The 57,671-nt window shown below is 46.0% G+C and carries 48 protein-coding genes (1 of these 48 running past the window's edge); 27 read left to right on the forward strand and 21 right to left on the reverse strand.

The window, feature by feature from the left end; genetic code table 11:
- Positions 1-247: 247 nt before the first annotated feature.
- From F7D73_RS02355 to F7D73_RS02370, 3 genes are all read right to left on the reverse strand, one after another.
- Positions 248-574 carry a helix-turn-helix domain-containing protein gene (locus F7D73_RS02355; RefSeq protein WP_194256822.1) on the reverse strand — a complete coding sequence of 109 codons (327 nt, stop codon included), beginning with the start codon at positions 572-574 and terminating at the stop codon, positions 248-250.
- A gap of 43 nt (positions 575-617) precedes the next feature.
- Positions 618-1,382, reverse strand: coding sequence for a hypothetical protein (locus F7D73_RS02360; RefSeq protein WP_153122109.1), 765 nt, complete (start codon positions 1,380-1,382; stop codon positions 618-620).
- 655 nt (positions 1,383-2,037) lie between these two features.
- The gene (locus F7D73_RS02370; protein ID WP_153122111.1) at positions 2,038-3,477 is read right to left on the reverse strand and encodes an amidophosphoribosyltransferase; all 1,440 of its coding nucleotides are present in this window, start codon (positions 3,475-3,477) and stop codon (positions 2,038-2,040) included.
- A gap of 134 nt (positions 3,478-3,611) precedes the next feature.
- On the opposite strand from F7D73_RS02370, the gene F7D73_RS02375 reads away from it, so the two are divergent.
- The gene (locus tag F7D73_RS02375; protein WP_194256823.1) at positions 3,612-4,880 is read left to right on the forward strand and encodes a ComEC/Rec2 family competence protein; all 1,269 of its coding nucleotides are present in this window, start codon (positions 3,612-3,614) and stop codon (positions 4,878-4,880) included.
- 63 nt (positions 4,881-4,943) lie between these two features.
- On the opposite strand, the gene F7D73_RS02380 is transcribed toward F7D73_RS02375, so the two are convergent.
- Positions 4,944-6,695 carry a phospho-sugar mutase gene (locus F7D73_RS02380; protein WP_022120938.1) on the reverse strand — a complete coding sequence of 584 codons (1,752 nt, stop codon included), beginning with the start codon at positions 6,693-6,695 and terminating at the stop codon, positions 4,944-4,946.
- A gap of 176 nt (positions 6,696-6,871) precedes the next feature.
- On the opposite strand from F7D73_RS02380, the gene F7D73_RS02385 reads away from it, so the two are divergent.
- From F7D73_RS02385 to F7D73_RS02410, 6 genes are all read left to right on the forward strand, one after another.
- The gene (locus tag F7D73_RS02385) at positions 6,872-7,201 is read left to right on the forward strand and encodes a DUF4491 family protein (protein ID WP_153122113.1); all 330 of its coding nucleotides are present in this window, start codon (positions 6,872-6,874) and stop codon (positions 7,199-7,201) included.
- Positions 7,202-7,236: 35 nt separating this feature from the next.
- On the forward strand, positions 7,237-7,707 hold the full coding sequence (gene rlmH, locus F7D73_RS02390) for a 23S rRNA (pseudouridine(1915)-N(3))-methyltransferase RlmH (RefSeq protein WP_153122114.1): 471 nt from the start codon (positions 7,237-7,239) through the stop codon (positions 7,705-7,707).
- Positions 7,708-7,754: 47 nt separating this feature from the next.
- Entirely contained in the window at positions 7,755-10,661 is a 2,907-nt protein-coding gene (gene uvrA, locus F7D73_RS02395) for an excinuclease ABC subunit UvrA (RefSeq protein WP_153122115.1), read from the forward strand.
- 146 nt (positions 10,662-10,807) lie between these two features.
- Complete coding sequence (locus tag F7D73_RS02400; protein ID WP_153122116.1) at positions 10,808-11,191, forward strand: DUF1573 domain-containing protein; 384 nt, start codon at positions 10,808-10,810, stop codon at positions 11,189-11,191.
- A gap of 2 nt (positions 11,192-11,193) precedes the next feature.
- Positions 11,194-12,039: an EFR1 family ferrodoxin gene (locus F7D73_RS02405; protein ID WP_153122117.1), complete on the forward strand. Its 846-nt coding sequence runs from the start codon at positions 11,194-11,196 to the stop codon at positions 12,037-12,039.
- Between the two features lie 70 nt (positions 12,040-12,109).
- On the forward strand, positions 12,110-13,954 hold the full coding sequence (locus F7D73_RS02410) for a M6 family metalloprotease domain-containing protein (protein WP_194256824.1): 1,845 nt from the start codon (positions 12,110-12,112) through the stop codon (positions 13,952-13,954).
- 112 nt (positions 13,955-14,066) lie between these two features.
- Here the strand turns inward: F7D73_RS02410 and F7D73_RS02415 are convergent, their stop codons facing one another.
- Together F7D73_RS02415 and F7D73_RS02420 are read right to left on the reverse strand one after the other, a co-directional pair.
- Positions 14,067-14,738, reverse strand: coding sequence for a YggS family pyridoxal phosphate-dependent enzyme (locus tag F7D73_RS02415; RefSeq protein WP_153122119.1), 672 nt, complete (start codon positions 14,736-14,738; stop codon positions 14,067-14,069).
- An 83-nt stretch (positions 14,739-14,821) separates the two neighbouring features.
- Positions 14,822-15,340 (reverse strand): DUF4494 domain-containing protein, encoded by a 519-nt coding sequence (locus tag F7D73_RS02420; RefSeq protein WP_153122120.1) that lies wholly within the window; start codon positions 15,338-15,340, stop codon positions 14,822-14,824.
- A 303-nt stretch (positions 15,341-15,643) separates the two neighbouring features.
- Between F7D73_RS02420 and F7D73_RS02425 the strand changes: the two genes are divergently transcribed.
- From F7D73_RS02425 to F7D73_RS02440, 4 genes are all read left to right on the forward strand, one after another.
- A complete protein-coding gene (locus tag F7D73_RS02425; protein WP_153122121.1) occupies positions 15,644-16,855 on the forward strand; it encodes a pyridoxal phosphate-dependent aminotransferase in 1,212 nt (403 codons plus the stop codon).
- A gap of 113 nt (positions 16,856-16,968) precedes the next feature.
- Positions 16,969-18,216 carry an ABC transporter permease gene (locus F7D73_RS02430; protein ID WP_153122122.1) on the forward strand — a complete coding sequence of 416 codons (1,248 nt, stop codon included), beginning with the start codon at positions 16,969-16,971 and terminating at the stop codon, positions 18,214-18,216.
- 170 nt (positions 18,217-18,386) lie between these two features.
- Positions 18,387-20,054 (forward strand): AMP-binding protein, encoded by a 1,668-nt coding sequence (locus F7D73_RS02435; protein ID WP_153122123.1) that lies wholly within the window; start codon positions 18,387-18,389, stop codon positions 20,052-20,054.
- Positions 20,055-20,082: 28 nt separating this feature from the next.
- On the forward strand, positions 20,083-21,750 hold the full coding sequence (locus F7D73_RS02440; protein ID WP_153122124.1) for an AMP-binding protein: 1,668 nt from the start codon (positions 20,083-20,085) through the stop codon (positions 21,748-21,750).
- Between the two features lie 105 nt (positions 21,751-21,855).
- On the opposite strand, the gene F7D73_RS16140 is transcribed toward F7D73_RS02440, so the two are convergent.
- Genes F7D73_RS16140 through nusB form a run of 5 tightly spaced genes read right to left on the reverse strand, consistent with a single transcriptional unit; the run spans position 21,856 to position 25,294 of the window.
- Positions 21,856-22,299, reverse strand: a complete 444-nt coding sequence (locus tag F7D73_RS16140) for a DUF5606 family protein (RefSeq protein ID WP_153122125.1) — start codon at positions 22,297-22,299, stop codon at positions 21,856-21,858.
- 54 nt (positions 22,300-22,353) lie between these two features.
- On the reverse strand, positions 22,354-22,917 hold the full coding sequence (coaE, locus tag F7D73_RS16145; protein WP_153122126.1) for a dephospho-CoA kinase: 564 nt from the start codon (positions 22,915-22,917) through the stop codon (positions 22,354-22,356).
- A 47-nt stretch (positions 22,918-22,964) separates the two neighbouring features.
- Complete coding sequence (locus F7D73_RS02455; RefSeq protein ID WP_153122127.1) at positions 22,965-23,945, reverse strand: CdaR family protein; 981 nt, start codon at positions 23,943-23,945, stop codon at positions 22,965-22,967.
- Complete coding sequence (gene yajC, locus F7D73_RS02460) at positions 23,938-24,252, reverse strand: preprotein translocase subunit YajC (protein WP_153122128.1); 315 nt, start codon at positions 24,250-24,252, stop codon at positions 23,938-23,940. Before yajC ends, F7D73_RS02455 begins: the two co-directional genes overlap by 8 nt.
- 55 nt (positions 24,253-24,307) lie before the next feature.
- Positions 24,308-25,294 (reverse strand): transcription antitermination factor NusB, encoded by a 987-nt coding sequence (nusB, locus tag F7D73_RS02465; RefSeq protein ID WP_153122129.1) that lies wholly within the window; start codon positions 25,292-25,294, stop codon positions 24,308-24,310.
- Between the two features lie 291 nt (positions 25,295-25,585).
- On the opposite strand from nusB, the gene F7D73_RS02470 reads away from it, so the two are divergent.
- From F7D73_RS02470 to F7D73_RS02480, 3 genes are read left to right on the forward strand one after another with little or no spacing between them, the layout of a single operon-like run.
- Positions 25,586-26,191, forward strand: coding sequence for a 50S ribosomal protein L25/general stress protein Ctc (locus F7D73_RS02470; RefSeq protein ID WP_153122130.1), 606 nt, complete (start codon positions 25,586-25,588; stop codon positions 26,189-26,191).
- A gap of 49 nt (positions 26,192-26,240) precedes the next feature.
- Positions 26,241-26,813: an aminoacyl-tRNA hydrolase gene (pth, locus tag F7D73_RS02475; RefSeq protein ID WP_153122131.1), complete on the forward strand. Its 573-nt coding sequence runs from the start codon at positions 26,241-26,243 to the stop codon at positions 26,811-26,813.
- Between the two features lie 2 nt (positions 26,814-26,815).
- Positions 26,816-27,238, forward strand: coding sequence for an RNA-binding S4 domain-containing protein (locus F7D73_RS02480; protein WP_153122132.1), 423 nt, complete (start codon positions 26,816-26,818; stop codon positions 27,236-27,238).
- Between the two features lie 91 nt (positions 27,239-27,329).
- Here the strand turns inward: F7D73_RS02480 and F7D73_RS02485 are convergent, their stop codons facing one another.
- On the reverse strand, positions 27,330-27,932 hold the full coding sequence (locus F7D73_RS02485) for a Crp/Fnr family transcriptional regulator (RefSeq protein WP_228117608.1): 603 nt from the start codon (positions 27,930-27,932) through the stop codon (positions 27,330-27,332).
- Between the two features lie 42 nt (positions 27,933-27,974).
- Positions 27,975-29,768: a translation elongation factor 4 gene (lepA, locus tag F7D73_RS02490; protein ID WP_153122133.1), complete on the reverse strand. Its 1,794-nt coding sequence runs from the start codon at positions 29,766-29,768 to the stop codon at positions 27,975-27,977.
- A gap of 102 nt (positions 29,769-29,870) precedes the next feature.
- Between lepA and F7D73_RS02495 the strand changes: the two genes are divergently transcribed.
- Positions 29,871-30,257, forward strand: a complete 387-nt coding sequence (locus F7D73_RS02495) for a hypothetical protein (RefSeq protein WP_153122134.1) — start codon at positions 29,871-29,873, stop codon at positions 30,255-30,257.
- A gap of 163 nt (positions 30,258-30,420) precedes the next feature.
- On the opposite strand, the gene F7D73_RS02500 is transcribed toward F7D73_RS02495, so the two are convergent.
- From F7D73_RS02500 to F7D73_RS02515, 4 genes are all read right to left on the reverse strand, one after another.
- A complete protein-coding gene (locus tag F7D73_RS02500) occupies positions 30,421-30,699 on the reverse strand; it encodes a TIGR03905 family TSCPD domain-containing protein (RefSeq protein WP_153122135.1) in 279 nt (92 codons plus the stop codon).
- A 5-nt stretch (positions 30,700-30,704) separates the two neighbouring features.
- A complete protein-coding gene (locus tag F7D73_RS02505) occupies positions 30,705-31,448 on the reverse strand; it encodes a YebC/PmpR family DNA-binding transcriptional regulator (protein ID WP_153122136.1) in 744 nt (247 codons plus the stop codon).
- Between the two features lie 74 nt (positions 31,449-31,522).
- Positions 31,523-33,991 carry a phenylalanine--tRNA ligase subunit beta gene (gene pheT / locus F7D73_RS02510; protein ID WP_153122137.1) on the reverse strand — a complete coding sequence of 823 codons (2,469 nt, stop codon included), beginning with the start codon at positions 33,989-33,991 and terminating at the stop codon, positions 31,523-31,525.
- Positions 33,992-34,170: 179 nt separating this feature from the next.
- Entirely contained in the window at positions 34,171-36,495 is a 2,325-nt protein-coding gene (locus F7D73_RS02515; protein WP_153122138.1) for a penicillin-binding protein 1A, read from the reverse strand.
- Positions 36,496-36,610: 115 nt separating this feature from the next.
- Between F7D73_RS02515 and pyrB the strand changes: the two genes are divergently transcribed.
- The 4 genes from pyrB to F7D73_RS02535 all read left to right on the forward strand — a co-directional run bounded on the left by pyrB (position 36,611) and on the right by F7D73_RS02535 (position 40,355).
- Positions 36,611-37,558: an aspartate carbamoyltransferase gene (pyrB, locus tag F7D73_RS02520; RefSeq protein WP_153122139.1), complete on the forward strand. Its 948-nt coding sequence runs from the start codon at positions 36,611-36,613 to the stop codon at positions 37,556-37,558.
- Positions 37,559-37,598: 40 nt separating this feature from the next.
- Positions 37,599-38,063 carry an aspartate carbamoyltransferase regulatory subunit gene (pyrI, locus tag F7D73_RS02525; protein ID WP_153122140.1) on the forward strand — a complete coding sequence of 155 codons (465 nt, stop codon included), beginning with the start codon at positions 37,599-37,601 and terminating at the stop codon, positions 38,061-38,063.
- Positions 38,064-38,193: 130 nt separating this feature from the next.
- Positions 38,194-39,474 (forward strand): serine hydroxymethyltransferase, encoded by a 1,281-nt coding sequence (gene glyA / locus F7D73_RS02530; RefSeq protein WP_153122141.1) that lies wholly within the window; start codon positions 38,194-38,196, stop codon positions 39,472-39,474.
- Between the two features lie 101 nt (positions 39,475-39,575).
- Positions 39,576-40,355 (forward strand): DUF5020 family protein, encoded by a 780-nt coding sequence (locus tag F7D73_RS02535; protein WP_153122142.1) that lies wholly within the window; start codon positions 39,576-39,578, stop codon positions 40,353-40,355.
- 286 nt (positions 40,356-40,641) lie between these two features.
- Here F7D73_RS02535 and F7D73_RS02540 read toward each other — a convergent pair whose 3' ends face one another.
- Positions 40,642-41,508, reverse strand: coding sequence for a GIN domain-containing protein (locus F7D73_RS02540; protein ID WP_153122143.1), 867 nt, complete (start codon positions 41,506-41,508; stop codon positions 40,642-40,644).
- Positions 41,509-42,114: 606 nt separating this feature from the next.
- On the opposite strand from F7D73_RS02540, the gene F7D73_RS02545 reads away from it, so the two are divergent.
- The 8 genes from F7D73_RS02545 to F7D73_RS02580 all read left to right on the forward strand — a co-directional run bounded on the left by F7D73_RS02545 (position 42,115) and on the right by F7D73_RS02580 (position 54,595).
- Entirely contained in the window at positions 42,115-44,601 is a 2,487-nt protein-coding gene (locus tag F7D73_RS02545) for a hypothetical protein (RefSeq protein WP_153122144.1), read from the forward strand.
- Between the two features lie 163 nt (positions 44,602-44,764).
- The gene (locus F7D73_RS02550) at positions 44,765-47,194 is read left to right on the forward strand and encodes a DUF5074 domain-containing protein (protein WP_153122145.1); all 2,430 of its coding nucleotides are present in this window, start codon (positions 44,765-44,767) and stop codon (positions 47,192-47,194) included.
- A gap of 109 nt (positions 47,195-47,303) precedes the next feature.
- Entirely contained in the window at positions 47,304-48,710 is a 1,407-nt protein-coding gene (locus F7D73_RS02555) for a TolC family protein (protein WP_153122146.1), read from the forward strand.
- On the forward strand, positions 48,707-49,891 hold the full coding sequence (locus tag F7D73_RS02560; protein WP_153122147.1) for a multidrug transporter: 1,185 nt from the start codon (positions 48,707-48,709) through the stop codon (positions 49,889-49,891). The genes F7D73_RS02555 and F7D73_RS02560 overlap by 4 nt, the downstream gene beginning before the upstream one ends.
- Positions 49,888-51,498 carry a hypothetical protein gene (locus tag F7D73_RS02565; RefSeq protein ID WP_153122148.1) on the forward strand — a complete coding sequence of 537 codons (1,611 nt, stop codon included), beginning with the start codon at positions 49,888-49,890 and terminating at the stop codon, positions 51,496-51,498. The genes F7D73_RS02560 and F7D73_RS02565 overlap by 4 nt, the downstream gene beginning before the upstream one ends.
- Before the next feature lie 33 nt (positions 51,499-51,531).
- Positions 51,532-52,848, forward strand: a complete 1,317-nt coding sequence (locus F7D73_RS02570; protein WP_153122149.1) for a glycosyltransferase family 2 protein — start codon at positions 51,532-51,534, stop codon at positions 52,846-52,848.
- A gap of 41 nt (positions 52,849-52,889) precedes the next feature.
- Complete coding sequence (locus F7D73_RS02575) at positions 52,890-54,149, forward strand: nucleotide sugar dehydrogenase (RefSeq protein WP_153122150.1); 1,260 nt, start codon at positions 52,890-52,892, stop codon at positions 54,147-54,149.
- 62 nt (positions 54,150-54,211) lie between these two features.
- Complete coding sequence (locus F7D73_RS02580) at positions 54,212-54,595, forward strand: response regulator (RefSeq protein WP_194256825.1); 384 nt, start codon at positions 54,212-54,214, stop codon at positions 54,593-54,595.
- Here F7D73_RS02580 and pflA read toward each other — a convergent pair.
- The 3 genes from pflA to pflB all read right to left on the reverse strand — a co-directional run.
- Positions 54,592-55,326 (reverse strand): pyruvate formate-lyase-activating protein, encoded by a 735-nt coding sequence (pflA, locus tag F7D73_RS02585; protein WP_153122152.1) that lies wholly within the window; start codon positions 55,324-55,326, stop codon positions 54,592-54,594. The two genes, F7D73_RS02580 and pflA, sit on opposite strands and share 4 nt — an antisense overlap.
- Positions 55,327-55,423: 97 nt before the next feature.
- Entirely contained in the window at positions 55,424-55,642 is a 219-nt protein-coding gene (locus F7D73_RS02590) for a DUF6722 family protein (RefSeq protein ID WP_153122153.1), read from the reverse strand.
- Positions 55,643-55,802: 160 nt separating this feature from the next.
- A protein-coding gene (gene pflB / locus F7D73_RS02595; protein WP_153122166.1) for a formate C-acetyltransferase crosses the window boundary here: on the reverse strand, positions 55,803-57,671 show its 3' portion. It continues 378 nt past the right edge of the window; 1,869 of the gene's 2,247 nt are visible here — the last part of the coding sequence; the start codon falls outside the window, past its right edge — the gene reads right to left on this strand; it ends in the stop codon at positions 55,803-55,805.

Consider the following 57,671-nt stretch of genomic DNA (forward strand, 5'->3'; position numbering starts at 1 on the left):
AGATAATACCTAATATGAGTACAAACACCCCGATGATGATCAGGGCTAATTCTATCCTTGGTATGGTTTCTAATAATTCTTTCATGGTGCAAATATAGTGAATTTCTCCGAAAGAGGGTGCAGCTCTCCCCTGTTCATGTGTCGCATTCATACCAAAAAGGTGTCGCATTCGTAGGAATGCGACACCTTTTTGGCTGTTTTTTTGATAAAAATTTGTCTTTTTCTTTGGTATTTTATAAAAAAATGGTTATGCTCCATCTGAATCATTTTGTGCTGCATCTGTAGAGTGGAAGTCTCTCCATTCTGTAGGAGAACAGCCTTCTTTTGTCTTGAAGATTCGGTAAAGATGAGTGCGACAAGAGAATCCGCACTCGGCTGAAATGATGTCGTTGCTATAATCTGGACATTCCAACATCATCTTTTTTGCAGCGTTGAGACGTATCTCGCTGAGCCATATTCGGAAGTTAGAGTGCAAGCATTGATCGAAAAACTGGCTCAATTCGTTCTTTGATATACAAAGTGTACGAGAAAGCGTCAACATGTTTACATTACAATCCTTATAGCCCAAATCCATACACCATTGGTCAAGACTGTTTTGGATAAAGTTTCTGCGCTCCTCAGACAATTGCTGTAAAGGTTTTTCCTTTGCCCCCCCCACATCGTTGACTTTCCTCTTCTTTATCCAATAGCTCTTCTGTTGGAATATAACTGCTGCCGAGAGCAATAAACGTAAGATTGAAGAACAACAAGGCAAGCAATACGGCAGGACCTACTATATATAACAAGGTAGTAGAAAAAATGGCAATTGGCATAGCGAGAACTGCGAGCCATAGAATGATTACACTTGCACGCGAATATCTTACGTAAGGCAACAAATCCGTTGCCGCCATTGTCTCCAACATATTTTTACGCCTAATCATCTCCTGAATAATCATGTATATGCAATAGAAAACACTTACGCAAAACAGAGTCAGCATCAGATAAAGTCCTTCTTTGATATACAGGCTATGATGAAGACTGATACCCACGCAAAAGACCACAATGATGGCAGCATAAATACCACTGCACATCAATATCATCTTTCTGAGGTTGGAACGTGTGGCCTCTATGTTGTAGATTCCCATGGAGATAAGCGAAAAACAGGGCGTATAGACGAGAATGTTAACGACAGCCCCAAGACTGTCGTCAGCAGTACGGAATCCGAACCCCATCTGAATGACATATTGTATCGCCAATCCTATTAAGGCGACAACAATCATCCATCGTGAACACTCATACCGCTTGTTCTCCCATCTTACATGCAGATGAGAGAGTGCCACGAAGAAGGCATTGACGAGCATGAATATAAAACATGCAAACTGAAGTAGAAATAATGAATCCATTCTTATCTTATGTTTACTTTCTTGTATTTTTGATTACTTGCTGTAGGATTATCTGGATTAGTCATCTGCAAATATCCTGCTGAAACAAGGGAGGTGATGTAACGCTCTCGGTTCCTGATAAGTAAATACGCTTGCAAAAGTACGAAAATAAATTTAGAAAAAGGTAAAATATTCACAAAACATTTACGAAACATGCAAATAATTGAGTATTTCGCAACATGATTCCTTTCATTGATAATCATAAAATACGAGCGAAAAAGGTTATTTTGGATATTTTTTGAATTACCACTAATACAGAGATGACATAAATATCATTTCATTGACCTGTACAATCAAAAGACAAAATCGGAAATTTATCGTTGTTTTCTGTGTTAATTTATGTTTTCTCATGCTTTCATTTTGGGGTTTCTTGATTTTGTTGTTCCTAATTTGTTTCTTTCGTCATTTTGTTACCTCATTTAGTATTGGTTATCAGCACGTTACGAGCACAATCAGGTATTGTCTCTCCAGTGGGATATCTCCAACATCGATTGTAACAAGATTTATGCAAAAGAAGATTTTGCCGAGAAATAATATAAAAATAGGTCTAGCTACACCGCGCTTTGCGGGGTCGCTAGACCTATCTTCTAATCTATCAAGAACTTATATTCTTATTTTAGTCTTCATCAGCAAACTCATTCAGAGTATATGCACTACTGCCATCAAAACAGTGAGTACATACCTGACACTTTGGAAGACCGATAGCCTCAACAAGCTGCTCGATGGTATTGAACTTCAATGTAGTCAAGCCCAACTGGTTGGCAATCTCATCTACCATCTTCTGATACTCAGGAGAACCGGTGGTAGCGTATTTATCAAGATTCTTGTTGGCATCGCCCTCAAACTTCTCGATGATGCGACGGGTAATCAGCTCCATATCACTCTTTGAAGAAGTGAAGTTGATGAACGGACAACCATATACCAATGGAGGACATGCAATACGCATATGGCACTCCTTCAAGCCTGCCTGGTCGAAAAGCACCTTCACGTTGTCGCGAAGCTGGGTACCACGAACGATACTGTCATCGCAGAACAACACACGCTTGCCCTTGAGCATCGCCTTGTTAGGAATCAGCTTCATCTTGGCTACCAATGAACGCATGCTCTGGTTGCTTGGAGTAAAGCTACGAGGCCATGTAGGAGTATACTTGGCAATACAACGCTGATAAGGCACACCCTTGCCGGCAGCATATCCCATCGCCATACCAGTACCAGAATCAGGAATACCGCTGCAGCAGTCTACCTCAACATCATCACTCTTGGCGAGATTGAAACCGTTGGTAAAACGAGCCTCCTCTACATTCTTGCCCTCATAGGTAGATGTAGGGAAACCATAGTAAACCCAGAGGAAAGAACAAACCTGCATCTTCTTGTTGGCAGGACGAAGCTGCTCCATCTTGTCGGCAGTAATCTTGACGATTTCGCCCGGACCCAGCTCGTATTCTGTTTCATAATCGAGGTTAGGGAATGAGGTGGTCTCGCTGGAAGCAGCATAGGCACCATCCTTCTTACCTATAATTAAAGGTGTACGTCCCCAACTGTCGCGAGCGCAGATGATACCATCCTCGGTAAGAATCATCATGGTACAGGAGCCCTTGATGTGGTGGAATACATTCTCGATACCTTCGCGGAATGTCTTGCCCTGAATAATGAGTAATGCAACCAACTCGGTTGGGTTGGTGCTGCCTGAAGACATCTCTGCAAAGTGCATGTTCTTGTCTAGCAGGTACTGGGTTAGTTCATCCTTGTTTACAATCTTAGCTACAGTACAAATGGCGAAACGGCCAAGATGTGAGTTCATGATTAATGGCTGCGCATCCGTATCGCTGATTACGCCGATACCAGATGTTGCTCCCTCAAACTTGTTGAGTGTAGGCTCAAACTTCGTTCTGAAATAAGAACTTTCGAGGTTGTGAATTGAGCGCACGAAGCCTTTCTCACTACTGTAGGTTGCCAAACCGCCTCGACGTGTGCCGAGATGTGAGTTGTAATCGGTGCCGTAGAACAGGTCTGCGACACAACTTTTCTTGGAAATAGTTCCGAAAATACCTCCCATAAGAGTATAATTCTATGTTATTGTTTGTAATATTGGGTGCAAAGGTAATAAAAAGATGTAAATTATGCAAGAAAAAACAGTCGATTTTCAGAATTTTAATGTATCTTTGCGCTCAACATAAGGTAACTTTGCACATGAATATCAGAATGAACATCATACTGAGCGCGGGTATTATCATAGCCAGATATGGCTATGACCAGATGCCTCCGGTCCTTTGGCTCATTCTCCTGCTGGTCATGACTGGCATGGCTATCATCCTGCGGAAATGGATACTAAGCCAGCACATCCTTTTATATATCTGTATGTTTCTTTTGGGTGGTCTTCTCACTTCCTATCAGGAATATCGGGAACGAAAGCCTGATACCTATTTTACGATAGATGAACTTTCTGAACTGGACCGGTTTCAGATAACAGCGCAAGAACGGAGAGCGGAAACAGAACAGAAGATGAAGGGATTGGGCATTGAGAATGAAGACTTTGGGGTCATTGCTGCAATGGCACTGGGCGACAAGACGGCGCTGGACAAGGACACGAAAGAGGTTTATTCCGTAGCTGGAGCAAGCCATGTATTAGCCGTAAGCGGACTGCATATCAGCATCATCTTCCAGCTGCTCATCATGCTGTTAGGTGGCAATCGCCGCCATATCTTCATCATTTTTTCTGCCCTTCTAGCCATCTGGATGTATGTTCTGTTCATTGGCATGCCTGCGAGTGCCGTCCGCTCTGCCACCATGCTGAGTGTTTATGGATTTGTAATGATGACCCGGCGAAAAGGAGAGTCGCTCCATTTGCTCTCCACCGCTTTAACCTTCATGCTATTGTGGAATCCACTTTATCTCTTCGACCTCAGTTTCCAGATGTCGTTTGCGGCAGTTGGTTCCATCATCGTGTTTATGCCGTTGCTCAGTTCTCTTTACCATCCTGCTCATCGCCTATCACAATGGATATGGAGTATGCTTTGCGTATCGGCAGCTGCCCAGATAGGAACTCTTCCGCTCATCACTTATTACTTCGGGCGCATCTCGTGCTATTCCCTTCTTACCACATTCATTGCGATTCCTGCCGCCACGGGCATTCTTTACCTCTGTTGCATGCTGATGTTGCTGAGTCCCTTCCTGCTTCTGTCGCCGACAGTCGCTCCCGCCTCCTGGCTGACAAGCTGGATTGCCAAGGCATTGGTATCCATCACTCATTTTGCCAATACCGCCTTCCATCTCATCTCCTTGGCTCCCGGTGCCAGCATTGATGGAATCCACCTTCCCCTCCCTGCCCTATTCTGCATCTATGCCGTCATAGGGTTAGTGTATGCCGGATGGGTAAGAATAAAAAGGATAAGAAACAAAATGGCGAGAAGTCAGGAAGACTTCTCGCCGAAGAATGCATTATTTATGAATCATAGATAATGCTCAAAAAAATAGGGTTGTCGGGAGAAAACACTGAAGGCATCTCCCAATCATTTTCATTCATTAATCCAACTTCAAGCTCTTCTTGATAGCCTCAATCTTATCCATTGCAGCAGCTGTGCAGCGGTTGTAGCAGCCAGCGCACTTGAATGAAGGATCCTTTACCTCAATATAGAACTTGATCTTAGGCTCTGTACCTGATGGACGGACACTTACCTTGGTGTTGTCATCGCAGAACCACTGGAGTACGTTGCTTGTAGCAGGCATATCGAGCTTCTCTACGCTGCCGTCGGCATGCTTCACCTCCAGGCTCTGGTAGTCCTTCCAGGTTACCACCTTGCTGCCACCCAACTCCTGTGGAGGGTTGGCACGGAAGTCTGCCATCATCTGCTTAATCTCGTCAGCACCAGTCTTACCTGGGCGAACCACATTTACAGTGAACTCCTTGCTGAAGCCATACTCTGCATAAATCTGCATCAGGAGGTCGTAGAGAGTCTTGCCCTGATCCTTAGCCCATGCTGCAATCTCGCAGATGAGGCAGATAGAAGCAGGAGCATCCTTATCGCGTACCTTATCGTATGGCAAGAAGCCGAAGCTCTCCTCACCACCACCGATGTACTGCTGCTTGCCCTCAGAGATAGCAATCTCGCGTGCAATCCACTTGAAACCAGTGTAGCAGTCGCGCAACTCTACGTTGTTCTTCTTGGCAATCTCAGCGATAACTTCTGTTGTTACGATGGTCTTTACGAGGAAGTCTGTTGGCTTCAACTTACCCAACTTCTTCTTGTTCTCGATGATGTAGTAGCAGAACATCATGGCTGTCTGGTTACCATTGATGATCATCCACTCACCCTTGTCATCACGGCAAACGATAGCCAGGCGGTCAGCATCTGGGTCAGTAGCTACCACGAGGTCAGCGTTCAACTTAGTACCGAGCTTCATACCGAGGGTCATAGCCTCTGCATTCTCTGGGTTAGGAGAAACCACTGTTGGGAAGTTACCATCTACTACCATCTGCTCAGGAACTACATTGATGTTCTGGAAGCCCCAAGAACGCAGACAGAGAGGAACGATGACACGACCTGTACCGTGCATAGCTGAATAAACGATGTTGAGGTCTTTCTGACGGTTGATGACATCCTGGTCAATCATAGCAGAATGAACGGCTGTCATGTAGTCGTAATCCATCTCACCACCGATAATCTTGATCTTATCCCAGTTAGCCTCGAACTTCACCTGGTCGATAGTAACCTTGTTCACCTCCTCGATGATACCAGTATCGTGTGGAGCCAGAACCTGAGCGCCATCGCTCCAGTAAGCCTTGTAACCGTTGTACTCCTTAGGGTTGTGAGAAGCAGTAACGTTGACACCAGCCTTGGCACCGAGCTCGCGGATAGCGAAGGAAATCTCTGGTGTAGGACGGAGGCTCTCGAAGAGATAAGCCTTGATGCCATTGGCAGAGAAGATGGCAGCTACGGTTTCAGCGAAGAGACGGGAGTTGTTACGGCAGTCGTGACCTACCACTACAGAAAGGTTCTCCTCACCTGGGAAAGCCTTGAGGATGTAGTTAGCAAAGCCCTGGGTAGCCATACCAACGATATACTTGTTCATACGGTTGGTACCTGCGCCCATGATACCGCGCAAACCACCAGTACCGAACTCCAAGTTCTGATAGAATGCATCAACGAGAGCAGACTTATCCTCTGCGTCGAGCATTGCCTTTACTTCTTTACGAGTTTCTTCGTCAAAAGCAGGTGTGAGCCACTGCTGTGCTCTTTCTTCACACTGCTTGATTAATTCTGCGTTATTAGCCATAGTTTGATTCTATTTTGTTATTAATAATGTTCATATAGAGGGTTGTGCCCGAAAACGGCACAATATATCTCTTTTTGCGTACAAAGTTATATAAAAATTTTGATAAACCAAGCAAGATTGAAGTTTTTTTTGTATTTTTGCACATTGAAAAAGAAATGAAATAAAAAGTTAGGTATATGGAATTATATTATACGGGCGTCATCATCGCCATTTCCACCTTTTTAATAATAGGTATCTTTCACCCTATTGTTATCAAGACAGAATATCATACCGGCACCCGATTCTGGTGGGTGTTTCTCGTGACGGGTATCATCTGCGTAGGAGCAGCCTTTCTGGTTGCCAATGTCCTCGGCTCTGCTCTTCTGGGCGTAGTAGGAGCTTCGTGTCTCTGGAGCATCGGTGAACTCTTTGAACAAAAGGAAAGATGCGAGAAGGGATGGTTCCCGAAGAACCCGAAACTGGAAAAGAAAGGATACTATAGGGACGAAGTGAAGTGTGAAGAGTGAAGAATTCAAGTGTATAGGAAGAAAAATTCAACGAAATGAAGACAGAACTCATTCTGGTCGGAAAGACCGTAAACAAGCATTTCATTGCGGGCATCAAGGATTATGCCGAGCGCATCACCCACTACATGCCGTTCAATATAACCACGATTCCTGAGCTCAAGAATACCAAGAGCCTCAGCGAACAGCAGCAGAAGGAACGGGGGGGAGAACTGATTCTGAAACTCCTCCAGCCTTCAGATACCGTGGTTCTGATGGATGAACATGGACAGGAATTCCGAAGCATCGAGTTTGCCAAATGGATAGAGCGCAAGCAGGCTACGGCTAGAAGGCTTGTGTTTATCATCGGAGGTCCTTACGGATTCTCGCAAGCAGTATATGACCGCGCCAACGAGAAGATCTCGCTTTCCAAGATGACCTTCTCGCATCAGATGGTACGCCTTATCTTTACCGAGGCACTCTATCGCGCATGTACTATTATAAAAGGTGAGCCTTATCATCACGAGTAAAAGAGGATTACTAATCATAAAGTTCAAAGCTCAAAGTTCAAAGTTCAATGTCAAAAGAGAAATATATAGAGATTAAAGGGGCGAGAGCCAACAACCTGAAGAATATCGACGTGAAGATACCGCAGGGCAAGTTTGTTGCCATTACGGGGGTCTCCGGGTCGGGAAAGTCTTCTTTGGCTTTTGATACCTTATATGCAGAAGGTCAGCGACGCTATGTGGAGTCGCTGTCTTCGTATGCCCGCCAGTTTCTGGGCAGAATGAGTAAACCGGAATGCGATTTCATCAAGGGATTGCCACCTGCCATCGCCATCGAACAGAAGGTGATTTCACGCAATCCCCGTTCTACCGTGGGAACGAATACGGAGATTTACGAATATCTCCGACTGCTCTATGCCCGCATCGGCAAGACCTATTCGCCTATCAGCGGACAGGAAGTGAAGCGCCATACCACAGAGGATGTCTTAGCCTGTACCCGTCAGTATTCGAAGGGTACCAAGTATGTCATCCTTGCACCTATCCATGTCATCGAAGGCAGAAGCCTCAGCAAGCAGCTGGAGATGTACATGCAGGAAGGCTATGCCCGCATCATGGAGAAGAATGAGTTTATACGCATCGAAGACTTCCTGGAATCTGCAGACAAGGAACTGCTGGAAGCCAGCGGAGATGACCTCAAGAAAATCATAGAACAACAGGGGAAAGAGATTTATCTCGTCATCGACCGTGCGTCGGTAAGTGATGAGAAGGACGACATCAGCCGTCTCTTCGATTCTGCCGAGACAGCCTTCTATGAAGGAGACGGTGCCTGCCGAATTGTCTTCCTGCCTAGCAATATCAGCTACGATTTCTCTACCCGTTTCGAGGCAGACGGCATCACCTTTGAAGAACCGACAGACAACATGTTTGCCTTCAACTCTCCACTGGGCGCCTGCCCTACCTGCGAGGGATTCGGAAGCGTGATAGGCATCGATGAGAAACTCGTGATTCCCAACACCTCGCTCAGTCTTTACGATGGCTGCGTGGTTTGCTGGCGTGGAGAGAAGATGGGCATGTGGCTCAAAGAGTTTATCCGCCGTGCAGAACCATTCCACTTCCCTATCTTCAAGCCATACTATGAGTTGACCCAGAAGGAGAAAGACTGGCTCTGGCATGGTCTGCCTACAGAGAAAGACCGGGATCCGCACGACCGTGTGAGCATCGATGAATTCTTCAGAATGGTGAAGGAGAACCAGTACAAGATACAATACCGTGTGATGCTGAGCCGATTCCGCGGAAAGACCATCTGTCCGGACTGCCACGGAACCCGACTCAAGAAGGAAGCCAACTATGTAAAAATAGGTGGCAAGAGCATTACGGAACTGGTAGACATGTCGGTTACCAATCTGAGTGCATGGTTCAAGAAGCTGGAGTTGACCGATCACGAGAAAGAGATCAGCAAGCGACTACTCACAGAGATAACCCATCGTCTGCAATTCCTTCTGGATGTGGGACTTGGGTATCTTACACTCAACCGTCTCTCCAACAGTCTTTCTGGCGGTGAGAGCCAGCGCATCAACCTGACCACCAATCTCGGTTCATCGCTTGTAGGCAGTGTCTACATCCTCGATGAGCCAAGTATCGGTCTGCACAGCCGTGATACCGACCGCCTCATCAAGGTTTTGAGAGAACTGCAGGAACTGGGCAATACGGTAGTGGTAGTAGAGCACGATGAAGAAATCATGCGAGCTGCCGACTATTTGATAGATATCGGTCCGGATGCAGGACGCCTTGGCGGAAGAATGGTCTATTCCGGACCTGCATCAGAATATTCCGTAACCGACCAGAAAGAACAGGAAAAGCTTCTGGCGAAATATCCGGAGAGTTATACCATCAAATATCTCACCCATGCCGAGAAGATAGAACGTCCAACCAGTCATCGTGCCTGGAACATGGCGTTGGAAATCAAGGGAGCACGCATGAACAACCTGCGTGGCATCGACGTAAAGATTCCGCTCAACGTGTTCACCGTAGTAACCGGAGTATCCGGTTCAGGAAAGAGTTCACTCATCAAGGGCATCCTCTACCCTGCCATGCGCCGCAAGCTGGATCTGGTAGCCGATGCACCAGGCGAATATACCTCGATAGAAGGCGACCTGAATGCCATCAACCACGTAGAATTCGTAGACCAGAACCCTATCGGCAAGAGTACGCGAAGCAATCCTGCCACCTACCTGAAGGCATACGATGCCATCCGTACGCTCTTTGCCAACCAGCCACTTGCCAAGCAGATGGGTTTCACCGCACAATACTTCTCCTTCAATACTGAGGGAGGACGATGCGAGGAATGTAAGGGAGCGGGCTATGTAACCATCGAAATGCAGTTTATGGCTGACCTTACCCTGACCTGCGAAGCCTGCAAGGGCAAACGGTTCAAGCACGACATCCTGGAAGTGAGATACGGAGGAAAGGACGTGAACGACGTACTCAACATGACCGTAAACGAGGCTATCGAGTTCTTCAGCAACGAGAAGCTGCAGCACAATGAAGAAGACTTTGCAACCTGCCGCATCATCGTGAGCCGCCTGAAGCCATTACAGGAAGTAGGACTCGGCTATATCAAGTTGGGACAGAACTCCAGTACCCTCTCCGGTGGTGAAAACCAGCGTGTAAAGCTGGCATATTTCATCGGCAAGGAAGAACAGTCGCCAACGCTTTTCATCTTCGATGAGCCAACCACGGGACTTCACTTCCACGACATCAAGCGACTGCTCCATGCCTTTGATGCCCTGATAGAAAGAGGACATTCGCTGGTAGTCATCGAGCACAACCTCGATGTCATCAAGTGTGCCGACTACATCATCGACCTGGGACCGGAAGGCGGAGATAAGGGCGGCAGTCTGGTTGTGGCAGGAACACCGGAAGAAGTGGTGGCCTGCCCAGAGAGTCTGACTGGCAAATTCCTGCAGAAATATCTATAGGTAATGAAGCAAAAGACAGGCAAGCGAAGTAACTATTAATATAAATAATGTAAAAAATTAACGTTATACTAAACTTTATGTGTACTTTTGCATCGAATTATATAAAAAAGAAAAGAAATAATAATAAAATAAGAAAGGAAATGAAAATGAAAAGAATCATATTGGCATTGACTATGCTTGTAGCTATCACAGCCACAGCCTCTGCCCAAGCAGAGATAAAGTTTGAAAAGCTCGTTCATAACTTCGGAACCTTCGAAGAGAGCAACCCTGTGCAGAAAGCAACATTTACTTTCACCAACGTGGGCGACAAGCCTCTTATCATCAACCAGGCTATTGCTAGTTGTGGATGTACAGTACCTTCATATACCAAGAAGCCTATTGCTCCAGGTCAGAAGGGACAGATCAGTGTGACTTATAATGGCAAGGGCATGTTCCCTGGACATTTCAAAAAGAGCATCACTGTTCGTACCAATGGCAATGTAGAAATGTCACGCATCTATATCGAAGGCGTGATGTCTGAAAAGAAATAATCATGATATTCTATTTTTCAGGAACAGGAAATACAAAGTGGGCGGCTTCCAAACTGGCGGCTGCCACACATGACAGCTTGATATCCATCGCTCCTTATATGAGAGCCGATGATACCAAGCATGATATGGCCGAGCCGTTTACCCTCCAGGAGGATGAACGGCTTGGTTTCGTTTTTCCGGTACATGGCTGGAGAGTACCGAGACTGGTGAGAGAGTTTATCGCAAACCTCAAGATTCAGAGAGCTGAAAACACAGAAGATGGAAAGAAAGAAGAGACAAGACGTCCTTTCGTCTACTGCGTATGCACTGCTGGTGACAGCATCGGACTCACCATCGAGAACCTCAATGAGGTCATCTCATCCAATCCTTCTCTTGCAGCTCTGGGCATTACAGCCGTAGATTCGTCCTACTCCCTGATTATGCCGGAATCATACGTGGGACTTCCTTTTATGGATGTAGATCCAAAGGAGCGTGAAATCCGGAAGAAGGAAGAGGCTGCACAGGAACTGGCGGTGGTATGCGAGGAAATATTCAATCGCAAGCAGGGCGTAAACAGGCTCGTAAAAGGTTCTATTCCCTGGTTCTTCACAAAGGTAGTAGGAGGATTCTTTGAGAAAATGCTCATCACCGACAAGCGGTTTCATGTTGAGAAAGACCGCTGCGTGAAGTGTGGCATCTGTGCCAACGTCTGTCCGGTAGGTGATATCAAGGGCGGTCATGGCGCTTACCCGGAATGGCTGCATCACAAGGATTGCCTCACCTGCTTCACATGCTACCACCATTGTCCGCATCATGCCATTGAGTTTGGAAAACAAACCAGGAAGAAGGGACAGTATTTCTTTAAGTAGAGAACTGTATTCCATGATAGAACGGAGAGTATTTCATTTAATAATAACCCATCCTAAACAGCTTAACTATATGAAGAAAATCTTACTAAGCCTGGCATTTTCATGGATGGCAGCAAGTTCTTTGTTTGCTGCCAAAGCAAAGCCTGGCGTATGTCGACTGATGATGACTGACGGAAGCTACGTTTCTGCTACCCTCAAGGGAGATGAAAACTTCCATTACTATACCCTCCTGGACGGTACTCCCTTACAGAAGATGACCAACGGGACATACGAGATATCATCAACCCAGGCATTGCAAGCTAGATTACAGGCTAGCATGGCACGCAAAACGAGAGCCTGCAGTATCGGAAACCAGCAGTATTTTCCACATCTCGGAACTCCAAAAGCACTGGTTATCCTGGTAGAATTTCAAGACGTTAAATTCAAGAGCACCTCGCCGGCAGCCACCTTCAACCATTATCTCAACGCAGAAGTGGGAGAAGCAGCACCAGTTGCCGATGCCAAGGTTTTCTCGACAAAGGAAGAAACAACCAACTACGGTTCGGTAAGAGAATACTTCAAGCACTGCAGCCTGGGCAAGTTTGTTCCACAATTTGATGTGGTGGGACCGGTTACACTCAGTCAGAACTCTGCCTATTATGGAAAGAACAGAAGCGAAGACGACATTGACATTCATTGCGACCAGATGCTGGGTGAAGCCTGCAGCTTGGTTGACGATCAGGTGGATTTCTCCCAATACGATGCAGATGGCGATGGCTGTGTAGACCTGGTTTACGTCATCTATGCCGGTTATTCGGAAAGTATCAGCGGCAATTCAGATGACTGCCTCTGGCCAAAATCAGGAGCTACCCTATTCTACCGATACGACCAGAATGGAAATCTGGCAGGCAACCTGGAGTGTGACGGAATGAGTTTCTCCCGCTATGGCATCAACAACGAACTGAACGGTACCCCGAAGGATACCCAAGACGGCAAGTATCTGCTGAATGGCATCGGCCTCTTCTGTCATGAATTCTCACATACCATGGGCCTGCCGGATCATTATCCGGTATCCGGCTCATCAACCTATGCAGACAATCAGAGTCCGGAATACTGGGACCTGATGGATGCAGGAGAATATACCCAAGACGGCTATCGCCCTACTCCATATACTCCATGGGAAAAGATGATGATGGGTTGGATAGATCCTATCACTCTATCTTCAACCCAGGCAGAACAGCTGACGCTGGAACCATACGATATGGCATCGAAAGCCTATAAGATTATGGCAGATGTTGACGACAGCAACTTTTTCATCAACGAGAACTACTCTGCCGGCACCATCAGCGAGGCAACCAGACAGAACCTCAAGAAGAGAGCACAGGGAGAATTCCTGCTGCTGCAGAATATCAGAAACGAAGGCTGGTATAAGAGCCTGCCGGGATATGGATTGCTGGTTTGGCGCATAGATTATGCTGACAAGGATTACGTATCACTCTACGATTATCCCAACGATATCAAGGGAATATCCAGAGTGATGGTAGTACCGGCAGACGGTCTCGTCATCAACCAGATGAACTGTGGAGACAACAACACATATACCTGGAGCGATTATGACACCAGCAACCAAAACGACCCATTCCCAGCTTATGGAATCGGTAAGGATGGCAGCGATGTGAACAGTCTGACCGAGGTGAAATTCAACTGGAGTACCCTTACCTCCCGTCCTCTCTACAACATCAAGAAGGATGAAGCTACGGGTATGGTTACCTTTGATTACCTCAAGGACTTCGCTTCTACAGGCATCAGCAAGACAATCATCAACATTACCGACAAGCGACCTACAGAATACTACGATATGGAAGGCCGTAAGGTGAAGAATCCTATCAAGGGACATCTCTATATCACCAACAAGGGATATAAGATGATATTCTAGAGAAAACAGAAATATACATATAAAATAAGGAGGATGTGACTTTTCATCATCACATCCTCCTTTTTTCATATTAGAGATATTCTTAAGTCTGATAAACTCAAAGACACTATAATCAATAGATTCTAGGGCCAAAGATGGTAGTACCCACACGCACCATATTACTACCGTGCTTTACGGCAATCCGGTAATCGTGACTCATACCCCAACTTCTTTCACAGAAAGCATCATCATCGGCAAAATACTTCTCCTTCACTTCCTTGAAGAAAGCATAGGCAGCATCAAACTCCTGAGCTATCTGCTGCTCATCATCCGTATTGGATGCCATCATCATGATACCGCAAATCTGCACATGCTCCATCGTTCTCCATTCGCCCGCCTCCAGGAGTTCACGGCAATCATCAAACGAGAAGCCCGACTTGGTTTCTTCCTCTGCAATATGCAATTCCAGAAGAACCTTCACCACACGGTCGTGCTTGGCAGCCTGCTTGTTGATTTCCTTCAGGAGTTTCAGGCTATCCACCGATTCTATCATAGAGATATACGGAGCGATATACTTCACCTTATTGGTCTGAAGATGACCGATGAAATGCCACTCGATATCCTTAGGCAAGGACTCTACCTTCCTGGCAAGTTCCTGTTCATGGCTTTCACCAAAGATACGTTGCCCCTCAGCGTATGCAGCTTCAATATATTCGTTGGGATGAAACTTACTGATGGCTACAAGATTGACTCCCGCAGGCAAGTTGCCCAACACTTCCCGAAGATTTCCTTTTACATCATACATAGTTCAATTAATAATTAAGAATTTATAATTAATAATGATTCCTTAGCCATTTGCTTTTGCTGGAAGTATGACATAAGGTATACCTAATTACTCAGCTGGTGTTCTGCATTGCCTTGCTCGTACTCAGGCACATCGTTCTTCTCCTCCTTATTAGGAGCCTGATGCTCGAATACATCCATCAGGTTGGTCTCGTTAAGGCCAATTGTGTCATAGTCGATCATGGTCTTACCCATTTCCTCGTCAACATAACGGAGTGCACGGGCCAGAGACTTAGCCTGAACGAGATAGTTTACAGTAGAACGCTTCTCCTTCTCAGTCTTCTCGTCAATGGTGATAAACTGCAATTTAGCCTTATACCACTTGTCATCATCATCTACATCGCTGAAGAAAACCTCATGGTAGGCAGCCTTTGCAATACCGCTAACCTGAAATTCTCCGCTGACATAAACAGACATTTCATCGGTGATAGCGCTCTCAGCCTCTGTAAAGCTCAAGGCATCTACGAGATAATTCTCTGTAACCACCTTCTCAGAACCATCCTCCATTGTTTTCTGATATCTCACTTTGGTTGAAAACCAAGTAACATTTGATCTACTTCTCATTTTTTACCTTTTTTATTTTAAATATTTAGTTTTATAATCATTTATTTGAGGATAGGACGAACAAGCCGCTCTACCCAGTTTTGTAATTCTAAATCACTGTTTGGAGATGCAAAGTTATAAAAAAGAATGCAGAAAAGCAACAGAAACACAAGATTTTTATTAAAATATAAAATTAAATTAAAATCTTTTCCGTATTTTCAGCTAATTTTCTTAACTTTGCACGCGATTAGCGAGAAGTGGGCTCTTTTTAATGGCCGTAAATTATCTTCTCGACTTGGATAATTAATAGAAAGAAAGAAAAAGATGCCAGAAATATCTGTACGCGGTCTTGAGATGCCAGAGTCACCAATCAGAAAGTTGGCTCCTTTGGCTGCCGCAGCAAAGAAACGTGGAGTAAAGGTATATCACCTCAACATCGGTCAGCCAGACCTGCCTACTCCTCAGTGTGGTCTCGATGCCTTGAAGCATATTGACCGCACCATCCTGGAGTATTCTCCAAGCCAGGGCTATCTCAGTTATCGTGAGAAGCTAGTAGACTATTACAAGAAATTCAATATCAACGTAACTGCCGATGATATCATTATCACATCGGGAGGTTCCGAGGCTGTACTCTTCTCTTTTATGAGTTGCTTGAACCCAGGAGATGAGATTATTGTACCAGAACCTGCTTACGCCAACTATATGGCTTTCGCCATTTCTGCAGGTGCCAAGATCCGTACCATCGCTACCACCATCGAGGAAGGTTTCTCATTGCCTAAGGTAGAGAAGTTTGAGGAGCTGATCAATGAGCGCACACGTGCCATCCTGATCTGCAACCCTAACAACCCAACAGGTTATCTCTATACTCGCCGTGAGATGAACCAGATTCGTGACTTGGTGAAGAAGTACGATCTCTATCTCTTCTCTGATGAGGTTTACCGTGAGTATATCTATACGGGTAGCCCTTATATCAGTGCGATGCACCTGGAAGGTATTGAACAGAACACAGTGCTTATCGACTCTGTATCCAAGCGATACAGCGAGTGTGGTATCCGTGTGGGTGCCCTGATTACCAAGAATGCAGAAATCCGCAAGGCTGTGATGAAGTTCTGTCAGGCTCGTCTTTCTCCTCCACTGATTGGTCAGATAGTAGCCGAGGCTTCTCTCGATGCACCTGAAGAGTACTACCGTGACGTATATGATGAGTACGTAGAGCGCCGTAAATGCCTGATTGACGGACTCAACCGTATTCCTGGCGTATACTCTCCTATTCCTATGGGTGCCTTCTATACCGTAGCCAAATTGCCTATCGATGATTCGGATAAGTTCTGCCGCTGGTGCCTGGAAGAATTCGAATATGAGGGCGAAACCGTGATGATGGCTCCAGCTTCTGGTTTCTATACCACTCCAGGGGCAGGTCGTAATCAGGTACGTATGGCTTACGTTTTGAAGAAGGATGACCTGAACCGTGCATTGACAGTTCTTGGCAAGGCACTGGAAGCCTATCCGGGAAGAGTGGAGGATGAAGGACTGTAAGGAAGTGAAGAACGAAGAGTGAAGAGTGAAGAATTCAATAGTCTAAGCTAATCATAAAGTTCAATGTTCAAACTTCAAAGTTCAAAGTTCAATGTTCAAACTTCAATGTAAATATGAATTTTCCTCTATTTATAGCAAAGAGATTATATAGCGATCAGGGCGACAAACGTAAAGTTTCTCGCCCTGCTATTCATATAGCCACTGCGGGTGTTGCCATCGGTCTCGCTATCATGATTATGTCAGTATGCGTAGTACTGGGATTCAAACATACCATCCGCGACAAGGTGATAGGATTCGGAAGCCATATACAGGTAGCCGACTTCCTGACCCTGCAACAGCAGAACCAATACCCGGTGGTGATGAACGACTCGATGGTAAACGTCCTGAAGAAGATACCAGGCGTCAAGCATGTGCAGCGATTCGCCATGAAGGAAGGCATTCTCAAGACTGACAATGACTTCCTGGGAGTTGTTCTCAAAGGTGTAGGACCAGATTTTGATTCAACCTTTATCCATCAGAACATGGTTGAAGGAAGCATTCCCAAGTTTGACGACAAAGCTAGCCATAACCAGATTCTCATATCCAAGTTGATGGCAGACAAGCTGAAATTGAAGAACGGAGAGCGAATCTTCGCCTATTTCATCGATGACAACGGAGTAAGAATGCGTAGATTCACCATCAAGGGAATCTACGAGACCAATCTGAAGAAGTACGACGAGATTATAGCTTATACAGATCTCTATACAGCCGTGAAGCTGAATGGCTGGGAAGATGACCAAGCCAGCGGAGCGGAGCTCACCGTCAATGACTTCGGGAAGCTCAACGAAACGGAAGACTATATTATAAATAAGGTGAACCGTACCGTAGACCATTATGGAGAGACCTACAGCAGTGCAACCATCAAGGATTTGAACCCGAACATCTTCCAGTGGCTCAGCCTGATGGACATGAATGTATGGATTATTCTCGGCTTGATGATAATAGTAGCCGGCGTAACGATGATAAGCGGTCTGCTCATCATCATCCTGGAGCGCACTTCAATGATTGGAGTGATGAAGGCATTGGGAGCCCGCAACAATATCATTCGCCACACCTTCCTCTGGTTTGCCGTATTCATCATCGGCAAGGGAATGATATTGGGAAACATCATCGGTCTGGGACTGTTAGCCATTCAGAATCTGACAGGCATCGTGAAGCTTGATGCGCAGACTTACTACGTAAGTAACGTCCCAATAGAGTTTAACTGGCTCTTCATTCTGGCATTGAATGTAGCCACCCTGCTCATCAGCGTATTCATGCTTGTAGCACCAAGTTATCTCATCTCTCACATCCATCCAGCTAAGTCGATGAGATATGAATAAATCTCTTTATCCCATTATTGCTGTCCATTTATAGCAATAATGGGATAAAAACTTTACTATTTTACCTAGTTTTTGCATTATTTTGCCCCTAGCACGAAAATAATGCACATTTTTTTTTTGCAATGTGCAGTATTTTCTGTATCTTTGCACAAAATTTTGTAAATTGTGCAATGGATTCAATACCAAGTTTTAACTCGTATATTGAGAGAAGCATCATCAAGAACTGGAACCTGGATGCGCTCACCGATTATAAGGGAGCCACACTCCAGTATCATGATGTTGCAAGAAAGATAGAAAAACTTCACATCCTGTTCGAGAACAGCGATGTCAAGAAGGGTGACAAGATAGCCGTGTGCGGAAGAAATAGTAGTCAGTGGGCAGTAGCCTTTCTGGCCATTATCACATACGGAGCCATCGTCGTACCTATACAGAACGAATTCAAGCCTGAGCAGATTCACAATATCGTGAATCACAGCGAGAGCAAACTTCTGTTCGTAGGCGATGTGGTAGCTACAGAGATAACTCCTGAAGAGATGCCCTCTCTGGAAGGAATTATCCACCTACCTGACAATTCACTCGTCATATCTCGCTCTGAAAAACTAACCTATGCCCGTGAACACCTCAACGAGATGTTTGGTCACAAGTATCCGAAATACTTCAGAGCAGAACATGTAAAATATCACGTAGACGCCCCGGAGGAGTTGGCGATGATTAATTACACCAGTGGAACAACAGGTTTCTCTAAGGGCGTGATGCTGCCATATAGAGCGCTTTGGGGTAATCTTGATTATCTCATCGACTCGGTAAGTCCTAAGATGGGAAAGAATTGCAACATTCTCTCTACCCTGCCGATGGCGCACATGTACGGACTGATGACAGAGTTCCTCTACAATATCGTAGAAGGTAACCACATCTTCTTCCTCACCCGTCTCCCGAGTCCTACGCTCATCTCAGAGGCGCTGGCAGAAATCAAGCCCGACATTCTCTTCGCTGTACCGCTCGTGGTGGATAAGATCGTTAGAAAGGAAGTGTTCCCACATATCCAGACCAACCGCGCAAAGCTTCTGATGAACATGCCTGTCATCAACAAGCGCATCAAGGAGAAGGTTCGCGAGTTCGTGCTGCGTAAATTTGGTGAGCGCCCATACGAGGTAGTTGTCGGTGGAGCACCACTCAATAAGGAGATAGAGAACTTCTTTGTCAGCATCGGATTCCCTATAGCTATGGGATACGGTACCACAGAGACTGCACCGCTCATCACCTTCGCCCATCAGGACAACTACGCGGCAGGAAGCTGCGGTGTTGCCGTGAAGCACATGGAGGTAAAGGTATTGAGCGATGACCCTGAGAATGTAGCAGGAGAACTGGTTTGCCGCGGCATCAACGTGATGAAGGGGTATTACAAGAATCAGGAGGCTACAGATGCTGTACTCGACGAAGACGGATGGTTTCATACTGGCGATTTGGCTACCATGAGTGCCGACGGACATTTCTTCGTAAGAGGACGCAGCAAGAACATGCTTCTCGGTCCTAACGGTCAGAATATCTATCCGGAAGAAATAGAGGACAAACTCAATTCCCTGGCAATGGTAAACGAGAGCATCGTACTGCAAAGCAATGACAAGCTCGTAGCGCTGGTTCACCCGGACATGGAGGAAGTAAGCAATCTCGGATTCACAGACGAAGACCTTGCCAACATCATGGAAGAGAACCGAAAGGAACTGAACCAGCAGATGCCAAGCTTCGCTCATATCTCACGCATCCAGTTGCACGATACTGAATTCGAGAAGACTGCCAAGAAGTCTATTAAAAGATATTTGTATCAAGACGTAATATAACAGACAATTGTATCAAAACACAATAAATATGGAGATACCAAGCTTTAACGCACTAATAGAGAAGAGTATCATAGACCATTGGGATATGGATGCTCTTACCGACTACAAGGGAGCCACCTTGCAGTACCATGATGTAGCACGTAAAATAGAGAAACTACACATCATGTTCGAGAATTCAGGCGTGGTAAAGGGTGACAAGATTGCTCTTTGCGGTCGCAATAGCGCCAACTGGGCTGTAGCTTTCCTTGCTACCCTCACCTATGGCGCCATCGCTGTGCCTATTCTGCATGAGTTTATGGCAGATCAGATACATAACATCGTGAATCACAGCGATGCCAAGTTGCTCTTCGTTGGCGATGTAGTAGCTACCCAGGTAGATGCTACTAAGATGCCGGGACTCGAAGGCATCATCTACATACCGGATTACTCACTTGTTGTATCTCGTACAGATAAGCTGACTTACGCTCGTGAGCACCTCAATGAGATGTTTGGTATCAAGTATCCTAAGTACTTCCGCAAAAATCACATCAGCTATTACAAGGAAGAGAATCCTGAAGAGCTGGCTATGATTAACTATACCAGTGGAACCACAGGTTTCTCCAAGGGTGTGATGATACCATACCGTGCACTTTGGGGCAATGCCGACTTTGCCGAGAATGTATTGGGCAAGAAAATCAAGCCGGGAGATTCTATCATCAGTATCCTGCCGATGGCCCACATGTATGGCATGGCATTCGAATTCATCTTCGAATTCATCAAGGGTTGCCACATCTTCTATCTCACCCGCATCCCTAGCCCAGCCATCATCGCTGAGGCTTTCGGACGCATCAAGCCAGCCGTCATCATTGCAGTACCATTGGTTATCGAGAAGATTATCCGCAAGAAAGTATTCCCTAAGATACAGAACAACCGCATGCGCATGCTCCTCCACATGCCTGTCATCAGCAAGAAGGTGAAGGAGAAGATCTGCGACCAGGTAAGCAATGCCTTCGGTGGAAACTTCTATGAGGTGATTATCGGTGGTGCAGCCTTCAATCAGGAAGTAGAAAGCTTCCTCCATAGCGTAGGCTTCAGATATACTGTAGGATATGGAGCTACCGAGTGTGCGCCTATCATCTGCTACGAGGATTACAAGCATTTCGTACCGGGTTCCTGCGGCAAGGCAGCTCTCCACATGATGGTTCGCATCGACAGTCCAGACCCAGAGAATGTACCAGGAGAGATTCTGGCTAAGGGTCCTAACGTGATGTTGGGCTATTACAAGAACGAGGAAGCAACCAAGCAGACCATCGATGAGAACGGATGGTATCATACTGGCGACCTCGGCACCATGGATGGTGACGGCAACGTATTCATCAAGGGACGCAGCAAGAACATGCTTCTCGGAGCAAGCGGTCAGAATATCTATCCGGAGGAAATTGAAGACAAGCTCAATTCCCTGGCTCTTGTGGCTGAAAGCGTAGTGGTACAGAAGGGTGATAAGCTCATCGCACTGGTTCACCCGGATTATGACGAGGCTCAGACTCTCAACCTCGGCAACAAAGAACTTGCCGACATCATGGAGCAGAACCGTCAGGAACTCAATTCCATGATACCAGCATACAGCAAAGTATCAGAAATCAGAATCCACGAAGAGGAATTTGAAAAGACTCCTAAGAAGAGTATCAAGCGATTCCTGTATACCATCAATGATTAAACGAATCTCGTCAAGATATAAAAAAAGTGAGCTATCTTCGGAAGAAGAAGCTCACTTTTTTGTTTTATGTAAATGTTGATGATATCCAATCAACGCCTGAGAGATTTACTCCTGCTCAGCACGATCATCTACATTGTCACCCTCTGTAGGAGAAAGGGTAGCCTTGAAGTCGGTAATACCGTACTTAGCCATGATGTTGTACCACTGGAGCAACTTTTTGATGTCGCTGTCACGTACACGGTCACGGTCGTAGCTAGGAAGAACCTCAGCGAAATAGCTGTGCAACTCCTCTGCAGAAGCCTTCTTGTAGTTGAAAGAGCTAACCTTACCCTCTTCCTTCTTGCTTACGCTGTCGAGAACTTCCCACAATGGCACCTCATCAGCATCTGTATACATAGCGATGTCGCCAAGGCTTGTTACGCGATCAGTAGCGAAAGCAGGCATACGCTTATGTGACTCGTCGAGCATTTCAACGATTAAGTTTCTATTACCTCTAGATACCAGTTTGTAAAGGCCTGGCTTACCTGCAATTGAAAGAATTGTTTCCATTGTTTTTAAAAAAATCTATTATAGTTTATCCTTTATATTTATTTCTCTATATCTCTAAGCCAACCGCTTGAGCAACTGCATGACCTGCTCTTCCACATCCCTGATTCCATCATTCACGATTTCGAAATCGGCACGGGCAGCAAGTTCTTCCTGCGGCATCACGGCATCTATCCATTCCTGCGCTTTCTGCTCCGAAATATGATCCCGCAGCATGATACGCTTCAGGCGTACTGGAACAGGAGCTGTAACACAGACCACGAAGTCGAAATGAGTACGGCGGTCGAAACCACTGTCAAAGAGAATAGCACTCTCCAACCATTGGTAATCGCTCTGCTCAAAATCTCTTGCCACAGCAGGATGCACAACATCATTGACAGCTTGCTTGTTTGCCTCACTAGCCAGGAGAAACTGGGCAAGCACTGGTTTCTGCAAGATTCCCTCTGCACTATATACCTCCTCGCCCACCAGCTGCTTCAAGCTTTCCTGCAAGTCGGCATCATAGCGCATCAACCGTTTGGCTTCAGCATCACAGTCATATACCTTGATGCCCTGTTTTTCCAAAATTCGGCATACATAGCTTTTTCCGCTACCGATGCCCCCCGTTATAGCTATCTTCATCACAATGAATTATAAATTATTAATTGTAAATTAAAAATTATTAATTATCATTGCTGTTCCAACAGATAATCTACAGTTTCGTTTTCCAGATGCGCCTTGCTGACAGAACGAGGCACACTCCTCAGCTGCAAAGTACACTTGTCAGACGGATTGTTAGCCAACTCATTGTAATCCACTACCACCTTGAACTGTTCAGGAGTAATGGTACGGAAGAGACTGGCTCCCACGGTGAATTTCACCGCAACCCTTGCCGGGAATGTACGAAGCACCATATTATCAGGCATATTGATTGCCTTTACCGGAACTTCAACAGATTCCTCTGTCAAGATATCCGGGTAAACGGAAAGTCTCACCTGCTTAGGCACGATTTTCACACCCCGAATCTGCTTGATCTTCACGTCCTGCTGAATCGTATCCTGCAGGTTGCGCTGATTGAACGGAACGATTTCTACCGATTCCAGCTGATCGAGCTGTCGCTTGTTGGCATAGACCGTAACCATAGTCGGGAAAAACTCAGTATGAGCCAGATAATAACGCCTGCTGGTAGTAATCCTACCCTTGAAGACCACCGGCACCTTCTTGGAAGAGCCATAGGTGAAGTAGAAATCAAACTTTCCTGGTTTGACAGAGAGCAACTTGCTGGAGCCATACAACTGCGCCTGCACCTGTTTCTGCACATCAGCCAGTGGTATTACTCCTGCGCCAGCATCATCATCAGCATAAGTTGAGAATTTGAAAGAGATAGGGCGGAATTTCCTTCCATAGGCATAAGTAGCCAGCGTAAATCCCTTGTCTCTCACCGTAATCTTAACCGTATCAGGCAATTCACCAGTAATGATCGCATTACGTGGCATGCCAACCAGCTGTACGGGAATAGCAAATTCCCTCTCCAGCGTTTCGTTGAGCGACATCATCAACCAGAAGCCGCCACTGAGCGCCAGAAAGAACAAAAAAATCAGAAACTCCTTATTCATACCACTGAACAGGAAGTTTCTGACAGCATGCAATATGTTCTTGATACTATGCATTAGGAGTCTGACTTGTAGCATCAGCAAACACGTAGCCCTTAGCCACAGTGATTACCACGCCACGAGCTATCTCAACATCGATAGTGTTAGCCTCTACATTCACGCGCTTTACGGTACCATAGACGCCACCACCAGTAACCACCTTAGAACCCTCCTGAAGAGAATTCTGGAACTTACGGATTTCCTTCTGCTTCTTCTGCTGAGGGCGAATCATGAAAAACCACATGATAACGAAGATAGCTACCATCATAATGAGGAAGGTCATGCTGCTTCCCCCCTGCTGTGCCTGTAATACTAAATTTGTCATAGTCTTATTATGTATTTCTTTATAATTATTGATTCATTTTTATATATCACGCGAATTAGTTCTCGTGATGATCTCTATGCTTAGACTTGCGCTCTGGCAAATCCTTGGCAATGATACCCTGCTCATTCAGGTAACGGGCGATATTGTCAAGCATACCGTTCACATAGCCACCACTGCGAGGAGTACTGTAAACCTTAGCCATTTCCACATACTCATTGATGGTTACTGTAGCAGGAATACCAGGGAAGGTAGTCAACTCAGCGATGGCAATCTGCATGATAACCACATCCATGTAAGCCAGACGTGAGAAGTCCCAGTTGCGTGAAGCAGTACTCATATAGCGCTGATAAGAATCAGCATTGAGGATGGTAGCACGGAAGAGCTTTCTGGCAAATTCTCTATCCTCCATGTCCTTGTACTCAGGAAGGAGTTCCTGCTTGCTCTTGTTAGCCTTGTCAAAGCGCTTGATGGTCTTCAGCACGAAGGTATCTACGATATCCTTGTCATCATTCCAGTACAGGCTCTTCTCCTCGAGGAAAGCATCCATCTCATCATTGTTCTGGATAAACTTCTTATATGCACGACGCCACCACTCACGGTCACGGTCGTAATCATCCATATCAGGGAGTTCTGCATCGAAAGCACCACTGACATAATCGGCATAGAGATCACTAGAAGTAATAGTATTGTACAAGCTACGAACCACCTCAATGTTCTCATCCCAATTAGAATGCTTCACATCAATCCAGTCGAGCAACATCTTATTCTCCTCCAACTGTACAGCAAATTTATTGAACGCCAAACGAGCAGAAGGCTCCTGAAAGCCCTCACGCTGCGCACGAACCACCTCAACATCGTAACGCTTACGGGCTTCCCCTGTAATAGCAACGATGAGCTGCAACATGTAGTTGTACAGATCGTACGACTTGGAGAGACTGAACATCAACTCCTTCTCAGCATTATCCATGTTGTGATTGCTGTTTTGATAGTATGCGTAGGTTAACTGCACAATCTTACGTCTTATCAAATCCCTATTAATCATTCTCTAATGTTTTTAAAAGATTTATTTATATGTTTACCAATTACGAGTGCAAATATACATATTTTATATAATATGAGCAAGAAAACGAGGAATATTTTCTACTTTTTTAAGGATAAAGGCATTATTTTTGATATTTTCTTCCAAAATATTTGCATATTCCAAATAAAATGAGTAATTTTGCAGCCGCTTTGCGGAAAAGATTCGCAGACACGCTTTTTCAAAGCTAATCCGTGTGATGGCGAGTTAAGGCACATTATTAAATTTTTAACAACTTAATTTAGAGTAACACAAATGAAAGAGATTAATGTAACAGGTCAGAAGCGTACAGACCTTGGTAAGAAAGCTTCTAAGTCATTGCGTAAGGAAGGTTTCATCCCATGTAACCTTTATGGTGAGAAGAAGGATGCTAACGGTGCTCCTGAGGCTATGTCATTCGCAGTTCCATTCACAGAGTTGCGTAAGATTATCTACACTCCTCATGTATATGTAATCAACCTCATCATCGACGGTGAGAGCCACACAGCTATCATGAAGGAGATTCAGTTCCACCCAACAACAGACGCTCCTTTGCACGTTGACTTCTACGAGGTGAACGATCAGAAGCCTATCACTATCGGTATCCCAGTTAAGTTGGTAGGTCTTGCACAGGGTGTACGTGATGGTGGTCGTATGAACCTCTCTATCCGTAAGATCGACGTTACTGCTCCATACCAGCAGATTCCTGAGCACCTCGATGTAGACGTTACTGAGTTGAAGATCGGTAAGAGCATCAAGGTTGGCGACCTTTCATTCGAGGGTCTCGAGTTGGCTACAAGCAAGGCAGTCGTAGTTTGCTCTATCAAGATGACACGTAACGCTCAGCTCGCTGCACAGGCTGCAACTGAAGAGGAGGCTTAATTGATAAGTCATCGAGATTTTACGAACCTGAGTAAAGCATTATCAAACATTGGATAAATATTTGATTTGTGGGCTTGGTAACCCTGGCGATGAATACGCAGGAACCAGGCACAACACAGGATTTATGGTATTGGACGCTTTTGCTAAAGCGTCCAATATTCATTTTGAGGATAAGCGATATGGATTCGTCGCTGAAACCACACTCAAGGGCAGAAAGATCATTCTCCTGAAACCTACCACCTTCATGAACCTCAGCGGTAATGCGGTGAGATATTGGCTGAATCAGGAAAAGATTGATCAGAGCAGACTTCTGGTAATCAGTGATGAGCTTGCCCTACCCCTCGGTGCTTTCCGTCTGAAAGCCAGTGGCAGCAATGGCGGGCACAACGGTTTGGGACATATCCAGCAACTTATCGGACAAAACTATGCTCGCCTGCGCATGGGTATCGGCAACGATTATCCGCGCGGTGGACAGATAGACTGGGTACTTGGTAAATACACCGAGGAAGACATGAAGGAACTTCAGCCTGCTATCGACCTGGGCGTAGAGATTATCAAGAGTTTTGTATTGGCTGGTATCGACAATACGATGAACCAGTACAACAAGCTTGGAAAGAAGTAATCATGAAAGAATCAGCAAGAATAGACAAGTGGCTCTGGGCAGCCCGCATTTACAAGACGCGCAGCATTGCAGCAGATGCCTGCAAGAATGGTCGTGTGACGGTGGGAGGCGTAAACAGAAAGCCATCCTTTATCATCAAGCGTGGCGATGTGGTGAGCGTGAAGAAGGCTCCTATCACCTATTCTTTCGAGGTACTCGACTGCATTGAGCAGCGCGTAGGTGCCAAGATGCTGTTTGGCGTTTACAAGAACGTTACCGATCCTAAGCAGTACGAACTTCTGGAAATGAGCCGCATCAGCGGATTCGTAGACCGTGCAAGAGGTACCGGACGCCCTACCAAAAAAGAGCGCCGTGCGCTCGATGCCTTCGTTGATCCAGCCCTGTTCGGATTCGAAGATGAGGATTGGGACGAAGAAGATCAATAATAAAAAAGAGACGCCCTGTAAAGGCAAAAGCATTCCGACATGGAAGCTTTACCTTTACAGGGCGTTTTTTGTGTTTATATTCCAATGCTTATTACATGAGTACATTAGAACGGATACGAGACAACGTTTCCGGCGTCATCTGCAGATAATTAGCAATATAGGTGAGCGGAGCTCTTAATACTACCTGTGGATTCATCTCGCAAAGGCGCTTATACTTGTTTGGCGCTGTCTCAAAGCGCATCAGGTCGGCATGCACCTGCGACTGTATCAAACTCTCTTCCAGAATCTTACGATACAGCATCTGAATATTGACATTACGCATCGCAGCCGCCTCGAGCTTCGCCTTTGGCAAGATGTAAACCAATGTAGGTTCCAATGCTTCCACTTGTAGATGAGAAGGTTCCTCTTTAAAGAGACTTTCAATACACATGAAGATAGAGTGATCCACACCCAGGTGCTCGGTCACCTCCTTGCCATTCTTGATGTAATACTGTCGCACCAAGCCCTTCTCTATATACGAAATACCCGTACATACTTCTCCCTCGGATAAGATTCTCTCGCCCTTGCCATACTTCACCGGCACAAGCAAATCTTCCAGGACATCCAGCTCGTCGTGAGTCATCGTACTATACTTACGTGCAAGCTCTCTGGCTATGTCGCGCTTAGGTACTATTACCTTCATCAAGTCAGCCATAATAAAAAAACCTCCTATATTTAAGTTAATGTTATTTCAATATTAATCGAGTTTCAGCACAGCAAGGAAGGCCTTCTGTGGAACCTCCACATTACCAATCTGCTTCATGCGCTTCTTACCCTTCTTCTGCTTCTCCAGCAGCTTACGCTTACGGCTCACGTCACCACCATAACACTTGGCAGTAACATCCTTGCGCACCTGCTTCACGGTCTCACGTGCCACAATCTTTGCACCGATAGCTGCCTGGATGGCAATATCAAACTGCTGACGTGGAATCAGGTCCTTCAACTTCTCGCACATTCTGCGTCCGAAGCTCACGGCATTGTCACGATGGGTCAAGGTGCTCAGCGCATCCACCGGTTCTCCATTCAGGAGGATATCGAGCTTCACCAGGTCAGAGTGGCGGAATGAATCGATATGATAGTCGAACGAAGCATAACCCTTGGAAATACTCTTCAGCTTATCGTAGAAATCGATGACAATCTCGCCCAATGGCAACATGAAGTGCAACTCCACACGATTGCCGCTCACGTATTCCTGGTTAATCAATTCGCCACGCTTATCGAGACAGAGCTTCATGATCGGACCGATGTAATCGGCAGCAGTGATGATGGTAGCTCGGATGTATGGTTCCTCGATATGGTCAATCATGGTTGGGTCAGGCAATCCGGAAGGATTGTGGACCTCTTTCTCGCCTCCCTGCTTGTCGTATACCATATAGGATACGTTAGGCACGGTGGTGATGACATCCATGTTGAACTCACGGTCCAGACGTTCCTGCACAATCTCCATGTGGAGCAATCCGAGGAATCCACAACGGAAACCGAAGCCCAGGGCTACAGAGCTCTCAGGCGAGAAGGTAAGCGAAGCATCATTGAGCTGCAGTTTCTCCAATGAGGCACGCAGATTCTCGTAATCGCTAGGATCGATAGGATAAACGCCGGCAAAGACCATCGGCTTCACTTCCTGGAAACCGGCAATCGCCTTGTCACAAGGACGGGCGATGTGCGTGATGGTATCACCCACCTTCACCTCAGTGGCATTCTTGATACCGGAGATGATATAACCTACCTCACCGGTACCCAATTCCTTGCGAGGAATCATGTCCATCTTCAGCACACCAATCTCATCAGCATCATATTCCATGCCGGTATTGAAGAACTTCACCTTGTCACCCTTGCGGATCACGCCGTTTTCTATCTTGAAATAAGCGATGATGCCACGGAAGGAGTTGAACACAGAGTCGAAGATGAGCGCCTGCAATGGAGCCTTGTCATCGCCTGTAGGAGCAGGCACACGGTTTACTACCGCCTCCAACACCTCTTCAACGCCCTCACCGGTCTTACCGGAAGCGCGGAGGATATCCTCATGCTTGCAACCAATCAGGTCTACAATTTCGTCTTCCACCTCCTCCGGCATAGCCGAAGGCATATCTATCTTGTTGATGACCGGAATGATTTCCAAGTCATGCTCAATAGCCATATAGAGGTTAGAGATGGTCTGAGCCTGCACGCCCTGTGTGGCATCAACGACCAAGAGCGCTCCCTCGCAGGCAGCGATGGAACGTGAAACCTCATAAGAGAAGTCTACGTGTCCCGGAGTATCAATCAGATTGAGAATGTATGTATCACCATCCTTTGCCTTATACTCCATCTGTATGGCATGGCTCTTAATAGTAATACCACGCTCTCTCTCCAAGTCCATGTCATCAAGCATCTGTCCTTCAGTAATCTTGATGGTCTGAGTCTTCTCTAACAATCGGTCTGCCAAGGTACTTTTACCATGGTCTATATGTGCAATAATGCAGAAATTTCTTATCTTATTTATATTCTCCATATAATTTTTCTCTCTTTAGAGTGCAAAGATAGTTATTTTTTTCGTATCTTTGCACAAAATATCAGAAATTATAGAGATTTTTAGGTAAAATATAGAAAAATCATGAAGAAAAAGTTGATTTACATCGCTGTTTTGGTCTCTTTATTAGCATCTTGCACCGAAAGTCTGGAAGAAAAGGCTGAAAGAGAAGCTAAGGAGTATACGGAGAAAAACTGTCCTACACCTTTCGTGAATGACAGCAGAACAGATAGTGCAACCTTTGATAAGAACACCAGGGTTTACACTTATTATGTCACCTTGCGCAACAAGGCAGACAACAAGCAGGTCATAGATGCCAACAAGGACAAACTGCATAAGCTCCAGAAAGATGCCCTTGACAACAATCCCGGCTTGCAGAAATACAAGGAGAACCATTTCAGCTTCCGTTTCGTTTATCATTCTGCCAAGAATCCGCAGGAAGTATTGCTGGATGACTTGTTCAAGTATTAGATAAGGCACAGATTACTAGCTTTAGATAAGGCACAGATTACAGATAAGGCACGGATTACACGGATTACACGGATTTATGGCGCTAATCAATAGAGCTCATTTATAATTCCGTGTAATCCGTGTAATCCGTGCCTAATATAATATATCCGTGCCTAAAACACTCTTAATATCCCATTTCCTGCAAGGCTGTAGCCAGCTGGTCTGGACAGCTAGTAGGCTTGTTACCACAAGTAATACCCTTCAGTCGGGCGATGACCTCCTTAGCCTTCATGCCCTTAATCAAAGCACAAACGCCCTTGGTATTGCCATCGCAGCCACCGATGAACTGGGCATCCTGCACAGTTCCATCTTCATCAACACTGATGCAAATGTATTTTGAGCAGGTGCCATGAGTCTGATAAGTAACTTTCGTCAACTTATCTTTCTTTTCTTGCTGCAACATAATGCCTATTCTGCGTCAGCAGGAATTTCAGGCTTCATGTTGGTATAAACAGTCTGAACATCGTCAAACTCTTCCAACTTCTCAACCATCTTGTCGATAGTCTCGCGCTCCTCAGGAGTAACATCTTTCAAATCGTTAGGGATGTAAGTGAACTCGGCACCAGTTACCTCGAAGCCCTCAGCCTCCAGATGCTTCTGAATCTCGCCGAAGCTTGTAGGAGCACCGTAGATAGTGATTTCGTTGTTCTCCTCATCCTCATCGAACTCGTCCTCTACGCCGTAGTCAATCAGGTCGAGAATCATCTCGTCCATATCCAGACCATCCTTCTTCTTGAATGTGAACACAGCCTTGTGGTCGAAGAGGAAAGACAAAGAACCTGTTGTACCCAGGTTACCGCTGAACTTGTTGAAGATAGAACGAACGTCAGCCACTGTACGGGTTGTGTTATCTGTCAATGTATCAACGAACACAGCAACTCCGTGAGGGCCATATCCCTCGTATGTTACCTCCTTGTAATCGCTGGTATCCTTGCCACAAGCGTTCTTGATGGCACGAGCGATGTTATCCTTAGGCATGTTCTCACGCTTACAGTTAGCGATGATAGCACGCAATGTTGGGTTGTTCTCTGGCTCTGGACCGCCTGCCTTTACTGCAATAGCAATCTGCTTACCCAACTTAGTAAATGTCTTGGCCATGTGGCCCCATCTTTTCAGCTTTGTAGCTTTACGATATTCAAATGCTCTTCCCATTGGAATAAAATTTTAAATGTTTATCGTTTTTTGTTTATAATATTATCTCAGTTCTGCGTCAATCGCATTCTGCATTATCTCAGTTCTGCATTGAGCTTGCCAGTGAGGTTGGCGATGAGCTTCTTCATGATAGCATCAATCTGCTTGTCGTTCAATGTCTTCTCCTCATCCTGAAGGATGAAGTTCACGGCATAGCTCTTCTTGCCCTCTGGCAGGTTCTTACCCTCATATACGTCGAAGAGTACCACACTCTTCAGGAGCTTCTTCTCAGTCTGACGGGCAATCTGCTCAATCTGTGCAAACTCCACGTTCTTGTCAACGAGCAGTGCAAGGTCGCGGCTCACAGATGGATACTTGCTGATATCTGTGTAAGTAAGGTTCACCTTCTTCACGGTCTTCACCAGGTTATCCCAGTGAACATCAGCATAGAATACATCCTGCTCTATGTCGAATGCCTTCTTCAGCTTGTGGCTCAGAATACCCATCTCTACCAATACCTTGCCGGCACGGGTCTCATAGCTTACGCCCTTTGAGAAGATGTTGTTGTCGCTGTGCTTGATAACCAGGTTGTTCTGTGGCATACCTACACGGCGGAGGATATTCTCTACAACAGCCTTCAGCTCGTAGATGTTGCTCTGCTCATCTGCATGAGCCCAACTGCCCTCTACGCGCTTACCGGTGATCAAGAGTGACATGTGAGCCTCCTGAGAGTAAGCCTTGATAGGACTCTCCTCGCTCCACTTCTCCTTATTATATAAATAGGTATTACCCACCTCGAAGAACTTCAGGTTCTGGCTCTTGTGGTTGATGTTGCGGGCTACGCTCTCCAAACCGCCGAAGAGCATGGTCTGACGCATCACGCCGAGATCAGCACTCAATGGGTTCATCACCTTCACTACGTTCTCCAAAGGATACTTGTTCAGCTCCAGGTCTGTGTAGTAGCTGGTCTTGGTCAGGGAGTTGTTGAGAATCTCCATGAAGCCCTCGCCTACCAACTGCTCTGCCACGAGGTTCTGGCTGTGATAAGCCTTGTCCTCATCACCCTGAACAGTCAAAGAACTCTTCAGCTGGGTTGGAATCTCCACATTATTATATCCGTAGATACGGAGGATATCCTCTACCACGTCGCAAGGACGCTGGACATCCACGCGATAAGCAGGAACCAGAAGGTCGATACCCTCAGCATCCTCCTTCACGATCTTCATCTCGAGAGATGTGGCGATATTCTTGATAGTCTCAGCACCAATCTCCTTACCGATAAGGCGGTGAGCATACTCATAGTTCAGGCGAACTGGGAAATCCTGCATTGGCTCTGGATATACATCCTTGATCTGCATGGAAATCTTGCCGCCAGCCAACTGCTTGCAGAGGATGGCAGCCTGCTTCAAAGCATAAATCTGTCCGTTTGGATCTACGCCACGCTCAAAACGGTAGCTGGCATCTGTGCTCAAACCATGACGGCGAGCGCTCTTGCGGATCCATGTCGGGTGGAAGTAAGCACTCTCCAGAACCACGCTCTTGGTGGTCTCGTAAGTACCGGAACCCTTACCGCCGAAGATACCGGCGATACACATTGGCTCCTCAGCATTGCAGATGCTCAGGTCGTGCTCACCCAGGGTGTGCTCCTCGCCATCAAGGGTCACGAACTTGGTACCCTCTGGCTGGGTGCGGACTACAATCTTATGACCGGTAACCATGTCGGCATCGAAGCAGTGCAATGGCTGGCCGTATGCCATCATGATGTAGTTGGTGATATCCACGATATTGTTGATTGGTCTGAGGCCGATAATGTTCAGCTTATCCTGCAACCACTTAGGGCTTTCCTTCACCTCGCAGTCGGTGATGCTTACGCAGGCATAACGCTTGCAAGCCTCGGTATTTTCAATCTCTACATCGATAGGAAGATCCTCGTTGTCTACTACGAACTCATCGCAAGATGGGCGATGCAGACTGGTTTCATAACCGTTCTGCTTCAACCAGGCATAGAGGTCGCGGGCTACACCCCAATGACCGAGTGCATCGGCACGGTTGGCAGTGATGTCAATCTCGATGAGCCAGTCGCTCTCCAAATGATAGTACTCGGCAGCAGGCTGACCAACAGGTGCATCCTCTGGGAGCACGATGATACCGTCGTGAGAAGTACCCACACCGATTTCATCCTCAGCGCAGATCATACCCAAGCTCTCTACACCGCGCAGCTTGCTCTTCTTGATGGTAAAACTCTGGTCGCCGTCGTAGAGCACGCAGCCCAGGTCGGCAACGATTACCTTCTGACCGGCAGCCACGTTAGGCGCACCGCAGACAATCTGCTGTGGCTCGCCATTGCCCAGGTCAACGGTTGTCACGTGGAGGTGATCGCTGTCAGGATGCGCCTCGCATGTCAAAACTTTACCTACATAGAGTCCCTTCAGTCCACCCTTGATAGACTGTACTTCTTCCAAAGCGTCCACTTCGAGTCCGCAAGAGGTCAGCACATCAGCTGTCTCCTGTGGTGTCAAGTCGAAATCGACGTATTCTTTAAGCCATTTATATGAAACGTTCATTATAATGATTTTTTATTTTATTTCCTTGATTCAAGCAAAGAGCCCGACCGCCGGCATAGCCTTATCAGTCATAATAGCCCTAAAACTTTGCAAAAATACAAAAAAAAACGCATATAAGCAAAAAACATTCGCCATTTTTGCACAATTTAAAAGTAAAACTATGCAAAAATGGCGAATGCCTACTCAAACACCTCATCGATGCCGTCTACCTGCTCGAAATCATCCTGGTCAGATTTCGGCTTAGAGCATGGATCATAACCGTCTGGTAAATCAAATTTTACGTCCGGTCTGATGCCCAGCGTCGGATCGGCATAAACCTTCTTCATGAATATTGCCCAGATAGGAAGCGCCATGGTGGCTCCCTGTCCCATACTCATCGAATCGAAGTGGATATCACGCTCCTCACCGCCTACCCAGCAGCCGCTGACCAGCTGCGGAGTGAATCCGATAAACCATCCGTCACTGTTATTGTTGGTGGTACCCGTCTTGGCACCAATCTGTCCTTCCAGGTTATAGCGGTAGCGCAATCTTCCAGCCGTACCGCCATCCACTACTCCCATCAGCATGGTGAGCATCTTCATGGCGTTCTCCGCACCAATCACCTCGTTCATGCGTGGCTGGAAGGTGGCTAGGGTATTGCCCTCATTGTCCTCAATGCGGCTCACGAACATCGGAGCCGTACGGATGCCGTGGTTGGCAAAGGCCGTATAGGCACTTACCATCTCGCTCACACTCACCTCACAAGGACCCAGACACAAGCTCATAGAGGCATGGATATCAGGACTGTTGATACCGAAATCGCGCAGCATCTGAACAAACTGCTGCGGATTCAGCTTACTCATCAGATAAGCACTGATCCAGTTGTTACTCTGCTGCAATCCCCACTTCAGCGTCACCATCTGTCCATAGCGCGAATGGTTGGCGTTACGTGGCGTCCAAGGCCTTCCGGCTACCATATAGGTATGCTGGCGGTTTGGAGCCAGATCGCATGGCGAGAAGCCGTTTTCCATCGCCAGACTGTAGAGGAAAGGCTTGATGGTAGAACCCACCTGTCGGCGTCCCAGACTCACCATGTCGTACATGAAGTGAGAATAGTCCAGTCCTCCCACGTATGCCTTCACGGCACCTGTCTTCGGATCCATACTCATGAATCCGCTGCGCAGGTAGGTCTTGTAATAGCGGATGGAATCCAATGGACTCATCAGCGTATCCACGTCACCATGATAGGTGAACACGGTCATGTCTATCTTCTTGCGGAAGGCATCATGAATCTCCTGTTCAGAACATCCTGCTGCCTTCATCGTCAGATAGCGCTCGCTCTGCGTAATGCTGCGGTTCAGGATTACCTTGATCTGCTTAGGCGTCAGCTTGTCGCTGTATGGCGAACTTGGCTTGCGTGCAGTCTCCTTGCTGAAGATAGGCTGCAGATAGCGTGCCACGTGCTGATATACAGCCTCTTCGGCATATCGCTGCATGCGGCTGTCGATGGTAGTGAACACCTTCAGACCGTCACTGTATACATTGTATGGCGAACCGTCTTTCTTATAGTTCTTGTTGCACCATCCGTAGAGCGGATCGGTGTTCCACAGGATGGAATCGGTCACGAACTGCGCATAGTTCCAGGATGGATAATTGCCACGTTCCGGACGCTTTGCCATCATGTAATGGCGCAGGTATTCACGCAGATAAGTGGCAGTACCGTCCTTATGGTCTGTACGGTGGAAGTTCAGCGTCAGCGGTTCGGCAGCATACCGGCTATACTCACCCCGGCTGAGATAACCTGCCTTCACCATCTGAGAGAGCACCACATTGCGTCTGTCGCGTGCACGGTCCGGATAGCGAACCGGATTGAAGAGCGACGGGTTCTTGCACAGTCCTATCAGGGTAGCCGCCTCGCAGAGCGTCAGGTCCTTCGGCTCCTTATTAAAATAGGTATTAGCCGCCGTCTTGATACCCACGGCATTATGCAGGAAATCGAAGTAGTTGAGATAGAGGGCGATAATCTCCTGCTTGGTATAGTATCGCTCCAGCCTGATAGCAATCACCCACTCTATCGGTTTCTGCAGCAATCGCTCCAGCGTACTCCCTGCCTTCTCGGAATAGAGCTGCTTGGCAAGCTGCTGGGTAATGGTACTGCCACCGCCGGCATTGGTCTGTCCCAGGATTCCACGCTTGATGACGGCACGTCCCAGGGCACGGTAGTCGATACCCGAATGCTCATAGAAACGGGCATCCTCGGTAGCCACCAGCGCCTTTATTAAATAAGGTGACATCTTCTTGTAAGGTATCACGATTCTGTTCTCCTTGTTCAGGTTCCATGTACCCAGCACCTTTCCATCTGCCGAATACACCTGAGTGGCGAATCTGCTGATAGGATTCTGCAGGTCCTCGATGTCCGGCATGTAACCGATCCATCCGTTCCAGATGGCAAAGAAGGCCAGCATAGCCGACACGACAAAGGTGGCAAAAATGCCCCATAACGTATAGATAAAATGTTTTCTCATCTCTATTCTTCATTTATTTTGTGCAAAATTACATAAAAGTTTTGACTTTTCGCACATAAATCGAAAATTATTTGTACCTTTGGGGGCGATTTTAGAACATTACAATCAAAAACAAATGGAAAAACATAATTTTGTAACGATTGCAGACCTCTCTAAAGAGAAGATTACCTATCTCTTGGAGATGGCACAGGAGTTTGAAAAGCATCCTAACAGGGAGCTGTTGAAGGGAAAGGTCGTAGCGACCCTTTTCTTCGAGCCTTCTACTCGTACACAGCTCAGTTTCCAAACAGCAGCCAATCGCCTTGGCGCTCGCGTCATCGGTTTCTCCGATGCCAAGACTTCCAGCACCACCAAGGGCGAAACGCTCAAAGACACCATCCTCATGGTAAGCAATTACGCTGACGTGATTGCCATGCGCCATTTCATCGAGGGTGCCGCACAGTATGCCAGCGAGGTGGCTCCGGTGCCTATCGTCAATGCAGGCGACGGTGCACACATGCATCCTTCACAGTGCCTGCTCGACCTCTACTCTATCTACAAGACCCAAGGTACCTTGGAGAACTTGAACATCTATCTCGTGGGTGACCTCAAGTATGGCCGCACCGTTCACTCACTTATCACTGCCATGCGCCATTTCAATCCTACCTTCCACTTCATCGCACCTAAGGAACTTGCTATGCCTGAGGAGTATAAACTCTACTGCAAGGAGCATAACATCAAGTACGTGGAGCATGAAGACTTCAACGAGGACGTGATTGCCGATGCCGACATTCTCTACATGACCCGTGTTCAGAAGGAGCGCTTCTCTGACCTCATGGAATATGAGCGCGTGAAGAACGTATACATCCTGAAGCGCGATATGCTCTGCAAGGCAAAGGAGAACATGAAGATCATGCACCCGCTGCCACGTGTGAACGAGATTGCATACGATGTGGATGATGATCCACATGCATACTATATCCAGCAGGCTCAGAACGGTCTCTATGCACGTGAGGCTATCTTCTGCCACTGCCTCGGCATCTCGCTTGAGGACGTGAAGAATGACAAGACTATTATTGAGTAGTGATTAGTTATTAGTTATTAGTGATTATTTTTTAATTATTATGGGAAATAATAAAAGTCAATTAGTGGTTGCGGCTATCGAGAACGGTACCGTAATCGACCATATACCAGCCGAAAAGACCTATCAGGTAGTGAATCTGCTCCAGTTGGAGAAGATGGACACTCCTGTTACCATCGGCTACAACCTGCCATCCAAGAAGATTGGCAAGAAGGGCATCATCAAGGTTGCCAACAAGTATTTCACCGATGAAGAAATCAACCGCCTCTCCGTGGTGGCTCCTAACATCGGACTGAGTATCATCAAGGACTACGAAATCGTAGAGAAGAAGACCGTAGAGACTCCGGATACGCTGAAGGGCATCGTGAAGTGCAACAATCCTAAGTGCATCACCAACAACGAGCCTATGCAGACCCTCTTCCATACCGTTGACAAGGTGCTCGGCATCGTGCGTTGCCACTACTGCGACAAGGAGCAGCAACTGGGCAAAGTAGAGCTTTGCAAGTAATTTAAAGGCAATAAAATAACAAAAAGTAAGCAATATCACTCAAAATATTACGATTTATTTGGTAGTTTGAGAGATATTGCTTATTTTTGTACCCGATTTCATAAAACATCAACCATAAAAAGTAAAGAGAATGGTAAAAGATCAAGAGATTTTCGACTTAATCGAAAGAGAACATCAGCGTCAGCTGAAAGGTATGGAGCTGATTGCTTCTGAGAATTTCGTGAGTGACGAGGTGATGAACGCTATGGGTTCTTACCTTACTAACAAGTATGCAGAAGGTCTGCCAGGAAAGCGCTACTACGGTGGCTGCCAAGTGGTGGATATTGTTGAGAACCTGGCTATCGAACGCGTCAAGAAACTCTTTGGTGCTGAGTACGCCAATGTACAACCTCACTCTGGCGCACAGGCTAACGCAGCTGTATTGCTCGCAGTATTGAAGCCTGGCGATACTTTTATGGGCCTGAACCTCGATCACGGTGGTCACCTTTCTCATGGTAGCCTCGTCAATACTTCCGGTATCCTCTACCACCCTATCGGTTACAACCTCAACAAGGAAACCGGTCGCGTGGACTACGACGAGATGGAGAAGTTGGCGCTGGAGAACAAGCCTAAGCTGATTATCGGTGGTGGTAGTGCCTACAGCCGTGAGTGGGATTATGCACGTATGCGCAAGATTGCCGACGAGGTAGGTGCACTCCTCATGATTGATATGGCTCACCCTGCTGGTCTGATTGCAGCTGGTCTGCTGGACAATCCATTGAAGTATGCCCACATCGTTACTTCTACTACCCACAAGACTCTCCGTGGTCCTCGTGGCGGTATCATCCTCATGGGCAAGGATTTTGACAATCCTTGGGGATTGACTACCAAGAAGGGCGAGGTTAAGAAGATGAGCATGCTCTTGAATTCTGCCGTATTCCCTGGTCAGCAGGGCGGACCTTTGGAGCACGTCATCGCTGCCAAGGCTGTTGCCTTCAACGAGAACCTGCAGCCTTCATGGAAGGAGTATGCTGCTCAGGTGAAGAAGAACGCAGCTGTTCTTGCTGACGACCTCATCGGCCGTGGATTCAGCATCGTGAGCGGTGGTACAGACAACCATTCCATGCTTGTTGACCTCCGAAGTAAATATCCAGACCTTACAGGTAAAGTGGCTGAGAATGCGCTCGTTGCAGCCGACATCACAGTCAACAAGAACATGGTTCCATTCGACAGCCGTTCTGCTTTCCAGACATCAGGTATCCGCCTGGGTACAGCAGCCATGACAACCCGTGGCGCCAAGGAAGACATGATGCACCTCATCGCTGAACTCATCGAGGAAGTATTGAATGCTCCTGAGGACGAGAAGGTGATCGCACGCGTCCGTGAGAAGGTGAACGAGACCATGAAGGACTATCCTTTGTTCGCATACTAAAAGATATTTACAAAATAAGAATATTTTTATTACAAACTGCGGGCTTTACCGTCCGCAGTTTTTTGTTTCACTAAATAAATAATTAAGAAAAGGAAAAATTTATGAAAAAGATGAAAAGCCTACTGCTCATGGCACTTGCGTTGCTCCCTGCGAGCAAAACTTTAGCACAGACCAACGCCCAAGTCTTCTACGATTTCGGCAGTGACCGCAAGTTTGTTACCCTCACCCTCGAAATGTTCAAGCAGGACAAATGGGGTAACACTTATTTCTTTGTAGACCACGACTTCAATTACGACAAGATGGACACCAGCAGTCCTAACGTAGCACAGGGTGGAACCTATACAGAGATTTCACGTGCCTTGAACTTCTGGCAGAACACCAAGATGAAGAACTGGAATCTCCACGTAGAGTACAATGGCGGTATCACCAAGAACTACCCTATCAACAACGCATGGCTCTTCGGTGTGGAGTATTTCATGCACGACAAGAGTTTCAAGAACACCTTGACACTCCAGGCACTCTACAAGACTATCCGCAAGACCGACCAGAATGTGCCAATGCAGTTTACCGCAGTTTGGGGATGCAAGGACATCTTTGGATTAAAGGGTTTGAACTTTAGCGGCTTCGCTGATTTCTGGTGGGAAGACCACACTAGTATGCTTGACAAGGATGGAAACGTGAAGCTCGACAAGAATGGCGAAGTAGCCTACACTCCTGAGCACACCGTCTTCACCACAGAACCACAGCTCTGGTACAACGTAGGCCAGCACTTCGGCTGCGAGAACCTCAGCGTAGGTAGCGAGGTTGAAATCAGCCACAACTTCGGCAGCAATGCCGGCTGGATGGTCCGTCCTTGCCTCGGTGTGAAATGGGACTTCTAACCGTTCTCTTTTGAACCTTTTCTGAGGGCGCTTCTGATGCTTTCTAAATGTTAAAGAAGCCTAATTGAGACTTTTTTAAGAAGAAGAAAAAGAAAACAAGAAAAAAAGAAAAGAAAAAAGCGACAAGAAGAAGTAGCAAGAAGAAAAGATAAAAAAGAAAAGAAATAAAAGAAAAAAATAGAAAAATAAGAAGAATGTTTAGCGTGCAGAAAACTCGAAAATTTTTCGATTTTTCTGCGCGCATATTCCCCCTGCATCTTTTTATTTTGATTTTCAACAACTTACGTTATTTACTTACCGTCAATCCACTATCCGAAATTCCTCCAATGCCATCTTTTGTCTTGCCGTATTGACGGGTGACGCCACTCAGATTGATTCCGCCTACACCTTCCGATGTTGCATTGACAGATTGGCAATCAACCTTGGCTTTCACGCTTCCTACACCTTCGTTCAGGATATTCAGGCTGCCACCCTTGAAGAATCCCAGGTTCACAGAGCCAACGCCCTCGTTGTCCACCTTCAGACTTCCCATGGAAACGTTCGTGATCTTCACAGAGCCTACGCCCTCATTATCAACCGTCATGTTATCTCCAGCCACGTCATCGATATTCACGGAGCCTACACCCTCGTTGTCTATAGTCACCTTGTTGGCAAGAATCTTTCCGATAGAGACAGAGCCTACGCCTTCGTTATCAATGGCGAAACGGTCGCTGTTGATGGTCTTGGCATGGAAGCTTCCCGTACCCTCCTGTGTCACCTTCACCAGGTCAGGACTGGTGATATAAATCTTCAGTCGCTTGTTTTCAGAGTTGCAGGAAGCAGGCACGGTCAGTCTGCCGTTGTATCCGATAACCACCTCGTCGTTGCGATACACCACCTTCAGTTTCTCCTTCATCTGCTGCAGGAACTTTGCATCCTTGATGGCAGAGTAGTCCAGTCGGACATCGCATTTATCGCCATCATTCTGGGTATAATAGACGTCAGCCACAGCCTCCACATCAATCGCCTTGAAAGGCTTCTGGCGCAAGTCATCCTGCACGTAATTCAAATCTCCCTTCACGGTAGAACCCATAGAATCAAAGCTGCAGGCAGAAAGTCCAGCAGCAGCCAAGAACATAGCGGCACCAGCCACCATCAAACCAATACTTTTCATAATCCTTCAATATTTAAATTGTTCGTATTTCTGGCATTTAGACGAAAGAAATGAGCAAAAGGTTGCAGGAAATTTCAAAAAAATATTTCCCCAGACTTCAAAAAAGCCCTAATTCAATTTTAAAGAAGCCTCTTTCCGGTTTCATTTAAGCCTTAAACGGAGTTGGTTTAAGGCTCATTTAACTGTTACGTTAGGCTTAAACAAACCTTACGTAAGCCTTATTCCAAATCTATTCTTATAAAAAATCCCGGAAAAAGCTTGCAGGTTTGGAAATAAAGTCGTATCTTTGCGGTAGAGTTTTAAAACAGATTGGCACAGCAACCATTGTGTTATCGCTCACAGTCATACGAGTCGCTATCCGTTTGTTAAACTTTGCTAATACTAAATATCTTTAACAGAAAAATCTGTTTCGTTTGAAATAATTACACTATATTTGCACCGTCTAATTGATGGCTAAAGCCCGAAGAGCTAACTAGTTAACTCCTAAAAGTAAGCAAAAATTACTTTGCTAGGCAAATTTAGTAAAAGATTTTAGGCACAATGATAAAGATTAATTGAACAAAAAGAATCATAAAGTAAGAAATTACAATTTAAACTTAAATAGATATGAAAGTATTCAATTCTAAACTTGCTGCTATAGGTTTGGCAGCATTCGTTTTCGCATCATGTAGCGACAGCTCTTCGGATCCTGCCACTCCTATCACCCCTGGTACAGTCCCTTCTGAGATTACCAAGATTGGACTCACACAGACTGATGCTGCACAGTTGGCAGCAAGCGTTACCAACTACAAGCGCAGCAGCTCTAACAAGGCAAGAACTCGTGCCTTTAACGAGGCCTTGTTCAATGGAGTTACTGAAAGCACCGTACAACCAGCTCCTTCTGTTGATGGTGCAAAACAGTTGAATGCAGCAACAAATTTGTCAAACGACAAATACAAGACCAGAAGCGGAAAGACTTACGACTTCTCTAACAATACAATTGAGAACACAATTCTCTTTGTTGCTGGTAACAGTACCGTAAAATATAGCAACTTAGGAACTGGCAATACCATCGTCGTCCTGAAGGGCGGCAAGCTGGAGTATACTGGTTCAAGTAGCGCTATTCCTCAGGGCAACACTATCTATGTTCAAGAGTCTGGCTCATACAGCATCAAGAATGAAAACATCATCATTGATGGTACCTTGTATTCTTCAAGAGCTCTCGGAAAGATTGATGGCAAAATCACAGACAAGAAATCTGAAGGTACTCCAACACAGAACATCACTATCAATGGTTCTGTATACCTCAGTGGCTACAAGCATACTGTAACAGATCCTGAAAGCGAGAATTACGGAAAAGAAATAACAGAATATGCATCTCTCCGTGCAAAGACTTTGACCATCAACGCTGGTGCAAAAGTCAACACTTTGGACCGTGTTACCTTTACCAACGACGTTGTTATTGCCGGTGCATTGCATGTAGGTAAGGCTGCCATCGTCAACAACATGACCATCAAAAATGGCGGTGTATTCTATTCTGACTACTCTGCAAAGATCAAGAAACAGCTCACCATGGAGGCAGGTTCATACATGAATCTTGCCTACCTGAACGTAACAGACAACACATACGACAAGAATGGCACAGAAAAGCCTACCAAGGTTCCAGGAAACGCTGTAGCAGACTTGCAGGGCAACTGCCAGATTGTAATCGGCAACCACGGTGTAATGTCTTTCAATACTTTGAAGACAGACAACACTTCCGGTCAGATAGTAATGGGCGATGATGCCAACAACGTGGCTGTCATCAAGGCAGACAAGTTTATCTATGCAGGAAGCGACGAAAACGTCAATTTCATCGGCACTCCACATACAAACAACCAGACTATCCTGGCGCAGCTCAAGGAGAGCTATAAGAATGGCGCAGAGTCAGAAGGCAACAAGGTAGACTTCGACTATTTGGTATTTAATGCAGATGTACAGAGCTACGACTACATCACTGGTGGTGGAGCTTTGACAGCAGGACCAAACTTCAGCTATGTACTGAAGAATGAATACGAGGTAGCAAAACAGAAGAAGCTTATGCTATTGTCAACTATCGCAAACTACGATAGAGACACACAGTCAGCAACAGCCATCGTACCTACTGCCGACAACAAGGTATACGTTTCATACCATACCAATGGGACTGAATTCGGTGGAAGCATTGATGTTGCAGAAATGAATGGCGAACAGCTTACATTGAAGCAGAGAGTACAGCAGGCTGAAGCAGGAGCTACATACGACTTCAACCACTTGAACGTCATCAACAGCAAACTGTACTTGGCTGGAAGTGCCAAGGGCAAGGATGGCAAACAGTTTGGTGGTGCTACCGTAAGTTATGCAGCCATAGGCGGCGATGGTACACTGAACGTAACCGAAGGTTTAAGTACTGTTGCGTTAGACAACACTGTTAAGGGCGATGCTAACTGCGTTGTACCATTCGGCAACAACATTGCTGTAGCCAGCACTCTTGGTTACTCCATTTACGACCCAACATTAAAAGAAGGTACGTTAACTAAAACTACAGGCAAAGCTAAGTTTGTGGCAGTAAATGGTACATCACTCGTTGGCTTGAACTACACATCTGAGATTACTGCAGGTGATGCAGAAGTTCAGGGTGAGGTACAGGTATTCGACAATTCTATGAAGCAAACAAGTAGCTTCAACGTTGGTGCTATTGCACCAAACAACGGTAAGAACATGATTGCCATTGACAGCAACGGCAGAATCTACGTCTGCAAGAGCGCTAAGGGTTTGATGTGTTACGAGAATGGTAGTCCTGCTTGGGCATCAGAATGGACAACACCAACTTCTAAGAGTGATAAAAACGTTAGCGTTGACAAGCGTCAGGGTTACATCAATGGTGTAGCAGTAGACGACAACTACGTATACGTTGCAGCTGGTGCTTATGGTCTCGTAGTCCTCACCAAGGAAGGTAAGGAAGTTACTCACAAGAGAATTGGAACATCTGGCAACTCTGCCAACTATGTAGCAGTTAAGAATGGCCTTATCTATGTTGCATACGGTAAGGGACGTATCCAGGTATTCAAGCTCACTAGCGGAGCTGCTAAATAATACAGAATCATAACAATACCCTCTGCTCTCCCATCCTATCGATGGATGGGAGAGCAAACCTTATTAAAAACTTAACCAGCTCATCAAAAGCAAACGGCTAAGCCTTTATTAAGGCAAAACACAAAATATCAATCAAGAAATAACATCAAAACAGAAAGCTAAAATGAAAGCAATCCATATCAAACTTGCAACATTCAGCTTTGCAGCATTGCTTCTTGCGTCTTGTAGTGACAGCAATAGCATTATCGATGAACCACAAGTCGGTAAAGCAACCAAGATTGTAGGTTCAAGCGTCAAAGCTCTTTATTCTTCTGACTTGACTTCAAGAGTTCACAACTTGAAAGGAAATGTCACCAAGGCAACTCGAGCATACGATGCAAGTAAATTCGATGGAATTACCTCCATGCCTACTCAGCCAAATGTGCCAGCAGAAGCTATAGATATAACAACTGCTCCTGGTAATGCTTGGGATGCACACTCTGGAATTTATGTAGTAAAGGCAAACACAACATTTAATGTAAATTGGTATGTAGATGGAGCCACATTCTATGTAGAAAAAGGCGCAACATTAACATGGAATGCCTATGGACAAAATGGTACGATATATGTCTTAGATGGTGGTAAATTACAGGTAGAAAATTCTCCTGTCTTCCAACAGGCAACGGTATACAACTATGGAAACATAGAATTCAATAATAATGCACCAGAAGTAGTCGTAAGCCAACCATTCTATAATGCAGGAAATTTAAATCTAACTGGTAAGAGATTTGATGTACAAAACAAGTGTTACATCGGCGGAAACTTAAAGGCTGACAAGTTAACCAATAATTCGGGAATGGCTTTGTACATTGTCGGTGACTGCGAAATAAAGAGCGGTGAAGAACTCCGTCTGAGTGGCTGCAGCCTCAACATTGGTGGTAAATTCTCTACAGCTGGAAAATTATCACTGAATTCAGGTGCCCTATTCGTAAGTGGATGTTCAGTTAATGTAGGAGGTGATTTAGACGTAAACAGTGGTGGAGAAATTCATATTGATTATCTGAGTGCAAATAACATTACCCTCAGTTCAGGAAGCTCCATCGTCATGAAAGATAAGAGTATGATTAACTGTACAGGAACCTTGGCATCAAACAACCAGGACACCTCTCATAATTATCTTGAAGGAGATAATGCTGTAGCAGTAGTCAAGGCATCTACCATTACCTTCAACAATGGCGCTCCAATCGAAAGTACAGAGGAAAAGAAGAAATATGAAATCACGATGTTTGGCACACCAGGAAACAATTCTAAAATTATCTTGGATGGAACATTCAAAATTAATAACGAAGAAATAACTCCTGTATGTGCAAATGCCAACATCTATCCAATGAGTGATGAAAATGCCTCAGGAGTATCTTTGCCAAAGACAGAATGTAACCCTGGTGGCTACAAAGATGACAATACCGAACCAGAGCCATCAAAACCAGGATTAGATTTGATTACAAACATCGATTACGATCATACTCATGAGATTTCCGCAACAGGTATCATGCCGCTCAACGGATATTTCTATATGTCATACCACACCAACCAGGAGCAGGCTGACAATGCAGAATATTCTCATGGAGGTTGTGTAGAGGTCTTCACACCTGTACAAAATGACAAGGTAGAACTCAAGCAATATCTCTATGATGAAGCAAGAGACCTTGACTTCAACCATCTCTTGGCTGTAACATTAAACAGTGGTGAAAGAAAGGTATTCTTACCAGGTACTTCTTACAAGAAGGGTGCCATGTTGGCTTATATGACCATCAATGATGACCATATGCTGGCAACAGAATCCAAGCAGATTACCACTACTGAGACAGACAAGGATGGCAAACCTGTTGTCAAGTACGAAGAGCCATTACAGTATGTACAGTTGCATCCTGCTACCGAAGAATTTGCAAGAAAGGGATACGATGAGAATTGCGTTGTCTATAATAACAAGACAGACCATTTAATTGTTGCAACCACAGAAGGTTACGTCATTTACGATGCAAACAAGAATAATGAGATGAATGAGGTTGCAAGCTACTCAAGACCAGGCAAAGTAAAGCATATGGCTATTGGAGATGGTAAGATTGTTGGTCTCTATCTCAACGACAGAACTCATGGCAGTGAAGATGCTGTAGATGCAACCATCGAAGTGATTGACAGAGACACAGAGGATTTTGAGAATTCAAAGACATTCTCTGTATCTATGAACATCAAGCCTAACGACGGTAAGAACGTTATTGCAGTAAACGATCATAAGATTTATGTCTGCCAGAGCGGATTGGGTCTTTATGTTTACGACATGGACGGAAATGAAGTAGGAAAATGGCAGATGCCTAAGGCCTGGAACGAGAAGAAGGGTATATATAAGGCACTCTGCAATGGTTGCTTCGTTGACGACAATTACGTATACCTGGCTTACGGTTCATACGGTATCGTAGTTCTTGACAAGAATACCTTGGAGGTTGTTGCTCATCGTGCAACATTAAAATCCGCCAACTACATCACTGTAAAGGATGGCTACATGTACGTAGCATACGGTAGAAGCCGCTTGCAGGTATTCAAACTTGCAGAGTAAGCTAATTGACATTGCATCAGCAATATAGATATTTTAATAAACTAAGAACATAGTGAATGCAGCTGCAACAGCTTGCAGCTGCATTCATCGTGTTTAAATAAGAAAAAAGATGAAGCGTAAATTAATACTATATACAACAACGGTTCTTCTGACGATGATCGGAGGACAGCAAGGATGGGCACAAACTCAAGGCAAAAAACAGCAGAAGAGTTTCAGCCCCAAAATGCTCGTCTACGAAAATCTGAAGAACGAAAACGTATTGAGACACTTCAACCAACGCTTCGCACAACTCGACACACTCATCAATAACCCAATCTGGGTGAAATCACCAGTCATCGAACTGGGACTCAACAAACAACATACTGCTGACATTAAAACCACTGACTCATTATACTGGGCTAAAACTGCATACGAACAGTTGGCTATCAACAGACATAACGGACTGGAAGTGACTGGTCAGATATACGCCAGACCAGACGCATACTTCGATGCCGACAACGACGATGCAGAACAGGTCTCCAAGTACAAAGCCAAAGTACAGGCCGAACTGGGATGGAACATCATCAACAGCAAGTTCTACCAGGGAAAGGAAAAGAGAAACAAAGTGGCCCTAGCTAACGAACTCTCACGTCTACAAGACAAAAAGAGACAGACTGCAGACATCTATGAAAAGGCAGCCGACGAGCTGACCGAACAATATAACTTCTATATCGGTACCGTCATAGCACACAAGCTGGACAACCTCGACATCATGAACGAGGCTTACCAGTATATGCTGGAGAAAGACCGAATAAGCAACGACAAGATGATCAAGGTGATGAACGACAAGCTGGAGGCGGAATACGACATCTCCATCCTCTGCTCCGACAGAGACATCACCAACAAACCGATTTACCGCATCAAGCCTACCCGCGTGGTGGTAGACACCACAGCCCTCTGGGAACACGTAGACAAGGAAAGCCTGGATGCAAGAATCGTAATGACAAAGCTGGAGATAGCCAACAACGAAAGCAAGCTGAACAACTATCTCAGCACTACCCGACTCACCCCATTCGCCAGATGGTCAACCTACTGGCAGAGCAACGACAAGTTCTCGTACAATGGTGATGTAGGAATCAGATTCACCGTGCCAATCTACAACGAAAACCCAAGAAAGAGAAAGGCACTGGAGACACAGAAAGAGATTATCATGAACAGCAGAAGCACCGACGTGAAGGAAATCAGACAGTCGGTAGGCATCCTGCTGAAAAAGATAGAAAACCTCAATCAGGCTATAACCACTGAGGCTTACCACATACAGCAGACAGGAAAATACATCGACATGCGACGGTTCGCATATAAAAACCAGAAAAACGGGTACAACTACCTGATGAGAATGGAAGAATATACCGGACTCCTGGAAAGCATGGAAAGAATGTACAAGCTGATGTTGAACCGCGGACTCGCCATCATCAATATAGAGAAGGCAGTAAGCATCTATAACAACAACAATATATTCAACGAGATCGAACTATGAATGAGTTTCAATATGACAGCACGCCACAGGAACAGGCGATGGCCGACTTGCTGAAATCGCAAAGCCACCGCTTGGCTAGACAGCAGATTATATTCGCGCTGATCTTCCTCCTCATCATCGTACTGGCAGCATACTATATCGTTACCCGAATGATCTGGGCCATCTATGACGGATATGTAACACTCGATGAGAACCATATCTGTGCGGTTGACGACATCTACATTCTGAAGGTAAACAAGGAGGTGGGAGAAATAGTACACAAAGGTGATACGCTCTACTCTTACGTACTGCTGGGAAATATCGTTAACCAATACGACCCAAACATCATTCCGTCGGCGGTAAAGGAAACCCACGATATGGAGGTACAGGCAAAACTGGCTAGAGAAGAGATTCCGGTACTGCGTACCCGACTGGCAGAACTGAAGAAACAGAAAGCTTCGGAAAGCTCGGACATCTACTACGGACTGACCAACAACACCAAGCGCAACCAGCTGGATGCTGAGATTGCCGAGGTGGAGGAAGAAATAAGAAAGCAGATGAACAAGGTGACCATCTACTCACAAGCCAAGAACACCACCTATAACTTCATGAGCAGAAGAGGTGCAGGCATGGTGAGTGCTGACATGCCATACTCCAGCAATTCCAGCATCTACAACCACGCTCTGATACACTACTGCTGTGCGCCTGCCGATGCCTACGTCACAAAGGTGAACGTGAGCGACAAGACACTGGTGTTCAAGAGCGATGAAGTGCTCACCATCCAGCATACCGACTATGCAGCATGCCACCTGGGCATCATCACATACGTGCCTAGTGAGAAAATCAAGTATATGGAAAGTCCTGACGATGCTGACGTCATCGTGAACAACGACCTGGTACTGAAGGCTAAGCTGCAGATGGTGGGTCTGAGAGTGGAGGAAATTCCAAAGCACCTGCAGAGCAACTTCTCGCACGATGCAAATGCCGTAGTGGCAGTATTCACCTTCAAACCCAACCAGCGAGTGCCGGCTTGGGTGATGAGCAACAAACTGCCGGTGAGAATCAGGGTGAACAAGATCAGTGCGATGTTAGACCCTAAGCCACTGCCGATGTATACCATCCCAGTGGACAAGAATCAAAATGTGATGAGAAGTTCAAAGCTCGTCACACCTGACCAAAACAAAGACAACGTGAAGAAATGATTGGACTAAGAAGAAACAAAAGAGGAGACATGGTGCTGACCATCGATACCTACATCGATATCGACTCAACACCAGATATCCAGTCAGACTACTTCGACTGCATATACATCAATACGACGAGTGAACGTGCGTTCCATGCAATCCTGTTTGGAGCCAGCCCTATCCTATCGTATAAATGTAGCTATAAGCCGCTGTTCGTCAATACGGCGGTATCGGGAAAGGAACAGATCACTGACTATGTCGTAGACGCATACGTCAGCGATATGAGCAATGAGAAAGTTTACGAGATTATCGACCGAATCAAGATGGCAAGACAGAAGTACGGCATCAAGCAGGAAACTACAAGACCTACACAGCCGAACCAGCTCTTTGCCAACATTCTGAGATATCTCCTCTCACGCGACCAGAGAATCATGGGACACCGACTCCTGGAGAAATCATCGCTGGGATACATCAACCCTATCTTTGAGCACTATCACAGTATGGGTCTGTTCCATCTCAACGAGATGTTCATGTTCAAGGACACCATGGTGGAATATGGTGCACTCAAGGTTCACCGCTTCCTCATCAAGGAGCACCTCTGCCCGAAGTGCAACCACTCGCACCTGCTCTATACGGAGTGCTGTCCGAAGTGTGGCAGTTCCAACCTGAAGATTCAGAACATCATCCACCACTTCAGCTGCGCCAACGTTTCGCCGGAGAGTTCATACAACATCGGTGGTATGCTGGTTTGTCCGAAATGTCACAAGAAACTGCGCCACATCGGTGTAGACTACGACCGACCTGCAGTGGTTTATACCTGTAACGACTGTGAAAACTCGTTTACAACGCCACTGACCAAGGCTACCTGCTGCTATTGCGAGAGTACCTTCCCGGTGAATGCACTGGTGCCACGAGACGTAGTAGACTATGAGATAACGGAGGAAGGTGTGCGTGCCCTGACTCAGGACAGCCTCATGTTCAACAATATGACCAACCTCTATGATAACTTCATGGAATATCCACTGCTGGTAAACCGCCTGCGCCGACTCCTGATGGAGACCTACCGCAAGGAACAGGTATCTGTACTGGTAGGAAAGATATGGATACTGAACGCTGAGCAGGATACGGTGAAGATCAAGGACAGTCTGCAAGCCAACTTCTGTCGCCTCTTCTCCAACCACAAGGTGTCGTACAACAACAACATCTTCTACATCACGTATTCCGTATTCAGCGACATCACCGTAGAGGATGCACAGCGGGAACTGAGCAAGCAGATGTCACAGGCTATCAGAAAGGTGGCCGACAAGATAGAGCCGGACGAACTGATATGCTGCGTTCTCGAAACCAAGACCAAGGAGGTGACAGGCAACTACGAGGAATTCTTCAACAAGATGAACTACGTAGAGCTGACTCCAGACGACTACTGCAGCTATTCTGAGGAAGAAATGACCGAAGAAGAAGAAAACGAAACCGCAGAGACGCCACTGGAAATGACACCGAAGGAAGATGAGAACGACAAGATCATGAAGCGTGTCAAGCTATACAAGCAGCTGGTAGCCGTGCTGATTACCATTGCCGGTGTACTGATACTGCTAGCCGTGCTGGCGCTCACGATATTGAGATAAGAAACAACTAGTAAAGAAAGGAGATGAGTAGGTATGTTTGAAATCGTAGAAACTCTGAACCACTTCATGGACTGGTTGAGTACACTCTCACTGAGCAGCATCCTGAGCACCTACTGGTTTCTGTTCTTCATTGAAATGCCGAGATATTACCTGCTGGAATATCTGGTAATATTCAACCGACTGACCAACAGGAACAAGATAGAAAAGGAAAAGGAAGTGGCACGATTCTATCTCTATCGAGAGAATCCGCTCGTTTCGATACTCGTACCGGGAAAGAATGAGGGAAAACATATATTCAAGATGGTGAACTCGCTCGCCGAACAGACCTACAGAAACTATGAAATCATAGTGGTAGACGACGGCAGCGATGACTACACCAAACTGATATGCACCGACCTCTATCGAGCTGGTTACATCACCCACTACCTGCGACTGGAAGACCGAGGAGGCAAGGCGGCAGCCAGCAACTATGGCGCGCAGATGGCTAAAGGCAAATACATCGTCTGCCTGGATGCCGACTCATCACTGGACCGTGATGCGCTGGAGAAGATTCTCCTCCCCTTCTACATCGACGGTATGGTAAAGGGTGTGGGCGGATGCGTGAAGGTACGCAACAACAAGGAGACCATCTGCTCTTCGCTGCAGGCGTTCGAATACCTGAAACGCATACAGGTGGGACGTATCGTAACGAGCGAGCTGGGCATCTACCACATCATATCAGGTGCCTTCGGTGCCTTTGACAGAGCAACACTGAAAGAGGTAGGATTCTGGGACATCGGACCAGGACTGGATGGTGACCTCACACAAAAGATAAGAAAGGCAGGATACAAGGTGAAATTCGCAGAAGATGCCATCTGCATGACCAATGTGCCGACAAAATGGTATAAACTGTATCACCAGCGTATCAGATGGTCGCGTTCGCTCGTAAGATTCCGCTTGCGCAAACACCGCGACATCCTGCTGCCAACCAAGAACTGGTCTATATTGAACTGGATCTCCAACATGGAGAGCGTAACGTACGACTGCTTCCTCAACTTCCTGTGGTTGTGGTATATCGTGAAACTCGCCATCACCTTCAATAGCCACATCGTAGAGATATTGGCGCTGGGCTACTTCATCCGAGTATGCTTCTCCCAATTCGCCTTCCTACTGGTGATGATGGTGACAGAGAGAAAAAAAGAGGAAATGTTCCTCTACCGATTCTTGCCGCTGATGTCGCCGTATACAGGTTACTTCCTGCGTATCGCCCGACTTTCAGCCCATCTGCAGGAGCTCTTCTTCCATCGCTCGTATGCCGATGCATGGAATCCGGAGAAAACTTCCCGATACGCTCAGCTGGAGGGAATGTAAAAAATGAATAAACAATAATACAAACTTAATATATATAGTATATGAATAACAAATCTTTTGAGTTTAAGATAGGCGTGATTGGACTAGGCTATGTAGGTACACCGCTTGCATGCTTATTCTCAAAGAAATACGATACTTGGGGTTACGACATCAATGCTGCCAAGGTAGCTAAATTAGCCAGGAAACAGGGAGCGGAAGACAGAATGCTGTCTAAAGCTCTCGAAAGGGGACTAAAGCTGACCTGCGACATCAGCGACTTGAAAGGCTGCAATGTATACATCATAGCTGTACCGACACCGGTAAACAAGTCGAACAAACCTGATATCAGCTGCGTCAGAAATGCTACTACAGCAGTAGGCAAAATCCTGAAACCGGGAGACATCGTGGTATATGAATCTACAGTCTATCCCGGACTGACAGAAGAAGTATGCGCTCCGTTGCTGGCATCAACATCGGGACTCAAGCTGAACGATAACTTCTTCGTAGGTTTCTCACCTGAGAGAATCAACCCGGGAGATACCGTACACACCATAGAGAACATCGTAAAGGTGACCAGTGGTTCTACACCCGAAGCGGCAGAAATCATCGACAACCTCTACAGCTCGGTTCTCACCCATGGCACTCACAAGGCTAAGAGCATTAAAATAGCCGAAGCCTGCAAGCTGATGGAAAACTGCCAGCGAGATGTTCAGATAGCATTCTTCAACGAGATGGAAAAAATCTTCGACAAGATGAACATCAGCATCGAGGATGTGACGGAAGCAGCCAGTACAAAATGGAACTTCGTTCCTGCTACCCCAGGACTTGTTGGCGGTCACTGTATCGCTGTAGATCCATACTATCTCATCAACAAGGCACAGGAGGTGGACGTGGTTCCTTCGCTCCTCTCTACGGCACGCGAGGTGAACGAGCAGATGGCGGTCTGGATGGCAGGCAAGATCAAGAGTGCATGCGACTTCAGAAAGTTCAAGGCTCCCGAGACCAAGGTGCTCATCCTGGGCTTCTCGTTCAAGCCTGACAGCGATGACATCAGAAACACCAAGGTGGCTGACCTCTACATCAACCTGGTGGGAACAGGATACAAGACTACCCTCTACGACCCGCTGGTAGACAAGGAGGAAGTGAAGAATGAATACGGCATCCATGTAGAGGATGACGCTAAAGTATTGGATAAAGTCTATGATATCGTGGTGATAGGTACACATCACAAGATATTCGATAACATCAATATGAACAAGTTGCTCTCAGCCAAAGGCTTCATGTGCGACATATACGGAGTACACAAGGCAAGAAAAGCTTAGAGCAGCGACGTCCAAGACCTAACTGTACAATAAAAGAAAAGCCAAAGTAAAAGTAAATGATTATGAACAAATATAAAGTGCTGATCGTTGACGATATCCCTGAGAATATCCAGACTCTCGGAGAAATGATCAAGGATTTTGACCTGGATGTGAAAATAGCAGAAGGTGGTCAGGATGCCATCGACATCATTGATTCATACACACCAGACATCATCTTGCTCGACTTGATGATGCCTCATGTGAATGGATGGGACGTGATAGATTACGTCAGAAAAAAATATAGTAAGAACGAGATGGTCATCATCGTTGTCTCCCTGTTAAACAACAAGGACAACATCGATGAATGCTATGAACTGGGAGTCAACGACTATATCACCAAACCGGTGATCAAAGCCCGACTCACCAGTTCAATAGAATCTCATCTCAGGAATCTCAGCAGAAATTAAGATATAGCCTTCTGCAAGATGTCGTTGGCATGAGCCACACGGTCACTTGTAGGAGGTTCTATCCCTGACAACGGGTAAGGTATACCCAATTTTTCATACTTGTAGATGCCCATCGTATGATAAGGCAATACATCAATGCGCTCTATATTAGAGAGCGTAGAGAGGAAATCGCGCAATTCTTCCAGGTATTCATCCTTGTCGGTGATACCTGGAATGAGTACGTGACGAATCCATACCGGCTTGTGAATCTCGCTCAGATAGCGGGCACAATCCAATATATTCTTATTGGAATGAAGCGTGAGTTTACGATGCTCTTCTTCATTGATATGCTTGATATCAAGAAGAACAGTATCAGTGACGGTCATCAGACGCTCAAATTTCTCGAAGTTTTTCCCTTCTCTATGAAAGGGTTGAGCCGAGGTATCAAGACAGGTATTGATGCCACGCTGATGGGCTTTCTCGAAGAGTTCGATGAGAAAGTCTATCTGCATCAATGCCTCGCCACCGCTCACGGTAATTCCTCCTTTATCTCCCCAATAACTTTTGAATCGCTCTGCCTTGTCCAGCAGGTCATCGGCAGTCCACTCTTCTCCTACCCCCGTCTTCCAGGAATCCGGATTGTGGCAGAACTGGCAGCGCATGGGACAACCCTGCAGAAAGATCAAAAATCTGATGCCTGGTCCATCTACTGAACCAAAGCTCTCTATGCTGTGAACAAATCCTTTATGCATTCTTCTTTTCCTGACGTGAATCCCAAATGATAAAACTTAATCCAGCAGCAACTATCATAAAGGTGATAGCACCCATAAAACCAATCACATTCATAAGCTATTTCTTTTTATTTTTAGCCTTGATAATTAAATACACACCTAACACTCCTAGCAAGAAAATAAAGAAGAGTCCCCAACCATACAGACTGGTTCTATCTATAGAATCTTGCATGATACCTGTCAAGATAACACCTCCTATTATAAGCTTGATGACATCAAAACAGAATTTATATCCTTCCTCATAAAGAGTTCTTTTTTGTTCTATATTCAATTTCATACCGCAAAGATAGTAAATTTATCAATATCTTGCTCTATTTTGCAGTTAAATAAGCTAAATTGCCCGCTAAATATCCTCGGAAAGAAAATCTAGCGGGCAATCTATATGTTACAAAGAGACAAGAGGATTCTTCACTCTTCCCTCTTCATTCTTCACTTCCTTAGAGTCTCTCGTGAGCCTGACGAGCGATTACGTCGAGCTGCTGCTCGCGTGTCAAGTCGATGAACTTAACAGCGTAACCACTTACACGGATGGTGAAGTTCTGGTACTCTTCCTTCTCTGGGTGCTCCATAGCATCCTTGAGCTTGTCGATACCGAATACGTTCACGTTCAGGTGGTGAGAACCCTGGTTGAAGTAACCATCCAATACACCTACCAATGTCTGGGCACGCTCCTCATCGTTGTGACCGAGAGCGCCAGGACTGATGGTCTGAGTATTAGAGATACCATCGAGAGCATACTCGTATGGCAACTTAGCTACTGAGTTCAATGAAGCCAAAAGACCGTTCTTCTCTGCACCGTAAGATGGGTTAGCACCTGGTGCCAAAGGAGCACCGGCTGGACGACCATCAGGCATGTTGCTGGTGTACTTACCGTATACTACATTTGATGTGATAGTCAAGATAGATGTAGTAGGCTCTGAATTGCGGTATGTGTGGTGCTTCTTGATCATGCTCATGAAGGTCTTGAGCAACCATACTGCAATCTCATCAGCACGCTCATCATCGTTACCGTAACGTGGGAAGTCGCCCTCGGTCTTGAAGCTGAGAGGGAAACCGGTCTCATCACGGACGATGTTTACCTTGGCATACTTGATAGCAGAGATAGAGTCAACTACGTGGCTGAAACCCGCGATACCTGTAGCGAAAGTACGACGAACATCTGTATCGATGAGCGCCAACTCTGCTGCCTCGTAGAAGTACTTATCGTGCATGTAGTGGATGAGGTTCAATGTCTTCACATAAACGCCAGCCAACCAGTCCATCATATCCATGAAACGTGGCATGAACTCATCGTATGTCAATACATCACCCTCAACGGCGCGATACTTAGGACCGCACTGCTCGCGTGTCTTTGAATCAACACCGCCAGATACAGCGTAGGTCAAGCACTTAGCCAAGTTGGCACGTGCACCGAAGAACTGCATTTCCTTACCTGTCTGTGTAGCAGATACACAGCAGCAGATACTATAGTCGTCACCCCAAACTGGGCGCATTACGTCATCGTTCTCATACTGGATAGAGCTTGTCTTTACAGAAATCAGAGAAGCGTAGTGCTTGAATGCCTTTGGCAAGCGAGAGCTATAGAGTACAGTCAAGTTTGGCTCTGGTGAAGGACCCATGTTCTCCAATGTGTGGAGGAAACGGAAGTCGTTCTTGGTAACCATTGAGCGGCCATCCTGACCCATACCACCTACTTCGAGAGTAGCCCAAACTGGGTCGCCGGTGAAGAGCTCATTGTAAGAAGGGATACGGGCGAACTTAACCATACGGAACTTCATAACCAAGTGGTCGATGAGCTCCTGAGCCTCATCCTCTGTAAGAGTACCCTCGTTCAAGTCGCGCTGGATATAGATGTCGAGGAATGTAGAGATACGGCCTACAGACATCGCAGCACCATTCTGAGTCTTCACTGCTCCGAGATAACCGAAGTACAACCACTGTACTGCCTCGCGAGCGTTCTTAGCTGGCTGGCTGATATCGTAGCCATACAACTGAGCCATCTCCTTCAAGCCCTTGAGAGCCTTGATCTGCATAGAAACCTCTTCACGAAGACGGATAACGTCGTCGATCATCTCACGGTCGCCCATGTTAGCGAGGTCGTTCTTCTTCTCCTCGATGAGGAAGTCGATACCATAGAGAGCTACACGGCGGTAGTCACCTACGATACGTCCACGACCGTATGTATCAGGAAGACCAGTAAGGATATGGTTATGGCGCACGAGTTTCATCTCAGGTGTATAAGCATCAAACACGCCGTCATTATGAGTTTTGCAATACTTGTGGAAAATCTCGTGCAGCTTCTCTGA

Origin of the sequence: Segatella copri, assembly GCF_009494395.1 — a bacterium.
GTDB lineage: Bacteria > Bacteroidota > Bacteroidia > Bacteroidales > Bacteroidaceae > Prevotella.

Excerpts from the sequence above, each read along its gene's own strand:
- F7D73_RS02355 (WP_194256822.1), bottom strand. The coding sequence starts at position 574 with ATGGATTTGGGCTATAAGGATTGTAATGTAAACATGTTGACGCTTTCT.
- F7D73_RS02360 (WP_153122109.1), bottom strand. The coding sequence starts at position 1,382 with ATGGATTCATTATTTCTACTTCAGTTTGCATGTTTTATATTCATGCTC.
- F7D73_RS02370 (WP_153122111.1), bottom strand. The coding sequence starts at position 3,477 with ATGGGAGGTATTTTCGGAACTATTTCCAAGAAAAGTTGTGTCGCAGAC.
- F7D73_RS02375 (WP_194256823.1), top strand. The coding sequence starts at position 3,612 with ATGAATATCAGAATGAACATCATACTGAGCGCGGGTATTATCATAGCC.
- F7D73_RS02380 (WP_022120938.1), bottom strand. The coding sequence starts at position 6,695 with ATGGCTAATAACGCAGAATTAATCAAGCAGTGTGAAGAAAGAGCACAG.
- F7D73_RS02385 (WP_153122113.1), top strand. The coding sequence starts at position 6,872 with ATGGAATTATATTATACGGGCGTCATCATCGCCATTTCCACCTTTTTA.
- rlmH (WP_153122114.1), top strand. The coding sequence starts at position 7,237 with ATGAAGACAGAACTCATTCTGGTCGGAAAGACCGTAAACAAGCATTTC.
- uvrA (WP_153122115.1), top strand. The coding sequence starts at position 7,755 with ATGTCAAAAGAGAAATATATAGAGATTAAAGGGGCGAGAGCCAACAAC.
- F7D73_RS02400 (WP_153122116.1), top strand. The coding sequence starts at position 10,808 with ATGAAAAGAATCATATTGGCATTGACTATGCTTGTAGCTATCACAGCC.
- F7D73_RS02405 (WP_153122117.1), top strand. The coding sequence starts at position 11,194 with ATGATATTCTATTTTTCAGGAACAGGAAATACAAAGTGGGCGGCTTCC.
- F7D73_RS02410 (WP_194256824.1), top strand. The coding sequence starts at position 12,110 with ATGAAGAAAATCTTACTAAGCCTGGCATTTTCATGGATGGCAGCAAGT.
- F7D73_RS02415 (WP_153122119.1), bottom strand. The coding sequence starts at position 14,738 with ATGTATGATGTAAAAGGAAATCTTCGGGAAGTGTTGGGCAACTTGCCT.
- F7D73_RS02420 (WP_153122120.1), bottom strand. The coding sequence starts at position 15,340 with ATGAGAAGTAGATCAAATGTTACTTGGTTTTCAACCAAAGTGAGATAT.
- F7D73_RS02425 (WP_153122121.1), top strand. The coding sequence starts at position 15,644 with ATGCCAGAAATATCTGTACGCGGTCTTGAGATGCCAGAGTCACCAATC.
- F7D73_RS02430 (WP_153122122.1), top strand. The coding sequence starts at position 16,969 with ATGAATTTTCCTCTATTTATAGCAAAGAGATTATATAGCGATCAGGGC.
- F7D73_RS02435 (WP_153122123.1), top strand. The coding sequence starts at position 18,387 with ATGGATTCAATACCAAGTTTTAACTCGTATATTGAGAGAAGCATCATC.
- F7D73_RS02440 (WP_153122124.1), top strand. The coding sequence starts at position 20,083 with ATGGAGATACCAAGCTTTAACGCACTAATAGAGAAGAGTATCATAGAC.
- F7D73_RS16140 (WP_153122125.1), bottom strand. The coding sequence starts at position 22,299 with ATGGAAACAATTCTTTCAATTGCAGGTAAGCCAGGCCTTTACAAACTG.
- coaE (WP_153122126.1), bottom strand. The coding sequence starts at position 22,917 with ATGAAGATAGCTATAACGGGGGGCATCGGTAGCGGAAAAAGCTATGTA.
- F7D73_RS02455 (WP_153122127.1), bottom strand. The coding sequence starts at position 23,945 with ATGCATAGTATCAAGAACATATTGCATGCTGTCAGAAACTTCCTGTTC.
- yajC (WP_153122128.1), bottom strand. The coding sequence starts at position 24,252 with ATGACAAATTTAGTATTACAGGCACAGCAGGGGGGAAGCAGCATGACC.
- nusB (WP_153122129.1), bottom strand. The coding sequence starts at position 25,294 with ATGATTAATAGGGATTTGATAAGACGTAAGATTGTGCAGTTAACCTAC.
- F7D73_RS02470 (WP_153122130.1), top strand. The coding sequence starts at position 25,586 with ATGAAAGAGATTAATGTAACAGGTCAGAAGCGTACAGACCTTGGTAAG.
- F7D73_RS02480 (WP_153122132.1), top strand. The coding sequence starts at position 26,816 with ATGAAAGAATCAGCAAGAATAGACAAGTGGCTCTGGGCAGCCCGCATT.
- F7D73_RS02485 (WP_228117608.1), bottom strand. The coding sequence starts at position 27,932 with ATGGCTGACTTGATGAAGGTAATAGTACCTAAGCGCGACATAGCCAGA.
- lepA (WP_153122133.1), bottom strand. The coding sequence starts at position 29,768 with ATGGAGAATATAAATAAGATAAGAAATTTCTGCATTATTGCACATATA.
- F7D73_RS02495 (WP_153122134.1), top strand. The coding sequence starts at position 29,871 with ATGAAGAAAAAGTTGATTTACATCGCTGTTTTGGTCTCTTTATTAGCA.
- F7D73_RS02500 (WP_153122135.1), bottom strand. The coding sequence starts at position 30,699 with ATGTTGCAGCAAGAAAAGAAAGATAAGTTGACGAAAGTTACTTATCAG.
- F7D73_RS02505 (WP_153122136.1), bottom strand. The coding sequence starts at position 31,448 with ATGGGAAGAGCATTTGAATATCGTAAAGCTACAAAGCTGAAAAGATGG.
- pheT (WP_153122137.1), bottom strand. The coding sequence starts at position 33,991 with ATGAACGTTTCATATAAATGGCTTAAAGAATACGTCGATTTCGACTTG.
- F7D73_RS02515 (WP_153122138.1), bottom strand. The coding sequence starts at position 36,495 with ATGAGAAAACATTTTATCTATACGTTATGGGGCATTTTTGCCACCTTT.
- pyrB (WP_153122139.1), top strand. The coding sequence starts at position 36,611 with ATGGAAAAACATAATTTTGTAACGATTGCAGACCTCTCTAAAGAGAAG.
- pyrI (WP_153122140.1), top strand. The coding sequence starts at position 37,599 with ATGGGAAATAATAAAAGTCAATTAGTGGTTGCGGCTATCGAGAACGGT.
- glyA (WP_153122141.1), top strand. The coding sequence starts at position 38,194 with ATGGTAAAAGATCAAGAGATTTTCGACTTAATCGAAAGAGAACATCAG.
- F7D73_RS02535 (WP_153122142.1), top strand. The coding sequence starts at position 39,576 with ATGAAAAAGATGAAAAGCCTACTGCTCATGGCACTTGCGTTGCTCCCT.
- F7D73_RS02540 (WP_153122143.1), bottom strand. The coding sequence starts at position 41,508 with ATGAAAAGTATTGGTTTGATGGTGGCTGGTGCCGCTATGTTCTTGGCT.
- F7D73_RS02545 (WP_153122144.1), top strand. The coding sequence starts at position 42,115 with ATGAAAGTATTCAATTCTAAACTTGCTGCTATAGGTTTGGCAGCATTC.
- F7D73_RS02550 (WP_153122145.1), top strand. The coding sequence starts at position 44,765 with ATGAAAGCAATCCATATCAAACTTGCAACATTCAGCTTTGCAGCATTG.
- F7D73_RS02555 (WP_153122146.1), top strand. The coding sequence starts at position 47,304 with ATGAAGCGTAAATTAATACTATATACAACAACGGTTCTTCTGACGATG.
- F7D73_RS02560 (WP_153122147.1), top strand. The coding sequence starts at position 48,707 with ATGAATGAGTTTCAATATGACAGCACGCCACAGGAACAGGCGATGGCC.
- F7D73_RS02565 (WP_153122148.1), top strand. The coding sequence starts at position 49,888 with ATGATTGGACTAAGAAGAAACAAAAGAGGAGACATGGTGCTGACCATC.
- F7D73_RS02570 (WP_153122149.1), top strand. The coding sequence starts at position 51,532 with ATGTTTGAAATCGTAGAAACTCTGAACCACTTCATGGACTGGTTGAGT.
- F7D73_RS02575 (WP_153122150.1), top strand. The coding sequence starts at position 52,890 with ATGAATAACAAATCTTTTGAGTTTAAGATAGGCGTGATTGGACTAGGC.
- F7D73_RS02580 (WP_194256825.1), top strand. The coding sequence starts at position 54,212 with ATGAACAAATATAAAGTGCTGATCGTTGACGATATCCCTGAGAATATC.
- pflA (WP_153122152.1), bottom strand. The coding sequence starts at position 55,326 with ATGCATAAAGGATTTGTTCACAGCATAGAGAGCTTTGGTTCAGTAGAT.
- F7D73_RS02590 (WP_153122153.1), bottom strand. The coding sequence starts at position 55,642 with ATGAAATTGAATATAGAACAAAAAAGAACTCTTTATGAGGAAGGATAT.